The organism is Mesorhizobium sp. B3-1-8 (assembly GCF_006439495.1).
Taxonomy (GTDB): Bacteria; Pseudomonadota; Alphaproteobacteria; order Rhizobiales; family Rhizobiaceae; genus Mesorhizobium.
In genome coordinates this window covers 57,672-113,645 of the sequence record NZ_VFTK01000019.1, presented here as the reverse complement: position 1 = coordinate 113,645, position 55,974 = coordinate 57,672, and the positions used below count along the sequence as shown (strand labels likewise).

Here is a 55,974-nt window from a genome sequence, read left to right as displayed (position 1 = left end):
AGGCGATGCTGGCACGCCTCGGCGACAGCTCCTGGACAATGGCGTTGCTCGAGATCGACGATGACGGTGAACGTCTGCCTTTCTACGCCCACGCGGTGATGCAGGCAGGCCGCCCCGTCGGGATCGTCACCTCCGGCGCGCGTGGTTTCCGGACCCGCAAGACGCTTGCCCTCGCCTATCTGCGGCCCGGTATCTCGCCGCAGCAATTGACGGTTTCCATCCTCGGCCGGGAGTTCTCCGCGCGTGAGCTTCGCGAGGCGCCTTACGACCCAGCCAATATGCGGCTTCGCGGACTTCAGCCCGCCGAGCAGTCTGCCTTAACGCCCGCTTGATATCGGAGCAGACCATGGACAAGGAAGCGACGATCACCACCGAAACGCATGCTCCGAGAACCGGCGGCCGCGCAGGAAGGCTCGGCCAGCGCAGCGCGCGGCAGGCGCCGCGGCGCCCCTATATCCGCCGCAGGATCGGCACCTTCAACATCCTCGATGAGGAGGGGCTGAGCCTGATCGAAGCCAATGCCGACCAGTTGCTCAAGGAAGTCGGCATGGAATTCCATGACGATCCCGAGATCCTCGATATCTTCCGCAACGCCGGCGCTGACGTGCAGGGGACGAGGGTACGCTTCGAGCCCGGCATGTGCCGCAAGATCATCCGCGCCACCGCGCCTTCGCAATTCAAGCAGCATGCGCGAAATCCCGAGAACACGGTGATGATCGGCGGCGACAATACGGTGCTCTGCCCATCCTGGGGACCGCCCTTCGTGCATGACCTCGATCGCGGCCGCCGCTATGCGACGATCGCGGATTTTCGCGATCTGGTGAAGATGCACCAGATGATCCCGCATCTGCATCATTCGGGCGGCGTCGTCTGCGAGCCGGTCGACCTGCCGGCCAACAAGCGCCATCTCGACATGCTCTATACCCACATCCGTCATTCGGACCGCGCCTTCATGGGCGCGTTCATCGGCTCGAAGCGGGCGCAGGACGCGGTCGACATGGCCAAGATCGTCTTCGGCGAAGAATTCGTCGCCAACAACGCCGTGCTTTATAACGTCTCCAACACCAATGCGCCGCTGGTGCTCGACGCCAACATGTCGGGCTCGCTGAAGGTCTATGCGCGCAACAACCAGCCGGTCGCCTGCACGCCCTGGACACTGGCTGGCGCGATGAGTCCTTGCACCGTCGCCGGCACGCTGGCGCAAGTGCTGGCCGAAGCGCTGGCCTGCCTCAGCCTCGTGCAGTTGATCAATCCCGGCGCGCCCTGCCTGATGGGGAGCTTCGCCAGCACCATCTCGATGCAGAGCGGCGCGCCGACCTTCGGCACGCCGGAGGCCGGCAAGATGGTGCTTGCGTGCGGGCAATTGGCGCGGCGCGTCGGCGTGCCGTTCCACACCGTCGGTTCGCTGTCGGCTTCCAAGCTTCCCGATGCCCAGGCCGAGCAGGAGGCGACCTGGGGTATATTGATGTCGATGTTTGCCGGCGCCAATGTCATCAACCATGCCACCGGCTGGCTCGAGGGTGGGCTAGTGACCGGCTTCGAGAAGACGGTCATCGACGCCGACCTCTGCGGCAAGCTCGCCAGCCTGTTCGAGGGCATCGATCTTTCCGTCAACGCGCAGGCGATGGAGGCCATCGAGGCAGTCGGGCCGGGCTCGCATTTCCTCGGCAGCGAGCATACGCAAGCCAACTTCCTTTCCGCCTTCTACCGATCCTCCATCAGCGACAACAATTCCTTCGAGCAGTGGAACGAGGAAGGACGGCTGGATGCCGCGCAGCGCGCCAACCGGCAATGGAAGCGGCTGCTCGAGGACTACCACGACCCCGGCCTCGATCCGGCGATCGACGAGGCGCTGCAGGCCTTCATTGCCAACCGGAAGGCCAGTGAGCCCGATCAAGCCTATTTCTAGAGCGACCTGGCTCAGAGCACGTTGCGGAACGCCAGCGACCTTATGCACTCCATCGATTTTCCTTATGTGATGAAATTTGGGATGGATTGCCTGCATGTTCCGCTAACCTGATGGGTAGACTGAATGAAATCAGCGCAACCAAGTTGGGGAACACCATGAAAGACTACCTGCTCAAGACCGCACTCGGCGTCCTTCTGCTGACGCCCGCGGCTTCTTCTTATGCTGCCGACGTGACGATGCCAGACCCGAATTACGCCACCGCGACGGCGGTCATGAACGTCATCAAGAACGCGGCCGAGCAGGAACTGGGGCTGGATGTTTCGACGGTGACGACCACCGCCGTTCCGGTGATCTGGGAAGCGATGAATCGCGGCAAGGGCGAGGTCGATATCTGGCCGGACGTCTGGTTGCCCAACCAGCAAGGCCTTGTCGACAAGTACGTCAAGGGCGCTGGCACCGTGAAGCTCGCCCAAAACGGCTACGAAGCCAAGCAGGGCTATTGCGTCACCCAGGTCACGGTCGACAAATATCACATCAAGGATGTCTCCGATCTCGCCAACCCGGACAACGCCAAGCTGTTCGACACCAATGGCGACGGCAAAGGCGAGATGTGGATCGGCGCGTCTGGCTGGCAGTCGACCAACATCGAGAAGGTCAGGGCGCGTGATTACGGTTTTGCCGATTTCTTCGACCTGCAGGTCACCGACGAAGCGGTGGCGGCGGCCTCGCTCGACCGCGCGGCGAAAGCCGACAAACCATGGGTCGGCTATTGCTACAGCCCACACCAGAATTTCGCCCGCTACAAGCTCGCCTTCCTGACCGAGCCGAAGAACGACCCGGCGAAATTCGTCGTCGTGCAGCCCAACGACGATCCGCAATGGTTCGAAAAATCGAAGGTGTCGTCGGCCTATGCTGACACCACCGTGCATGTTGCCTATGCTGCCACGCTGGCGCAGCGCCAGCCGGACCTGACGGCGGCGCTGGAGCGTATGAGCTTCAACCCGGACGACATCTCGAAATGGGCATACGCTATCATCGTCGACAAGAAGCCGGCCGACGAGGTGGCCAAGGAGTGGATCAAGGTCCATCCGGGCGACGTGGCAAAGTGGTTCGGCCACTGAGCGGAGTGGCGCACGGCGACCATGGCCGGGAAGCGTAGGCGTGGACGCCGTGTCGGCCAACCTGAACCCTAAGCGGAGCGGCTCGGCCGCTCCGCCCGCTATCGTCATGAACGGCGTCTGGAAGGTGTTCGGTCCGCGCGCGCCCGAGGCCATGGCATCCATCCTGCGCGACAGGCTGGACAAGGAGGACGTGGTCAAGCGGTTCGGCTGCGTCGTCGGCGTGGCCGATGTCAGTATCTCGGTCGCACCCGGCGAAATCTTCTGCGTGATGGGTCTGTCGGGCAGCGGCAAATCGACCTTGATCCGCCATATCAACCGACTGCTCGAACCCTCCGCCGGCGAGATTTTCGTCGACGGCGAGAACATCATGACGAAGACGCCTGCCGAGTTGAGGACGATCAGGTCGCGCAAGGTCAGCATGGTGTTTCAGAGCTTCGGGCTGCTGCCGCACCGCACAGTGCGCGACAACGTCGCGCTGCCGCTGGAAATCCAGGCGGCGAGCAAGCAGCAACGCTTCGACGTCGCCGAGGCAGCGCTCGCCAAGGTCAATCTCTCGGGATGGGGCGACCGCTACTGCCACGAGCTTTCGGGCGGCATGCAGCAGCGCGTCGGCTTGGCCCGCGCGCTGGCGGCGGATTCGGCTATCCTTCTGATGGACGAGCCGTTCAGCGCACTCGACCCGCTGATCCGGCGTCAGCTTCAGGATGAATTCCTGGAACTCTCGCGGTCGATGGGCAAGACAGTGGTGTTCATCACCCACGACCTGGATGAAGCGATCCGTATCGGCGACCGCATCGCCATCATGAAGGACGGGATCATCATCCAGATCGACACGCCCGAAGACATCGTGACGGCTCCCAGGCACGACTACGTGGCTAAATTCGTCGCCGACATTTCGCGGCTGAAGGTGATCACCGCCGGTCGCATCATGGAGCCCGTCAGCGGTTTCAGCGCAAAGAACCCGCAGTCGGACGTGAAATCTTTGCGCCGGGTGGTCGCGCAGCAGCCGCTCGGGGACCTGGTGGAACTCGCGGCCCAGGATGAGGCGCCGCTGGCCGTGACGGACGCAGAGGGAACAATTGTCGGCGTCGTCGACAGGCAGCTTCTCCTGGATGGATTGCGAAAGGGCGGACAATCGTGAACGCCCGTGATCCGCACGCCACTGGGCGGCTTGAACCGCCGACTGAAGGCCGCCTGGTCGAAGAGTTCGCCGTTCAGAACCCGCATTATTATGTCGACCGCTTTTCCCGCATCCGGCGGGCGCAAAATTCTGTCTGGCCCTTCAACGTCGCAGCCGCGGTGCTCGGTCCGGTCTGGGCGGCGGCGCGTGGCATCGCGGTGCTGTTCTGGATCGTCTTCTTTCTCGAAATGCTCGCGGTCGTTCAGGTCGGCATCGGCGCGGTCGGCAATCTCGGCGCGGCCGAGCAGGCGCGCGCCGAGCGGCTGACCAAGCAAGCTACGGCGCGGGCCGAACAGGCACAGGCGGCGCAAGCTTCAGGCGCGGACAATGCTGAGGGTTTGAAATCGTCGGCCGCGGCGTTGCAGAGAGCTGCGGACAAGGCAAGCGAACAAGCACAGGCGGCCGGGCAGAAAGCGCCCTTGCTGATCGGAACGGGCCTTTTGACGCTGCTTTTCGCGCGGATCATAAGCGGGTTCCTTGCCAACCGGCTGCTCGAGCGCCGCTTCGCCCGCTGGCGATCGAACCAGGCTTTGGGGCATGGGCTCAACTATCCGCTTGCGCTGTGCGCGTTTATCTTCTGCATCTTGGCCTATGGCCTCTCAATTTACCGTTTCGCCTGGGCAAGCCCGGCCGGCTGGATCATGGCGGCGCCTTCCAATCGCGATTGGCAGGTTGGCCTGTCGTCGGGGCTGGACGGGCTAATGGAAGGGATATCGCATGCGGGCGAAGGCTTCTTCGGCGCAGTCACCGGCGGCATATCGCTGGTACTCGACGGTCTGTCCTACGCGCTGACCGGCATGCCATGGCCGGTGACGATGGCGGTCATCCTGATCCTCGCCTGGCAGTTGGCCGGGTCGCGGGTCACCATCTTCACCGCCGCTGCGCTCGCTTATCTCGCCCTGCTCGGCTTCTGGGAAAAAAGTCTCGAAACGGTGGCGCTGCTTGGAACCTCGGCGGTGCTTTGCCTGGTGATCGGAATCCCACTTGGCATCTGGTGTGGCCGCAGGCCGCGCGTCTACACCGCCTTGCGGCCGGTGCTAGACTTTATGCAGACCATGCCGGCCTTCGTCTATCTCATCCCGGTGATCGCGCTGTTCGGCATCGGCAAGCCGCCTGGTGTAATCGCCACGCTGATCTTCGGCACGCCGCCCGTCGTGCGGTTGACGGCGCTTGGCCTGCAAGGCGTTCCGCCGGCAATCCGCGAAGCTGCACAAGCCTATGGCGCCACGCGATGGTTCCTGCTGACGCGGGTCGACCTTCCTCTCGCCATGCCGTCGATCATGGCCGGCATCAACCAGACCATCCTGATGTGTCTTTCGATGGTGGTCATCGCGTCGCTGATTGGCGCCAAGGGGCTCGGAGAAGACGTACTCAACGCCCTGCAATACGCCGCTGTCGGCCAAGGTTTGCTCGCGGGCTTCGCCATTCTGCTCTGTGCCATGGTGATCGACCGCATCGTGCAGGGACGAGCCAGGTAAAGTCCACCATCAACGGTGCCGCGTAGCTATTCGACTGGATTCTGTCTTCTGCCTTCCCAGGAAGGCTAAAGCGCGTCGCGCTGAAGCGGATTCAGGCGACGCACTTTAGGCCTTTGTTTTCATGCATGTCGTTATCGCAAAATCGCTGCACACTTTTGCGCGACATGCATTAGTGCTTCAATATCTGGCTGAGAAACAGCTTCGTCCGATCATGACGCGGGCGGCCGAAAAATGCGTCTGGCGTGCCCTTCTCGACGATCTGTCCGGCATCCATGATGAGGACGCGGTCGGCCACTGCCCGGGCAAAGCCCATCTCATGCGTCACGCACACCATGGTCATGCCGTCGCGGGCCAGTCCGGTCATCGTCTCCAGCACCTCCGAGACCATTTCGGGGTCGTATCGCCTGCTCGCGCTTATGCCGGCGGAACGTATCGAAAGCTATGGCAAGGCCGCGGCCGTCGGGGTCGCAGGCGAGATCGAGCACGCCTCGGCCATGATCCACACGCTGCGCTTCGGCAACGTGTTCCGCGACGCCGTCGGCGGCACGACCTACCTCGAATTCTGCAACACCCGCAACGCGCCGGGCGCGCTGCTGTCGCTGCCGATGATGCACAAGAGCGAGAACGGCCGGCGCTCGCGTTTCATCACCGCCAACTTTCAGATCGCCGACGGCCCGGCCGCGGACGAGATCGTCGTGGCCATCGGCGCGGCGTACGGTGGCCGGCTCCATCCGCGGATTGCGGACCGCTTTCAGGACATGAAAGAGATGGAGCAGGAGGCCGCTGGATAAGCGCTTGTGCGCAACACGCTGGCGTTGTTGTCGATAGTCCGCTTCAGGAACGAGCAAGGCCCGCTTAAACGGCCGAGACGAGGGGCAAAGCAGACACGCCTTTACGCAGGCAATTCTACGCTACAGCGCTCGCACCATTCGAAAGCACTTTACGGGATGCGGGCCCAGATCGGCCTGCCATCTCGAAGATGGAGATCCCCAGTCGAGTAAGAGTGAGACATGAAGGCAATTCATAGGGCAGCGAAAACCACCGCCGAAACTAGGCTATCGCCGCCGTTTGTATCCGTCACTCCCACTCGATTGTGCCGGGCGGCTTCGAGGTCACGTCGTAGACGACGCGGTTGATACCCTTGACCTCGTTGATGATGCGGGTGGCGGCCGCACCCAGGAAGTTCATGTCGTAGTGGTAGAAGTCGGCTGTCATCCCGTCGACGGAGGTTACGGCACGTAAAGCGCAGACGAATTCGTAGGTGCGGCCGTCGCCCATGACCCCGACCGTCTGCACCGGAAGCAGCACCGCGAAGGCCTGCCAGATCGCGTCGTAGAGTCCGGCCTTGCGTATCTCGTCGAGATAGATGGCGTCGGCCTCGCGCAGGATCTCCAGCTTCTCGCGCGTGATGCCGCCCGGGCAGCGTATGGCGAGGCCGGGACCGGGGAACGGATGGCGGCCGATGAAGCTTTCGGGCAGGCCGAGCTCCTTGCCGAGCGCCCTCACCTCGTCCTTGAACAGTTCGCGCAGCGGCTCGACCAGCTTCATGTTCATGCGCTCGGGCAGGCCGCCGACATTATGGTGCGACTTGATCGTCACCGACGGGCCGCCGGAGAAGGAGACGCTTTCGATGACATCGGGATAGAGCGTGCCCTGCGCCAGGAAATCGGCGCCGCCGAGCTTCTTCGCCTCGTCCTCGAACACTTCGATGAACAGGCGGCCGATGGTCTTGCGCTTCTTTTCGGGATCGGCCTCGCCTTCCAGCGCCGAGATGAAGCGGTCGGAGGCGTCGACCAAGATCAGCGGCAGGTTGTAGTGCTGGCGGAACATCTCCACCACGCTTGCCGCCTCGTCCTTGCGCATCAAGCCATGGTCGACGAGGATGCAGGTCAGTTGGTCGCCGACCGCTTCGTGGATCAGAAGTGCGGCGACCGAAGAGTCTACGCCGCCCGAGAGCGCGCAGATGACCTTGCCCTTGCCGATCTGCTTGCGGATCGTTTCGACCGCGTGCTCGCGATAGGCGCGCATCGTCCAGTCGCCCTCGATGCCGGCGATGTTGTGGACGAAGTTCCGGAGCAGCCTGGCGCCGTCCGGCGTGTGCACCACTTCCGGATGGAACATGATGCCGTACATCTTGCGCTCGATATCGCCGAAGATGGCGAAGGGCGAGCTTTCCGACTTGCCGAGCACCTTGAAGCCCGGCGGCAGTTCGATGACGCGGTCGCCATGGCTCATCCACACCTGGTGGCGCTGGCCGGGCGCCCACAGGCCTTCGAACAGCGGGCTCTCCTTCTCGATCTCGACGAAGGCGCGGCCGAACTCGCGGTGGTTGGAGCTTTCGGCGACGCCGCCCATCTGCACGCAGAGCGCCATCTGGCCATAGCATATGCCGAGCACCGGCACGCCGGCGTCGAAGACGACCTGCGGCGCGCGCGGGCTGCCGATGTCGGTGGTCGAGGCCGGACCGCCCGACAGGATCACCGCTTTCGGCTTGATGCGCTTGAAGGCCGCTTCGGCCGATTGGAACGGCACGATCTCGGAAAAGACGCCGGCCTCGCGGATGCGGCGGGCGATAAGCTGGGTGAACTGGCTGCCGAAATCGACAATCAGTACGGTGTCGGTGTGATTGGCTGTCGTCGTCATGGCGAGCCTTTAGAGAAAGAAACGAGTCGGCGCAATGGGCTCAGCGCTGCGGCTTTCCGTCCTTTTTGGCCTATCCCAGCCGGATCGCGCCGGAGACGACCGCCTGCTCCAGCAAGTCGATGGCAGCGGCCAGCTTCTCGTCGATCACGTGCAGATATTCCGTCCAGTCGTTGACGTGCCTGAGATCGGCCGCGCCGTCGGAAATGCCGCGCAGGCCGACCAGCGGCACGCCGAACAGCTGGCAGGCGCGCAAGCAGGCGAAGGTCTCCATGTCGACCATGTCGGCATCGATGACGTCATAGGCGGCGCCGGAAATGATCGCGCCGCCGGTCGAGAGCGAGGCGGCCTTGACACCCGGGATGACGAAAGGCAGCGGCACCGTCACCGGCAGGTCGAGGAAAGGCGTCGCGCCCTTCTCGAAGCCGAGCGGCGAAGCGTCCATGTCGCGATAGCTCACCGACACGACCTGATAGATCTCGGCCTGTTCCAGCTTGCGGCTGCCGGCCGAGCCCAGAGAAACGACCAGGTCCGGAAGCGCTCCCTCGGCTTTCAACGCCGCAAGCTCGGCGCCCAGCCTGACACCGGCCTCGACCGGGCCGACGCCGGTCATCAGCGGCGTGAACAGGTTTTTCAGGTGCGGGCCGTATTCGGCCTCGACCGCCATGACGAAGAGAACCGCCTTGCCGGCAATCTGAACTGCACCCGCCATGGATCAGCCTTCTATTCCGTCGCGGCCGACCACCGTCATCATGGTGCCGGTCATGGTGGCGATCAGCTTGGCCTCGCCGTCGGCGGCGAAGGCATAGGCCTGGCCGTCGGCGACGATGATGGTGCGGCCGGGTTTGGTCACGGAACCGCGGAACAGGAACCGCTCGCCCCTGCCCGGAGCCAGAAGATTCACCTTGAACTCGATGGTCAGCACGCTGGAATTCTGCGGCATCAGCGAAAAGGCCGCGTAACCGCAGGCGGAGTCCAAAGCGGTCGAAATGACGCCGGCATGCAGGAAGCCATGCTGCTGGGTAAGCGAGGCGGAATAAGGCATCTCGATCTCGATGATGCCGGGCGTCACCAGCGTCAGCTCGGCGCCGATCGTGGCCATTGCCTCCTGCCGGGCAAAGGACGCCCTGACGCGTTCCTCGAAGTCGGGAGCCGGTACGATCTTGGCTGCTGCCATGGCGCTTTGCCTCATATTGCTGGCGAAGTTTATTGCAGAGCCCGGCAAAACAGGCAATCTTTTATGCTGCAGCGCAGCAAAAGCCGGTTGTCTTCAAGCAGCCCGGCGCAAGGCGTGGAAATAGAACCCGTCGGTGCCGCTCAACGCCGGTGACAGCGAGATGCCGCCGCCTTCGCCGATACGCGCGGCTCCTTCATGACCAGGGAAGCGGCCATCCCAGAGCTGACGATGATCGACCGGCGCAAAGCCTTCATGGCGCTCGCGGAAGGCCGCGACCTGCTCGCCGTTCTCGGCATCGAACACCGAACAGGTGATGTAGACCAGCAAGCCGCCCGGCTTGACGAAGGCCTGCGCGGTGTCGAGGATCGCCTGCTGCTCTCCCTTGCGGGCATCGAGCTGCCTTTCCGTCAGCCGCCATTTGGCGTCGGGCCGTCGCCGCCAGGTGCCGCTGCCGGTGCAGGGCGCGTCGATCAGCACGATATCCATGTGGTTGGCGAGCGGCGCAAGCTCCGCGGGCTTGCTGACGACCTGGACGTTGCGGTTGTGCGAACGGCGGATGCGCTCGAAGATCGGCGCCAGCCGCACCTTCTCAGCATCATGGGCGAAGAGCTGGCCCCGATTGTCCATCTCGGCCGACAGCGCCAGCGTCTTGCCGCCGGCGCCGGCGCAATAGTCGAGCACCTGCATGCCGGGCGCGGCGCCGGCAAGTGCCGCGGCAAGCTGCGAGCCCTCGTCCTGCACTTCGAACCAGCCTTTCTGGAAGGCGGGCTCGGCCTGCACGTTGGGGTGCCGGCCGTCGCCGTCGATCGGCGGGATGCGGATGCCGTGCGGCGCGATCGCCGCCGGCGCGGCACCCGTGCCCTGGAGCTCGGCCAGCACCTTGGCATGATCGGCCTGGAGCGTGTTGACCCTCAGATCCAGCGGCGGGCGCTGCGCCAGGGCGGCGCCTTCCTCGACCCAGGCCTCGCCATAGGCTTGCTCGAGCAGCGGCGCGCACCAGTCCGGGATATCGGCGCGCACCACGTCGGGCGCGTCGGCCAGCCTGCGGCCGGCGGCTGCCTTCAGCTCGCCGGCGTCGAGCAGCGGCGGCGCGAATTTGTCGCCATCGAGCGCGTCGTTGAGCGACTGCGCCGTCTGGCCCCATTCCAACAGAAGCGCGCCAAAGCCGATGGCGCGCGGCGTGTCCTCGCCGAACAGCCAGCCGGCCGAGCGTTTGCGGCGCAGCGCGTCATAGACGATGTTGCCGATCGCCGCGCGATCGCCGCCACCGGCGAAGCGATGCGACAGGCCCCAGTCGCGCAGGGCGTCGGCCACCGGCCGGTGACGCCGGCCGATGTCTTCCAGAATCTCTATCGCCGCCGCCAGCCTTCCGCCCAGTCGCATCCTGTTTTCCGTAGCTGTTTACAAATCGGGTCCAGCCCGCTCTTAAAGCCTTTCAGGCCAGGATTGAAACAGTTCCATTCGGTTTGCCGATGAAATGACGTTTCAAGACCGGACGATTTGGCCGAACGGTTTTTCCATGGCGAGAGGTGCGGCCGGGAAACAAGAACAATCGATCAGAACATGAAAGACTTCTAATGTTTTGATTGACGCCTGCAAGAAAGCCGACCGGCTTAACCTCCCAGCTTTGCAAGTGTTGTCCACAGGAATACTCTTCCACCAGTGATTCGCGGCGCGGGAAACGCGGTTTGGCGGGTCCGACAAGGAGAGGGCAATGAAGACTTATCTGGCAGAAGTTCTCGGCACATTTTTGTTGGTGTTCATCGGCACCGCCTCCGTGGTCACGGGCGGTTTCGGCGGCGCGCTGCCGCTCGGACAGGAAGGCATCGGCCTGGCGTTCGGCATCGGTCTGATCGCCGCGGCCTATGCGATCGGCCCGATCTCGGGCGCGCATCTCAATCCGGCGGTGACGCTGGGCGTGTTCCTGGCGGGGCGGATGCCGGCCAAGGATGTCGTCCCCTACTGGATCGCGCAGGTCATCGGCGCCATCATCGCCTCGCTGGCGCTGTGGATCATCGTATCGGGCCAGGCTGGCGGCCACACCGGTGGCTTCGGCGCCAATGGCTGGGACGAGACGAAATGGGGCATGAGCTCGGCCTTCCTGTGGGAGCTGATCGGCACCTTCACCTTCGTCACGGTGATCCTCGGCGTCACCAACGCCAAGCACACCACCGCCTTTGCCGGCCTGGTCATCGGCCTGACGCTGGCGGGGATCCACTTCGCCATGATCCCGGTGACCGGCACCTCGGTCAATCCGGCGCGCTCGATCGGCCCGGCGCTGTTTTCGGGCGGTGCTGCGCTCAGCCAGCTCTGGCTGTTCATCGTCGCGCCGCTGATCGGCGGAGCGATTGCCGGCGTGGTCGCCAAGGCCGGCATCTTCGAGAAAGACTGATAGCTCTGGATAAATGCAAAAAAGGCGCGGGCATGACCCGCGCCTTTTTCGTTGGGAGGATGCGATCTTACTTCGCGGCGATGTCGAAGCGGTCGGCGTTCATCACCTTGGTCCAGGCCTTGACGAAATCCTTGACGAACTTCGCCTTGGCGTCGGCCGAGCCGTAGACCTCGGAGAGCGCGCGCAACTGCGCGTGCGAGCCGAAGATCAGGTCGGCACGGGTGCCGGTCCACTTCACTTGCTTGGTCTTGCGGTCGCGCGCTTCGTAGACCTCGTCCGAGCCCGGCTCTGAGCCGGCCGCCGGATCCCACACGGTCGCCATCGAGAGCAGATTGACGAAGAAGTCGTTGGTCAGCGTGCCCGGCCTGTCGGTGAAGACGCCATGCTTGGAACCGCCGGCATTGGCGCCGAGCACGCGCAGGCCGCCGACCAGTACGGTCAGTTCGGGCGCCGTCAGCGCGAGGAGCTGGGCGCGGTCGACCAGCATCGCTTCGACCGACATCGGCAACCGACCGCGAGCATAATTGCGGAAGCCATCGACCTTCGGCTCCAGGGCAGCGAAGGAGGCGACATCCGTCTGCTCCTGCGAAGCGTCCATGCGGCCCGGCGTGAAGGGCACCGTCACCTCGGTGCCACCGTCCTTCGCCGCCTTCTCGATCGCGGCGACGCCGCCGAGCACGATGAGGTCGGCGAGCGAGACCTTCTTGCCGCCGGCCTGCGCGGCGTTGAACTCCTTCTGGAGAGCTTCCAGCTTGGCCAGCACCTTTGCGAGCTGGGCCGGCTGGTTGACCTCCCAGTCCTTCTGGGGCTCAAGCCGGATACGGCCGCCATTGGCGCCGCCGCGCTTGTCCGAGCCGCGGAAGGTCGAGGCCGAAGCCCAGGCGGTCGAGACCAGCTCCGAGACCGAGAGGCCGGAGGCCAGGATTTTGGCCTTGAGCGAAGCGATGTCGGCCTCGCTCACCAGCTCATGGTCGATCGCCGGGATCGGATCCTGCCAGATCAGCTCCTCCTTCGGCACGAGCGGACCCAGATAGCGCACGACCGGGCCCATGTCGCGGTGGGTGAGCTTGAACCAGGCGCGGGCGAAGGCATCGGCAAACTGTTCCGGATGCTGTTGGAAGCGGCGCGAGATCTTCTCGTAGGCCGGGTCGAAACGCAGCGCGAGGTCGGTGGTGAGCATCGCCGGCGCGTGACGCATGGAGGGGTTGTGCGCGTCCGGAACGGTGCCGGCTCCGGCGCCGGCCTTCGGCGTCCATTGATGGGCGCCGGCCGGGCTCTTCGTCAGCTCCCATTCGTAATTGAACAGGTTGTCGAAGAAGTTGTTGCTCCATTTGGTCGGCGTCGTCGTCCAGATGACCTCGAGGCCCGAGGTGATGGCATCGCCCGCGATGCCGGAGGCGTATTTGCTCGACCAGCCGAGGCCTTGTGCCTCGATGCCCGCGCCTTCGGGCTCGGCGCCCACCAGCGAGGCGTCACCGGCGCCATGGGTCTTGCCGAAGGTATGGCCACCGGCGATCAGCGCCACGGTCTCCTCGTCGTTCATCGCCATGCGGCCGAAGGTCTCGCGGATGTCGCGCGCGGCGGCGATCGGATCCGGCTTGCCGTTCGGGCCTTCCGGGTTGACGTAGATGAGGCCCATCTGCACGGCGCCGAGATGGCCGCTAAGCTCACGGTCGCCCGAATAGCGCTCATCGCCGAGCCACTTGGTTTCGGAGCCCCAGTCCACGTCCTGCTCCGGCTCCCACACATCGGCGCGGCCGCCGGCGAAGCCGAAGGTCTTGAAGCCCATCGATTCCAGCGCGACGTTGCCGGTGAGGATCAGAAGGTCGGCCCAGGAAATCTTGCGGCCGTATTTCTGCTTGACCGGCCACAGCAGCCGGCGCGCCTTGTCGAGATTGGCGTTGTCCGGCCAGCTGTTCAGCGGCGCGAAGCGCTGCTGGCCGGCACCGGCGCCGCCGCGGCCGTCGCCGATGCGATAGGTGCCAGCGCTGTGCCAGGCCATGCGGATGAAGAGCGGCCCGTAATGGCCGAAGTCGGCCGGCCACCAATCCTGCGAATCCGTCATGACCTTGGTGAGGTCCTTGACCACCGCATCGAGGTCGAGGCTCGCGAACTCCTTGGCGTAGTCGAAATCTTCGCCCATCGGGTCCGACAGGTTCGATTGCTGGTGCAGGACGGCAAGGTCGAGCTGGTTCGGCCACCAGTCACGGTTGGTCCGGCCGGCGGATCCATGCGCCACTGGGCATTTGCCAGCGCTGTTATCGTCGGTTTTGGCGTCCATCTTAGTCTCCGATTCTGCAGAGGTTTTTGCCGAGGTTGAATTTTGCCGAGGTTGATTTTTCCCGAAATTCTCGGGGGCGGCCGCTGGCCGCGCCAACCTGGAATGATTCCAGACTAGGCCGGCCAGCCGATAAAGACAAATTGCCTTTCCTGTTTCATTTGATAGGATTTTCTTATGATTGGCCTCACCGTCCGACAGATGCAGTATTTCGACGCGCTGGCGCAGACGCTGCATTTCGGCCGCGCAGCGAAGCTTGCCGGCGTCAGCCAGCCGGCCCTTTCCGCGCAGATCGCCGAGATGGAAGAGCGGCTGAACTGCCTGTTGTTCGAGCGCGGCGGCAAGACGGTGCGCATGACCGACGAGGCGCTTGCCCTGCAGCCGCGTATCGAGCGCATTCTGGCCGAAATACGTGACGTCGAGACGACTGCCCGGCGCGGCCGCCCTACCATGGAGGGACGCTTCCGGCTGGGCATCATCCCGACGGTCGCGCCCTACCTCCTGCCGCATGTGCTGCCGGAGTTGAGAAAGCACTACCCTTCCCTCCAGCTCGAACTGCGCGAAGCGGTGACCGCGTCGCTGGTCGAGGACGCGACGTCCGGCCGGCTCGACGCCTTCATCGCGGCCTTGCCGCTCGATCAGCCGAAAATCGTCACCGAAGAACTGTTTCCCGACCGCTTCTTCCTCGCGGTTCCCGCCGGCGATCCGGCCTTCGCCTCGCCGCCGGTGCCGCCGGAGAGCCCGGCGCTTGAGCGGCTGATGCTTCTGGAGGAAGGCCACTGCCTGCGCGAGCAGGCCCTGGCCGTCTGCGGCAATGTGCGGCCGGTGGCGATGGCAAGCTACGGCGCGACCAGCCTGACGACGCTCTTGCAGATGGTGGCGCATGGGCTCGGCGTCACGCTGGTGCCGGAAATGGCGGCAAGTGCCGCCGGAGTCATGCCGGATCTGAGGATCGTGCCGTTCCAGGAGCCGATGCCGCAGCGCATGATCTGCATGGCCTGGCGCAAGAACAAGGTGCGCCAGGACGAGTGCGCGGAACTGGCGCGGATCATACGCGGGCTGGATCGGGCGGTGCTTGCGGCGCAGGTGAATAAGCGCAACAAAACTTGACGGGTATCTTGTAAAACGCAAAATTTATGGTATCAAATCCCTTAATACGAAAGGGACACCGATGATCGATATCCGCCGGGCCATTCTTGATGCGCTACCGAAAGACCTGTTGCTCGATCTTGAAGATCGTATGCGAGCAGAAGCCATGAAGGCGCGCGAAATCGTAGACCGAGAGCTGCCGCTCAACGCGAAGCGCAGTCGAGAGGCCGAAGGACAGATTCGCTTCCGCCTGCAGGAGCAGGGCTACGAGGAAGTCGTGCAATTGCACGGCGGGCACCTTCTTGTTGACGGTGTAATGCTCGGCACCAACCTCAAGGTTTTCCAGCCCTTCGCTCGCTTCACCGGTCCCAATGTAGGGGTTATTCTCGGCTTCGCATCGATGCCCGAGCGACGTAAGATTCCGCCGAAAAATATGTCCCGGGCGGCGGGCGTGACGCTGAATGTTGCTCTTCAGCCGACTCTTTTCACGGATGAGAGCAGCCCAAAGCTAACCGATCTCTTTGCCCTCTTCCTGACCGCACGGGATCGCCAACATGCGGGATTGATCGAAGAGATCGCCATCGGTGTAATTGGCTCGAACTACAAGGATTTTATCTTCTACGAATCTCTGGATGCGTTCCTGAGCGGATATAATTCGGACCCGGTTGCACCCGATGGTCCGATTCTTCCGGACGAGGGCGGTAAGGTCGTCAAGTTGCGCCAGACACGGAAACCGTTCATTCCGCCGGAGAAGCGCCCAGACAAGGGCGTAGAGGACGGTACTGCCGACTAAGTCGGCGCCTTGACTTTATAGTTGAATAGTTGCTCCGCATCGCAAAGGTGCGGGGCCAATTGGACTCGAAGTAATGCGGATTGGTACCCCAGGGTTCATCCCTGCCCGATTGACCGAAGCTCGCGAGGCTCGGCGAATCACAACGAAATCCGCCCTTGCCAGGCGAGTCGGTGTAAGCCCGACTTCGGTTTCGCGGTGGGAGGATGAGAACGCTGACCAGAGCCCTGATTATGTGACGCTTGTTCGACTGGCCCGAGAACTTCAGGTTCGCCCTGAATTTTTCCTACGACCGCCATTTCAAAGTGACAGGCCAACTTTTCTACGGTCGCTCTCAAGCACACTAGTGCGCGACCTCAATTACCAGAAATCGCAGATGCATTGGCTGCAGGAGATCAGCTTCGTGCTCGGACACTACGTCGACCTACCCGAAGTCGACATTCCCGATGTTCTCGGGGGTGCAAGTTACACTGAACTGCGTGACGACGACATTGAGACCATTGCCCTGCAGCTGCGGCGACACTGGAAGATGGGTGAAGGCCCGTGTGGCGATATCGTCGCGCTGATGGAGCGCATTGGGATCGTTGTCGCGGCTATTCCCATGAACACGACCAAGCTGGACGGCTTATGCAGTTGGACACCCATTGATGGTCGACCGCACGTGCTGTTGGCAACCGACAAGATGTCATTTCCCAGGCGCCAAATGGATGCGGCTCACGAGCTAGCCCATACCGTTCTACATCAACAGGTGCCGGAGCAAGAATTCCAAGACAATCTGCGTATGATTGAGCAACAAGCGTTTCGCCTTGCCAGCGCACTATTAATGCCGTCTACGACTTATCCCCACCAGGTTAGGCACCCTTCGTTGGCGATGTTCACCAACCTTAAGGAACGTTGGCGTGTTTCAATCAAGGCACAGATAAAGCGCCTGTCAGACCTTGATATCATTCCAGAAGATTTCGCGCGCCAGCTTTACAAGCTTTACTCCGCAAAAGGTTGGTCAAAAGGTGAGCCGCTAGACCAACATTGGCCGGTCACAGCGCCCAAGGCGCTGCGGGATAGCCTAATGCTGATTGTCGATAACGAGGTGCGTACCAAGGAAGATTTGCTTGCGACTGAATTCACGATTTCGGCAGCCGATCTCGAAAACCTATGCAATTTGCCTCATGGTTGGTTTGATCGGGAATCGGCGGAGGTTGTTTCACTGAAATCTCGCGAAGACCTTCCTCAACGCCCCAAAACCAGTGTAGGCGAGATCATCCCATTTCCTGAAAAAAGACGATGAGCCTGCGTCGACGCTACGAACCATTTACCGCCTCTCGCTGTCTTCTGCACCCGCCAACCTCAACTCCTCGACCGTCGCCTGCCGTATCAAAACTTCTGCGGCTTGCGGTTTTTTCCCGCCAATCTCTATCCCTGGATCCGATTGCCGAGCTTCACGGCACAAAGATCAGAAACACATAGGTGAAAAACACCACGACATGGACCATGCCGGTCAGGAACGTCGTTCTTTCGGTGCTGAAGCTGACGCTGCATATGAAAAGCGCCAGCACCAGAAGCACGGCATCGGACGCCGGGAGCCCCAAGGTCAGACCCCTGCCCGTCAGCAGGCTGGCGGCCGCGACCGCCGGTATCGTCAAGCCGATCGTGGCGCAGGCCGAGCCCATCGCGACGTTCAGGCTGCGCTGCAGCTCATTCTTGAAGGCGGCGCGGATCGCCGAGATCGCCTCCGGCATCAAAACCAGTGCCGCGATCATTGCTCCCACGATGCTGTCGGCCTGGGTCACCTTATAGGCCGCGAGCGCATCCTCCACGCTCGCGGCGACCTGCTCGGCGAGCAGGACAATGCCGATGAGCCCGCTCAGCAGCAGCAGGGCGCTGACGAAAATGCTTTTGTGGGAGGCGGTTCGCATCGGAACGTCGTGCGCCTGTCCCTGGACGAAGTCCTCCCGGTGCCGGACGGTCTGGGCAAACACGAAGCTCGCATAGAGCAACACCGAAAGGACGCTGACGAAACCAAGCTGAGCCGCCGAAAACGTGCCGGGATCCGTAGCCTGGGTGTAGGTCGGAAGAATAAGCGTCATCACGGTCAACGCGATCAGAACCGACAGGTATGCGTTGGTGCCTTGTCGGAGGATCGCCTGCTTGCGATAGCGCCAGCCGCCAAGCGTGAGACAGATGCCGACAACGCCAGTGGAGGTGATCATCACCGTCGAGAAAACGGATTCGCGCGCCAGCGTGGGGTTGTTTGCTCCATGCAGCATCATCGAGACGATGATCGACACTTCGATTGCCGTAACCGCAAAAGTCAGCACCAGGGTTCCGTAGGGCTCCCCTATGCGCCGGGCGAGCGCCTCGGCGTGGTCGAGCACCACGAAAATGGTGGTGAACATGATGGCGCTCGACAGCGCTCCAACCAGTATCCTGGCGTTCAGCGACCCTTCGTCGACCGAAAGGCCGCCGGCCCTGACCGCGAGAGCCATCGCCAGCGCGGCCAACGGCATCGTGTAGGAAGTCACCGACCGCCCGTAACCAGTCATTCAAGCCCCCGAACGCCACGCGTTTGCGCCAACTTAGCGGAAAAGCGCGTAGGGAGCACCTCTCACGGGTATCTTTGCCCGCCAAGCGCACCGTTCAAAACACGATTGAGGATCGGGCATCATTTCTGGCGTCGAATGCCTCGATGGACTTGCGAACCGCCCCACAGAATCTTTCCAGAAGTTCCGACTCGTTCCCCATTCGACGGCGCAGCGAGAAGGGCACTTCCAGCTGTGCGCCTTTGCCCGTCAGTCCTCGGTTGACGATGTTCGAATCCTGGATACCCGGAAACGGATGGTTATCCTTTTTTGTCTGGAAGCCGGCCTCCTGCAGACGCCAGGCTATCTCTGAAACCAACGCGGCGTCCTTGCCGCCCATGTAGACTGTCGCGAGATCATCCCGATCCTGGCGACCGTGGATGGCAACGACAGTGGACTTCGTCCGCAACAGTTCCAGCGCGGTTGCCTCGTCAAAGTTCCTGGATGTTATGTGCAGCTCCCGGTTGCTTTCCGGCATGAGCCCTTCAAAGCAATACATATCGAGATCGCCCCCTGCTATCGTCTCGGCGATCAGGGAGGTACGGGGCTCGATCTTGCCGCCATGCGGGGCGATGATGATGGCACTGCCGGTTCGCGCGCCGCGCCGGACGACTATGCGATAATCTATGTTTTCGATTTTGGCGGCTTTCAGCGCCGCAAAATTTGGAAACTCGTTGTCCATAAATGCCGTTTCACGCCGTCTTCTGCGCCACCAATCCCAATTCCTCCACCATCGCCTCGCGCATCAGGAATTTCTGTGGCTTGCCGGTCACCGTCATCGGCAGCTCGGTGCGGAAGCGGATGTAGCGCGGTATCTTGTAATGCGCGATCTGGCCGGCGCAGAAGGCCTTGATCTCCTCGGCGGTGGCGATCTGGCCGGGCTTCAGCACGATCCAGGCGCAGAGCTCCTCGCCATATTTGTCGTCGGGAATGCCGAAGACCTGCACTTCCTTGATCTTGGGATGGCGATAGAGGAATTCCTCGACCTCGCGCGGATAGACGTTCTCGCCGCCGCGGATGACCATGTCCTTCACCCGGCCGACGATGTTGCAGTAGCCCTCGGCGTCGATCGTGGCGAGGTCGCCCGTGTGCATCCAGCCGTCGGCGTCGATCGCCTCGCGGGTCTTGTCGGCGTCGTCCCAATAGCCCTTCATCACCGAATAGCCGCGCGTGCAGAGCTCGCCAGGCTCGCCGACCGCGGCGGTGGCGCCGTCGGTGCCGATCGCCTTGACCTCGACATGCGGGTGGATGCGGCCGACGGTGGAGACGCGCTTTTCCAGCGGATCGTCGACGCTGCTCTGGAAGGAAACGGGACTGGTCTCCGTCATGCCATAGGCGATGGTCACTTGCGCCATGTGCATGAGCGAGACGACCTTCTTCATCACCTCGATCGGGCATGGCGAACCGGCCATGATGCCGGTGCGCAGGCTGGAGAGATCGAAGCTGGAAAAATCGACATGGTCGAGCATGGCGACGAACATGGTCGGCACGCCATAGAGGCCGGTGCAGCGCTCCTGCGCGACCGCTTTCAGCGTCGCGCCGGCATCGAAGCCCTCGCCCGGGAAAACCATGGTGGCGCCCTTGGAGACGCAGCCCATCGTGCCCATCGACATGCCGAAGCAATGGTAAAGCGGCACCGGGATGCAGAGCCGATCGTCGACGGTGAGCCTGATCGCCGAAGTGACGAAATTGCCGTTGTTGACGATGTTGGAATGCGTCAGCGCCGCGCCCTTCGGCGCACCCGTCGTGCCGCTGGTGAACTGGATGTTGATGGCGTCGCCGGGCTTCAGGCCTTCGGAGATGCGGTCGAGGCTGTCATGTTCGTCACGCCCGGCCATGGCCAGCACATCGCCGAAATTGAACATGCCGGGCGAATTGTCGTCGCCCATCCGGATGACGATCTTCAGCGCCGGCAGTTTCTTGGCCTTGAGCTTGCCGGGCTCGGCGGCGGCGAGCTCGGGCGCAAGCGTTCCGATCATGCCGAGATAGTCGGATGTCTTGAATTGGGCGGCGGTGACGAGCGCCTTGCACCCAACCTTGTTGAGGGCATATTCGAGCTCGGTCAGCCGGTAGGCCGGGTTGATGTTGACGAGGATCAGGCCGATGCGCGCGGTGGCGAACTGCGTCACCAGCCATTCCCAACGGTTCGGCGACCAGATGCCGACGCGGTCGCCTTTTTCCAGACCCAGCGCCAGAAAGCCGGCGGCCAAGGCGTCGACCGCGTCCGAGAGCTCGCTCCAGGTGAAGCGCTTGTCCTGGCCAACGAAAACGGCGGCGTCGAGCGTGGCGTATCTGCTCACCGTTTCGGAAAACAGTTCGGGAATGGTCTTGTCGAGCAGGGGCACTAAGCGATCGCCCGATACATGCGCCTTGCCGCCCAGCGGGGCAATGAAGGTGCCGCTGGCGCCGCGCCCGCGCAGATTGGTGGCGTTCATGAGCTCGTCGAGTTTGATCGCCATCGCCGTCTCCTCCCGGGATGATCGAGCCTATCAGCCCGCAAAGGCGGTGGAAACCCGCCGAAGGTAGAGGTGGCTAAAGCTCTTTGACGCAATTCCGGACGGAAGACCGCTTCACACTTTTCCTGGAATTGCTCTAGGCGACCAGCGCGGCCATTTTTGCGGCAATGTCGCGCAACTGCGCCTCGTCGGCTGCATCTCGAGACTTTTTCGACGCCACCAGACAAGCCTGCGACTTCAGGATCGTGCCGTCGCCCAGCACCTTGAGGTGGTTGGCGCGCAGCGTCGAGCCGGTGGTGGTGATGTCGACGATGACGTCGGCCAGTCCCGCCGCCGGCGCGCCTTCGGTGGCGCCGAGGCTTTCGACGATGCGGTAGACCTGGATTCCGTGCTTGAGCGAAAAGAACTGCTGCGTCAGCCGCCAGTACTTTGTAGCTATCCGCAAGCGCCGGCCGTGGCGCTGGCGGAAATCGGCGGCGACATCGTCGAGGTCGGCCATGGTATCGACATCGAGCCAGATGTCGGGCACGGCGACCACGACATCGGCATGGCCGAAGCCGAGGCGGGCGACGATCTCGGCGCGCGCTTCCCAATCGGCGAGGTTCTCGCGCAAAAGGTCCTCGCCGGTGATGCCGAGATCGACCGCGCCCTGGCCGATCTCGCCGGCGATCTCGGACGCGGACAGGAAGGCCACCTCGACATCGTCGAGGCCGTCCATGCGGGCACGGTATTTGCGGTCGTCCTCAGGTAGCGTGACGGCCAGGCCGGCCTTGGCCAGCACTTCGAGCGACTGTTCCTTGAGACGGCCCTTCGAGGGGATCGCCAGCGTGATCATTTCGCGCTCTCCCGCAAGGCTTCGATACGGTCGAGCCAAACCGAAAAGCCGACGCCAGGGATCGGCTTCTTGGCGCCGAGCAGCGTCAGCAGCCGATCGTAGCGGCCGCCGCCGGCCAGCGGGCGGTCGCCGTCACCGGCGGCAATCTCGAAGACCAGGCCGGTATAGTAATCGAGCGGACGGCCGAAGGCGGCGTCGTAGCGGATTTGTGCCGCGGACAGGCCATGCGCCTCGATCGCCTCGGCGCGGGCGGCGAAATTCTCCAGCGCCGGTCCCAGCGACAGGCTGGCATCGGCGGCGAATTTTTCGAGCGCCGCGGTCGCGCCGCTGAGCGCGACGTCGATCTCGAGAAAACCTTTCAGCGCCGAAAACGCCTCGTCGGACAGCCGCACGCTGCGCAGTTGCGCTTTCTCGATCAGGCGCCGCGCGATGTCGGCAGGCGCGCGGCCGGACGATGCCGACAGCCCGGCCTCCTCGATGCCGGCAGAGATATGCGCGGCGAGGCCTTCCGCATCGCCGTCGAGCGCCAGCAAGGCGACGGGGCCGGAGAGCTGGCTGTTGCGCGGCGGATTGGCGAGGTCGGCAAGGGCTGCCTCCAGCATCGGCGCCGAGCCGAAGGCGCGCGCGAGCCGCATGCGCCAGCCGCGCGGCAAGCCGAGCGCGGCGAGCACGGCTTCGAACAAAGTCTGGTCGCCGAGCGTGATGGCAAGTGTCTTTCCGGGCAGCACCAGCGACAGCAGCGCATGCGCGTCGGCCAGCGAACGGGCATCGGCGGCGGCCGTGTCGCGGTCGCCAAGATCCTCGATGCCGGCCTGGAAGAACTCGTTGCCGCCCTCGCGGCGCTGGCGGAAGACTTCGCCCAGATAAGAATAGCGGCGCGGCGTGCCAGCCTGACTGGCGATGTGATCGAGGCAGACCGGAATGGTGAATTCGGGCCGCAGGCACAGCGTCTTGCCGGTCTCGCTTTCGGTGAGGAAAATGCGGCGGCGCAAATCCTCGCCGGCCATATCGAGGAACGGATCGGCCGGCTGCAGGACAGCGACTTCCACGGCGTGGGTGTCGCGGGTGGCGAAGAGTTGGACGATGTCTGCGGCGATGGCGGGACGGGTGGTCATGGATAGGTAGGGCGCGAGGCACCCCCCTCTGGCCTGCCGGCCATCTCCCCCGCAAGGGGGGAGATCAGCAGTTTTGGGCTCGGCTCCCATTCTCCAACGCTGGAGATTGGCGAAAGCATACGCGACATCCAATCTCCCCCCTTGCGGGGGAGATGTCCGGCAGGACAGAGGGGGGTGTTCAAGCGCCACCCTTCGCGCGATCAGCAGCCTGCGCCGCCAGAATCTTCTGCACCTCTCCAATCAGCTCGCCTTCCGCCACCGTCACCTGCGCCGGCCGTGCCGCCCGCCATTCGGCATTGTCGGTGATCTCGGCCGACATGCGGGCGCCTTCGATCAGGTCCTTGATCTGCAGTTCGCCCTTGGCGCGCTCGTCGCCGCCCTGGATGATGGCGACCGGGCTGCCGCGGCGGTCGGCGTATTTCAGCTGCGCCTTCATGCCGGCGCCGCCGAGATACATTTCGGAGCGGATGCCGGCGGCGCGGAGGTCCGCGACCATCTTCTGGTAGCGGCCGAGGCTTTCCGTATCCTTGTCCATGACCAGCACCACGACGGGCGCGATGACATCGGAGACGTCGAGCTTGCCGAGGTTCTTCAGCGCCGTCATCAGGCGTGAGACGCCGATGGAGAAGCCTGTCGCCGGCACCGGCTCGCCGCGAAAGCGCGAGACCAGCCCATCATAGCGCCCGCCGCCGCCGACAGAGCCGAAGCGCACGATCTGGCCCTCGTCGTTGGGGATCTCGGCCAGCAGCTCGGCCTCGAAGACAGGGCCTGTGTAATATTCGAGGCCGCGCACGACAGAGGGGTCGATGCGGATGCGATTGCTCCCGTAGCCTGCGGCGCGAACCATGTCGTTGATCGCACCGAGTTCGTTTATTCCCTCTAAAGCCAGCGGCTCGTCAGAAAAAGCTAGGCGCAATTCGTCGATGGCAAACGCGTTGCTCAGTACGGAAGTCTTTCCGCCGTTCCCGACCTGCCGCCTATCGTCGTCGATGACTCCTTCAGAACCCATATTGTGGTCCCAGAAACCATCAGGATTTCCGAAGACCTCCATCATCCGGTCGATCTGTTGTTCGCCTAATCCGGCGCCTTTGGTGAAGTCGCCGCTTTCGTCCAGCCGTCCCTTTCCAAGCAGCGCTCGAACGCCGTCCGTTCCAACCTTGTCCAGCTTGTCGATAGCCCGAAGCACAGTCAGCCTGCGTCCGGCGTTCTCGTCGCCGCCGAGGCCGATGGCCTCCAGCACGCCGTCGAGCACCTTACGGTTGTTGACGCGGATGACGTAGTCGCCGCGCTTGATGCCGAGCGCTTCCATGACATCGGCCATCATCATCGCCATCTCGGCGTCGGCGGCGACGCCCGGCGTACCAATGGTGTCGGCGTCGAACTGCATGAACTGGCGGAAGCGGCCGGGGCCTGGCTTCTCGTTGCGAAACACCCAGCCGGAACGGTAGCTGCGATAAGGCTTGGGCAGGCGCTCGAAATTCTCGGCGACGAAACGCGCTGTCGGCGCGGTCAGGTCATAGCGCAGCGACAGCCATTGGTCGTCGTCATCCTGGAAGGAAAAGACACCCTCGTTCGGCCGGTCCTGGTCGGGCAGGAATTTGCCGAGAGCATCGGTGTATTCGATCATCGGCTGGTCGACCGGCTCGAAGCCGTAGAGCTCATAGACCGAGCGGATGGTCGCCATCATCTTCTCGACGGCGCGGATGTCTTCGGCGCTGCGGTCGGCAAAACCGCGCGGCAGCCGCGCTTTCGTCTTTTCCGATTTGTCGGCCATGGAGGTTTCCAGTCAGTGGTGACTTACTTCGAGCGCGCGTTTCCTAAACGATGCGGCTTGGAGCGGCAAGGGTTAGCGCCTTCCCTTCTCCCCCTGCGGGAGAAGGAAGAACTGAAACAAATCCCACCAAAAACGAAACAATTCCGCCACCGGCGCGGCATGCTGCCGACACAATCGACGACCATAAAGCGCGTCGAAACAAGGGGTTCTGGGCCATGACGACGGCTGAAGACATGATCGAGAGCGGCAGATCGGCCAGGCTGCGGCCTGCAGGCAGCACGCTGAAGCCGGCACAGCAGCCGGCCGGGCCTTTCGAGGCTGCGGCGGCCAAGCCGAGCGCCCGCGACGCGCTGGTGACTGGCCTGCTGGTGATCTATCCGGCCTTCGCGGCCGTGGCGGCGATCATCGCCGGGCTGTTCCTGGCCGGTGCCGGCAGCGTCTGACTTTCATTCAACGATCGGGGGATCATCATGCAGTTGCGATTTGCAGGCGCGCTTGCAGGCGCGCTTTTCTGTGGCATGCCCGTTGCCGCCAACGCGTGCCAGCCGGGCGATGCCCGTCTTGCCGGCCATTATTACCTGAACGGCGTCATGGAAGTCGGTTCCGAGCTGCTTTTGAAGAAAGACGGCAGCTTCGAATTCGCGCTCGCCTATGGCGCCAACGACCAGTACGGCAAGGGCTGCTGGGTGAGGAAGGGCTCGACCGTCGAGGTCGTCCCGGCCGGCCTCAGCTCCGCCTCCACGCATCACACGCCCGACGACAGCGGCTTCAGCGGACTGGTGCTGACGGTGTCCGGCTCGAGCCTTGTCTGGGACATCAACGGCAGCGGCCATAAGGGCAGGTTCGAGAAGTGAGCCTTCTCCTTCTCCCCTTGTGGGAGAAGGCAAAAGCGCCCTACTTCGGCCTCTTGAGCCTCTTGCGCTCCTTCTCCACCTCCGCCCGGCAGTAGCAGCCTTCGAGATGGTCGTTGACCAGGCCCATGGCCTGCATGAAGGCGTAGACGGTGGTGGGACCGACAAAGCTCCAGCCGCGCTTCTTCAACTCCTTCGATATCCTAACCGACACCGCCGTCGTCGGGTTGGCGCGCAGATGCGCGAGGTCGACGATTTCGGGCCGCTCCTGCGAGCTCGGCTCGAACTTCCAGAACCACGCGGCCAGGGAGCCGAACTCGTCCACCATCTCGCGGGCGCGTTTTGCGTTGTTGATGGTCGAGACGATCTTGCCGCGATGGCGGATGATGCCGGCATTACCGAGCAGGCGTTCGACATCCGTGTCGGTGAACGCCGCCACCTTGTCGAAGTCGAAACCGGCGAAGGCCTCGCGGAAATTCTCGCGCTTGCGCAGGATGGTCAGCCACGACAGGCCCGACTGGAAGCCTTCCAGGCAGATCTTCTCGAACAGCCGGCGATCATCCGTCACCGGCCGGCCCCATTCATGGTCGTGGTAATGGAGATAGTCGGGCAGGTTGCCGTGCCAGAAGCAGCGCGCCTTGCCGTCGGGGCCGTCGAGAATGCCGGCATGTTCAGTCGCCATCGCTACCAAATCCGTTCGTTAACGCGCCTCGGCGCCAAGTTTACGGTGGCTTTACCAGATTCCTGAACCGGCCGGTAACCACACCAAAAGGTTTACTGACAAAGCGGCATTTTACGCATTCCGATTCATGCTTTGCTTGCCGCTGCGCGCCAGGATCGCGAAGCCGAGGCCCTCCCCGCCCGGACGAGTTCGACGATCAAGGTGCGTTCCGATGAAGACAGCGTTTTGTTCCCTGCTTGGCGCGGTGGCCATTCTTGCCGCCGGCGCCACGACCTCCCTTGCCAATGACCGCTATGCCGACATGCCGCCGGTCATGGTGAGCCCCGACCTTTCGGCGCCCTGGGTGCTGCAGCTTGGCCGTGCGCCGGGCATCGTGCGTCCGGCCCGGCAGGCAACGCAGCAGCCGCTGCGCCGCCTGTTCGAGGCACAGCCCGACCGGCAGCGCACGGCGGCCGTGCAGCAGCCGGCCAAACGCATGGTGATGCGGCCACAGATCAACCCGATCTACCTGCCGCAGGAAGTCGCCTATGACGGGCCGGCGAAGCCGGGCACCATCATCATCGATACGCATCAGAACTTCCTTTTCCTGGTCGAGAAGAATGGCAAGGCGCGGCGCTACGGCGTCGGCACCGGCAAACCGGGCTTCGAATGGTCGGGCACGCACAAGATCACCGACAAGAAGGTGTGGCCGGACTGGCGTCCGCCGGCGGAGATGATCAAGCGCGAGGCGGCCAAGGGCCGTTACCTGCCGACCTACCTTGCCGGCGGCATCGAGAACCCGCTCGGCGCGCGCGCGCTGTATCTCGGCACCACCGAATACCGCATCCATGGCACCAACCAGCCCTGGACGATCGGCGGCGCGGTGTCTTCCGGCTGTATCCGCATGCGCAACGAGGACGTCGTCGACCTTTACGAGCGCGTCAATGTCGGAACCACGGTCGAGGTGATATAGTCGCAGCGAATCAGCCGGTTAGACAGCGCAGCGCTTTTAGTCTCCTGCTGTTGCCGCCAAGTCATAGTACGATCCCGCGGGATGTGCTTAAACCGATGACAGAGTTTACGGGGGACGGGCCGTGTGGGGATACGGCCGGTCGCGAAGGGGCAGCGCGGGCAATCGCGCTGCCCTTTTCATTTTTTGAGTTTTTCTTCTGATGCAGGGCGCGGCAAGTCGCCCCGAAGGCAGGCGGTTTCGCTTTCGGGGCTGATTTCCCGGCGCTCCTCTGCTATTGCAGCGCACAAAATCTTAGTTGTTACGCAATTCCAGACAGAAAGCCGCTCCCGCGCCTGTCCCTGAATTGCTCAGAGAAGGCAAAAGGTGCCAGCCATGACCCGGACCGACGACAGCCGCTACCTGAAAGGCGGCCCGGTCGCCCAGCGCATCATCGCTTCCGTTCGCGAGGACGCGGCGATCGCCACGGCCGAAGGTTTTCCGCCTAAGCTGGTTTCGATCACCGTCGGCGATATCGCGGCCGTCGATGTTTATGTGCGCAACCAGCGCGCCAAGGCAGCCCTTGCCGGCATCGGCTTCGAGGAGCGGCGCTTCGCCGCCGACATCACCGCCGGCGAGCTGGAGGCCGCGATCCATGGCCTCAACGCCGACCCGCGCGTCACCGGCATCATCATCCAGCGGCCGGTGCCGGCGCATATCCCGATCAAGACGCTGCAGGCGGCGGTGCATCCACTGAAGGACGTCGAGGGCATGCATCCGGCCTCGATCGGCAACATCGTTTACAACCAGCTCGACCTGGCGCCCTGCACCGCGGCGGCCTCGGTCGAACTGTTGAAGGAGACCGGCCTCGAGCTCAAGGGGCTCGAAGTGGTCGTCGTCGGCCATTCCGAGATCGTCGGCAAGCCGATCGCCTTCCTGTTGATGAGCGAGGGCGCGACGGTGACGGTGTGCCACCACATGACGCGCTCGCTGGCGGCCCATGCGCGCCGCGCCGATGCGCTGTTCGTCGCCGTCGGCAAGCCCAGGCTGATCAAGGCCGACATGGTGAAGCCGGGCGCTGCCGTCATCGACATCGGCATCAATTCCGAGGTCGGGCCTGACGGCGAAACCCGTGTCGTCGGCGACGTCGATACCGACAGCGTCAAGGAAGTGGCCTCCTGGATCACGCCGGTGCCGGGCGGCGTCGGCCCGCTCACGGTCGCGATTCTCTTGCGCAACACCATGGTGGCGCTCAACCGCCAGCGCGCGCTCTACCGCGCGACCTACGGCGTGCCGGATCAACTCGCGGCGGAATAGTTATTCCGCGGCGATCAAACCGCTGTCGGAAACGCCTTCCGGCTTCGGACCGCCATAAGCCCAGTCGAGCAATTTTATCGTGTGCACCACCGGCAGCTTCGCGGCGGAGGCGATCTGCGTGATGCAGCCGATATTGCCGGTGGCGACGATTTCCGCGCTTGTCGCCTCGATGTTTTTCACCTTGCGGTCGCGCAGCTTGGCGGAAATCTCGGGCTGCAGGATGTTGTAGGTGCCGGCCGAGCCGCAGCACAGATGCCCCTCGCGCGGCTCGCGCACGACGAAGCCCGCCTTGGTGAGAAGCTCCTTCGGCTGGCGCGTGATCTTCTGGCCATGCTGCATCGAGCAGGCAGAGTGATAGGCGACGACCGTGCCCGGCTTGCGCAGCGGCTCCGGCAGGTCGAGCGCGGCAAGATATTCGGTGACGTCTTTTGCGAGAGCCGAGACGCGCGCGGCCTTTTCGGCATAGACGGGATCGAGGCGCAGCATGAAGCCATAGTCCTTGATGGTGGTGCCGCAGCCCGACGCGGTGATGATGATGGCGTCGAGGCCACCCTGGTCGATGGCGCGCGTCCAGGCATCGACATTCCGCCTCGCCGAGGCAAGGGCCTGATCCTCGCGGCCCATGTGGTGGACCAGCGCGCCACAGCAGCCCTCGCCTTCCGGCACCACGACCTCGACGCCCAATCTTGTCAGCAGGGAGATGGTCGTATCGTTGATCGCCGGATCGAGCACGGATTGCGCGCAGCCGGTCAGGATCGCCACGCGACCACGCCGTATGCCTTGCCCGGCATGCGTGCCCGGTTTCGCCATCGGCGATGCCGGCGGGATCGACGCGGGTGCAAGCTTCAGCATCGCCGCGACCGGTTTCAGCGCCGGCAGCTTTTCGAACAAGCCGATGAACGGCCGGCCGAGCCCGGCAAGCTTCAACGCGGCGCGGAAGCGGGTCGGGTAAGGCAGCACGAAAGCCAGCATGGCGCGCGTCAGCCGGTCGAGCAGCGGCCGTTTGTAAGTCTCCTGGATATGCGCGCGGGCATGGTCGACCAGATGCATGTAGTTCACGCCAGAAGGGCAGGTCGTCATGCAGGCAAGACAGGACAGGCAACGGTCGATATGGGTGACGATCTCCTTGTCCGCCGGCCGGCCGTTCTCCAGCATATCCTTGATGAGGTAGATGCGGCCGCGCGGTGAATCCAGCTCGTTACCGAGCGTCACATAGGTCGGACAAGTGGCGGTGCAGAAGCCGCAATGCACGCATTTGCGCAGGATCTTTTCCGATTCCGCGACATGCGGGTCGGCGAGCTGCGCTGCTGAGAAATTGGTCTGCATGTCGCGGTCCTAACCCATGCGGCCGGGATTGAGGATATTCTTCGGGTCGAACTCAGCCTTGAGCCGCGCCGACAATGCCGCGTGATGCGGCGGCTGCGGCTCGAACACCGGCAGCGCCGCGCGGTGCGGGGCGGCGGCGCGCACCAGCGTCGCGTGGCCGCCGCCATGCTTGCGGATCAGTCCGCGCAGCAATTCGGCCTCCGGATCGTCCTCGCGCATCGACAGCCACACCAGGCCACCCTGCCAGTCGTAGAAGGCATCGACCGCCGCCTGCATGCGCAGAGCCATCACCATGTGATGCGTCTGCGACGGCGCCATCGACACGCGCCAGACCGGCCGCGCGCCGCCATCGGCGAAGGGTGCGCAGTCGCGGATATCGCGCCAGATCGTCTTCGACGCCTCACCCGCGATCTCTTCGAGCGGACCTGCCTTGCCGAGCAACTGCTTCAACGCCTCGATGCGATAGACGACCGAAGGCCCAAACCCCTCGACCCGCAGCAGCGTGGCGGCATCGCTGCCGTGCTTGCCGCTGGCGACGCGCGCGGCGATGCGCTCCGGCAGATGCGCGGCGCTCGACACTTCGGCGCTGGAGCCGAGCGCCAGCGCCATGGCAGCGACCGCGGCATCGTCGAGCAGACCGCGGATGGCCAAGGTCACTTCTGTTTCGGCCGCCGGCAGGACCTTGAAAGTCACGTCGGTCAGCACGGCGAGCGTGCCCCAGCTTCCCGCCATCAGCTTCGACAGGTCGTAGCCGGTGACGTTCTTGACCACGCGGCCGCCCGATTTGAACGCCTCGCCGCGCCCCGAAACAGCGGCAACGCCAAGGATATGGTCGCGCGCCGCGCCCGACTTGAGACGTCGCGGGCCGGACAGGTTCGCGGCAAGCACGCCGCCGATGGTGCCGTTCTTGCCCCCTTGGCCCGGCTCGCCGCCGAGCAACGGGCCGTAGTCCATCGGCTCGAAGGCGAATTGCTGGCCGTTTTCGGCAAGCAGTTTTTCGAGTTCGGCGAGCGACGTGCCGGCGCGGGCCGACAGCACCAGTTCGGCCGGCTCGTAGAGGGTGACGCCGGTGAGTTTCGACAGGTCGAGTGTATGCTCGGTCTGCAGCGGACGACCGATGCCGTGCTTCGAGCCGTGCCCGAGGATTTCCAGCGGCGTTTCTTCCGCCGCTGCCCATTGGACCGTGGAAAGGGTTTCGGCGGATGTAGTGGGGGTGAAGGTGGTCATCGCTCCAGTTCCTCGCGCCCCGCAAAGCGGGGGAGAGGTGACCCGGGCGAAGCCCGAGACGGCGACAGGCCGCGTTCCTTCGCGCCCCCCTCTGTCCTGCCGGACATCTCCCCCACTTGGGGGGAGATTGGCAATTTTTGCCGCCGCGCCTCCCTCGCAACGTCGAAGATTGGCGAAGGCTGCGATGACAGCTGATCTCCCCCCAAGTGGGGGAGATGTCCGGCAGGACAGAGGGGGGCGCGAAGGAACGCAGTCATCCGAAATTGACCGCCCATCAAAACCTCGGAATATCCGGAAACGCCACCTGTCCGCGATGCACATGCATCCTTCCCAGCTCCGCACACCGGCGCAGTTGCGGAAAAACCTTGCCGGGGTTGAGCAGATGGTTGGGATCGAAAGCGCATTTCACCCGCATCTGCTGGTCGAGGTCGGTCTGGTTGAACATTTCCGGCATCAGGTCGCGCTTCTCGACGCCGACGCCATGCTCGCCGGTCAGCACGCCTCCGACCTCGACGCAAAGCCGCAATATGTCGGCGCCAAAGCTTTCGGCCTTGTCGAGTTCGCCCGGCACATTGGCGTCGTAGAGGATCAGCGGGTGCAGATTGCCGTCGCCGGCGTGGAAGACGTTGGCGACGCCGAGACCGTATTTCTCGGAAAGATCGCGCATGCCGGCAAGCACCCTCGGCAGTTCCTTGCGTGGGATGGTGCCGTCCATGCAGTAATAGTCGGGCGAGATGCGGCCGACCGCCGGGAAGGCCGCCTTGCGGCCGGCCCAGAAGCTCAGCCGCTCCTGTTCCGACTGCGAGATGCGGCAGGTGGTCGAGCCATTGCGATAGGCGATCGCCTCGACCAGTCCGATCAGGTGATCGACCTCGACACTCGGGCCATCGAGCTCGACGATCAGCAGCGCCTCGACATCGAGCGGATAGCCGGCATGGACGAAATCCTCCGCCGCGTGGATCGCCGGGCGGTCCATCATCTCCATACCGCCCGGGATGATGCCGGCGCCGATGATGTCGGCGACGCACTGGCCGCCCTCTTCGCTGGTCGGAAAGCCGATCAGCAGGGCGCGCGCCGTCTCCGGCTTCTTGAGGATGCGCACCGTCACCTCGGTGACGACGCCGAGCAGGCCTTCGGAGCCGGTCATCACGCCGAGCAAGTCATAGCCTTCCTGGTCGAGATGGCTGCCGCCGAGGCGCACCATCTCGCCATTCATCAGCACCATCTCGATGCCCAGAACATTGTTGGCGGTGAGCCCGTATTTCAGGCAGTGCACGCCGCCGGAATTTTCCGCGACGTTGCCGCCGATCGAGCAGGCGATCTGGGAGGATGGATCGGGGGCATAGTAAAAGCCCTCCTGCTCGACGGCGGTGGTGATACCGAGATTGGTGACGCCGGGCTGGGCAACCACGACGCGGTTCGGATAGTCGATCGCCAGGATGCGGTTGAAGCGGCTCATCACCAGCAGCACCGCGTCCTCGAGCGGCAGCGCGCCTCCGGAAAGCGAGGTGCCGGAGCCGCGCGGCACGACGCGAATGTTGCGCTCGTTGCAGTATTTGAGAACCCGCGAAACCTGCGCCACCGTCTCCGGCAGGACGACAACCAGCGGCAGTTGCCTGTAAGCGGTGAGGCCGTCGCTTTCGAAGGCGCGCATTTCATTGGCTGCGTCGACGACCCCCTCGCCCGGCACGATGATGCGCATGTCGGCGACGATCTCGGCGCGACGGCGCAGCGTTTCGGCATCTGGCTTGGGCATGGCTAGGCCGGACATCGGGCAGCCTCATCTGGCTTTGACTGGTCAAAATCTTTTACCAGCCTGGCGCATCCGTTGCAAACGCTGCTTTGGTCGCGCTCCACGCCAAGCGTAACCGCAAGCTTCCGCAGCGGCAATCTGCCGCTGCGGCCCGGGTCGCGCTAGATGAAGCTTGGCCGCTTATTCGCCCGGATGCTTCGCCGGCTCCGAATGCATCTTGCGTACGCGGCGCACGCCCCACCATACAAGCAGGATGGCGACCGGCACGGAGGCGGCAGTGACGACTTCGGGCGCGAAAGCGTGCCCGAAGATCGAGGCGCCCTTGGCGACATAGCCGATGAGCCCGACGACATAATAGGACACGGCGGCCACCGACAGGCCTTCGACCGTCTGCTGCAGGCGCAATTGCAGCCGGGCGCGGTTGTTCATCGAGGCGAGCAGGTCGCGGTTCTGCTTCTCCACCTCGACATCCACCCAGGTGCGCAGCAGCGTGGTGGCGCGGGTGAGTTTTCGCGACAGGTTGGCCTGGCGCTCCTCGACCGAGCGGCAGGTGCGCATGGCCGGCGCCATGCGGCGCAAGAGGAAGCCCGCCCAGGTGTCGTAGCCTTGCACCGGCTCTTCATCCAGCGCTTTGAGCCTTTCGGTGACGATGCCGTCATAGGCGCGGCTGGCGCCGAAACGATAGAGGCTGGATGCTGCATCGGCCTCGAGTTCCGCGGCAAGTTCGGTAAGATCGGCGAGCAGCGTCTGGCTGTCGCGGGTTTCGACCGCCTTCATTTCCAGCGTGGTCTGCGCCAGGCGGTCCTCGATGCGACGGGCGCGGCCGGACAGCGTCAACGCCATCGGCAGGCCAAGCATGGCGAGCGTGCGATAGGTCTCGATGTCGATCAGGCGCTGCGACAAGGCGCCGGTGCTGGCCGGCGTCAGGCCGCGATCGAGCACCAGCATGCGCGTCAAGCCGTCGCCGTCCTGGCGGAAATCGGTGATGATGGCGGCGGCGCCCCGCTCGACCAGCGAATAGCACAGGCTGGTCGGGTCGAAGCCGGCAACCAGTCTTTCGCTCGTCTGCGTCCATTTGCGGATTTCGAGGCGGATGCCCGAAATCACGGTGCCCGGTGGCGAAAAACCGTTGCCGAAGGGCGAATCCTCCTGCGCCCGGCCGTTTTCGGCCAGCGGCCCTTCCCAAAGATAGGTCGAGAATTCCGTATGCCGCTCCCAGCGCAGCGTGCCCTTGCCCCATTTCATGGCATGGTGACGCGCATTGCGCTCGGGCGCGGCGATGCCCAGCCGCCGCGACAGCTCCGAAAGCACGGCATGGTCGACAGCGGCGCCGCCCTCGGTCATGAAGGAAAGCTGGATCAGCACCCGCGGTTTCTCGATCAGCGGATGCGGGCGCGCATGGACTTCGCCCAGCGCGCCAGGTCGCCCCTCATGCGCCGGGAAGCCCATCACGCTGCCTTGGGCGCGCGGCTGGAATTCGAGTTTGGACGTCTCGTCCGACACGGCTGGTCCCCCTGGTTTCGACCCATCGTGCAATCCGGTCGTCTTGCGGCAATCGGCGGGACGCGTAAACAGCAAATATTGACGTCCGGGGAACGTGACGCGCGGCGAACTCTGCGACCAAACTGGACAAATTGGATAAATAATTTGACCAGTTGGTGACAGAGGCTTTAATCTGGGCGATCTCCGTCCCGTTCTCCAGGCGTCCCTTTGAGCGACATTTTCTCCAGGATCGAACATTCGCGCACCGCCGACGAGGTGGTGCAGCAGATCGAGAGCCTGATCCTCGAAGGCGTGCTGCGCACCGGCGACCGGCTGCCCGGCGAGCGCGAGCTGGCACGCCAGTTCGACGTGTCGCGGCCAATCCTGCGCGATGCGCTGAAGGCGCTGGAAGGCCGTGGGCTGCTGACGACCAAGGCGGGCGGCGGCACGCATGTGGCCGACGTCATCGGCCAGCTCTTCACCAAGCCGGTGACGGACCTTATCTCCACGCACCGCAAGGCGGTGACGGACTATCTGGAATACCGGCGCGAGATCGAGGCGGTAGCGGCCGAATATGCGGCGCGACGGGCAACGCCGGAGGATCTGGCCCTGCTCGACGGCATCATGGCGCGCATGGACGAGGCGCACCGGACCGGCGATTTCGACGACGAGGCGGAAATCGACGTCGAGTTTCATCATGCGGTGTGCGAATGCGCGCACAACATCATCCTCCTGCACACGCTGCGCTCCTGTTACCGGCTGCTCTCCGAGGGCGTGTTCCAGAACAGGCTTCTGGTGTTCGGCGTGCCCGGCGCGCGCGAGGCACTGCTCGAGCAGCACCGGGCTATACACGCCGCGATCAAGGCGGCAGACCCAGTCGCGGCGCGCAAGGCGGCGATGGACCACATCACCTATGTCGAACGCTCGATGGCGGAAGCCGAGCGCAGCGGCGACTGGCAGCGCGTGTCCAGGCTGCGCCTCAGACAGCGCTCGGACGCCGGCGACATCGAACCCACACGAAAACGCTCCTAAGCACAGATTAGCGGGACAACCATGAGCGAAATCCTCACCATCGCCGACCTCAAGGACCTGGCACGCCGCAGGGTGCCGAAGATGTTCTTCGATTACGCCGATTCCGGCGCATGGACGGAGAGCACCTACCGGGCCAACGAAGAGGATTTCGGCAAGATAAAGTTCCGCCAGCGCGTGCTGGTCGACATGAGCAACCGCTCGCTGGAATCGACCATGATCGGCGAGAAGGTGGCGATGCCGGTGGCGCTCGCCCCGACCGGGCTTACCGGCATGCAGCATGCCGATGGCGAGATGCTGGCGGCGCAGGCGGCGGAAGCGTTCGGCGTTCCGTTCACGCTATCGACCATGAGCATCTGCTCGATCGAGGATGTCGCCTCGGTGACCAAAAAGCCGTTCTGGTTCCAGCTCTACGTGCTGCGTGACAAGGATTTCGTGCTCAACCTGATCGACAGGGCCAAGGCGGCGAAATGCTCGGCGCTGGTGCTGACGCTCGACCTGCAAATCCTGGGACAGCGCCACAAGGATATCCGCAACGGGCTTTCGGCACCGCCCAAGATGACGCTTGCCAACATCATCGACCTTGCGCTGAAGCCGCGCTGGTGCCTGGGGATCGCCGGCACACCGCGCCGCACCTTCCGCAACATCGTCGGCCACGCCAAGGGCGTCGGGGACGTCTCTTCGCTGTCGTCCTGGACGAATGAGCAGTTCGACCCGCAGCTGTCGTGGAAGGATGTCGACTGGATCAAGGAACGCTGGGGCGGCAAGCTGATCCTGAAAGGCATTCTGGACAAGGAAGACGCCTTGATGGCGGCGCAGACCGGCGCCGATGCCATCGTGGTCTCCAACCATGGCGGGCGTCAGCTCGACGGCGCCGCCTCCTCGATCTCGGTGCTGGAAGAAATCGTCGATGCGGTCGGCGACAAGATCGAAGTCCATATGGACGGCGGCATCCGCTCCGGCCAGGATGTGCTCAAGGCGCTCTGCCTCGGCGCCAAGGGCACCTATATCGGCCGGCCCTTCCTCTACGGTCTTGGTGCGATGGGCAAGGACGGCGTCTCCAAGGCGCTCGAAATCATCCGCAAGGAAATGGACATCACGCTGGCGCTGTGCGGCAAGCGGCTGGTGACCGACATGGGCAAGGATCAGCTTCGGCGCTAGCGCGCGGCGAGCGCCTTATCGCGGACATGGCAAGGATAAGCTGCAGCGCTAGGGCGTTGTTCATCGATTGGTCCTAGCTTGCGCGCGGCGACCAACACGAAAAGACAGGTTCCTTGACCGAAACCGGCATCCACTACCTCGACGCAAGCGGGCCGGAAGGCATGCGGCTTTACGCCATCGGCGATGTGCATGGGCGGCACGACCTGCTCGCCGCCATGCACCGGCGCATCGAGAGCGAACTGGAATATGCGCCCGCGTCCGACTGGCGCATCATCCATCTCGGCGACTATGTCGACCGCGGGCCGGATTCCAGAAGCGTCATCGATTTCCTGATCGAGGCGCAGAAACGCGATCCGCGCAACATCATGCTCGCCGGCAACCACGACATCGGCATGCTCGAATTCCTTGCCGATGCCGAGCCGGACGGCCTGTTCATGAATTACGGCGGCGTGCAGACGGCGCAGTCCTATGGCGTGGATCTGCTGCGCGACGGCCATTGGTTCGGCAAGGCGGAAGCGATCGCGCGGGGACATATGGCCCTGGTGAAAGCGGTGCCGCGCAGCCATGTCGACTTCCTGCAATCGCTGGCTTTTTCGGTGAGTTTCGGCGACTTCTTCTTCTGCCATGCAGGGATAAGGCCGGGCGTGCCGCTCGACCGTCAGAGCCAGCAGGACCTGATCTGGATCCGTGATGCCTTCCATGACCACCCCGGTCTCTTTCCCAAAGTGATCGTGCATGGGCACACGCCGGTACCCGAGGCCGAGGTCAGGGCCAACCGCGTCAATGTCGACACGCTTGCCTGGAAATCCGGAACGCTGAGCGCGCTCGCCATCGATGGCGGCGACAAACGCATCATCGCCGTGCAGGGAAAAGCGTTTTAGGCGCTACCCCCCGGGCGCGGACGTGCCTCAGATTTTGTCCGGATCTAGTTCAGCGAGGCGGTGACGCCGTAGCCGTCGACGGCCCGGTGGTTGGTCGCTGCGTCGGCGGCATAAATGCCCAGGCCGCAGAGCACGATGGCAGACAGCATGACAAAAGACAGGAGAGCTGCTTTCACGGACGTCATCTCTGGTTAAGCTTTCTGCATCTGGGCACGAGGCGGTTACCAATGCGTTGAAACGATAAAATGCGTCTCAATGTTTCGACGATTTCGCGCTTCTAAGCAGATTCTGTATCGCCGGTGTGTCGGCTGGATCACACAAAAGGTTCATGGCGGTTGCACCGACGATACAAAGCGCGCCCTCTTAGGCGAGCGGCCGGACACAAACCAAGAAAGAAGAATGTTGTCCCCAGGCGGAAACCAGCAAGCGTGCCAATTATGCCACGCTCGTGCAAGTATGGGGTCGGATCAGATCGTGGCCACCCAGGCGCGGGCAATTGCCAGCCCGGCAGCGTCGGCGTCGGCGCCATTGCGGGCGAGCTCGTCGTCGAGCCGGTCGTTCCAGTCGGGATGGCGCTCGGCGATCATTGCAGCGAAGGACGTGCTCCAGTCACGCACCATCGGCGTATCCGCCTCGAAGTGGAACTGGAAGCCATAGACGGCGCGGCCGAGGCGGAAGGCCTGGTTTTCGGCGACAGAGCTGCCGGCCAGCCGCACGGCGTTTTCCGGCAGGCCGAACGTGTCGTCATGCCATTCGAAGATCGGGAATTTCTCGGGAAGCGCCGCCAGGACCGGGTCCGATTTGGCGGCCGGCGTCAGCGACACCTTATGCCAGCCGAACTCGGTGGCGCCGCCAATCTGGTTGGCGCCGCCAAAGGCGCGCGCCACAAGCTGGCTGCCAAGGCAGATGCCGAGCACCGAACGATCCTTGTCAGCGAAATCGCGGGTCAGGTCGAGCAATGCAGGGAAGTAGGGGCAGATCTCGTCGTCGAGCGCGTTCTGGGCGCCGCCCAACATCACCATGGCGTCATGCTCGCTGCTGTCCTGCGGCAGCGCTTCGCCGTGGTAAGGCTTGCGCAGATCGATGTCGGCGCCGGCTTCCACAAGGGCCGCGCCGATCTGGCCAAGGCCCTCATTGTCGAAATTCTGGACGACCAAAACCCGCATCGAAAACCTGCTGACATGAAAATGCTGGGGCGAGCGATATCATGCGGCCCGTGTTTCAGCCAAGATGCGCAGCGGAGAGAAAGCTATGCCACTGCAGAACCGGGTCGATCCCTTCGGCGCTATCCACGCCGTGCCGGAACGTGGCCTGTTCACCGGCAATCGCGGCATCATCCATGACCCCGAGACCAGGACGCTTCTGAAGAAGCGCTGGGCCCTGCCGGCCTGGATCATCTGCGTCTGCCAGTTCCGCAATGTCCGGCGCGAGCCGATGGGCCGCAATCGGCCTGGCGGCAAGGCCGGCTGGACCGAGCTCTTCTTCCTCGACGAGGTGACGGCTTTGGCCGCCGGCCATCGGCCCTGCTTCTTCTGCCGGCGCGAACGGGCGACCGATTTCGTGAGCCGCTTCGGCGAAGCGTTCGGCATTGAACTCCCCCGCGCGCCGATGGTCGACAAGCGGCTGCACAAGGAACGGCTGGCCTCGGGCGGACAAGGGGCAAGGCTCGATCCCGCATCGCTCGCCAGCCTGCCAGGCGGCACCATGATCGCCGTGGGCAACAAATCCTACGCGCTGCTTGATGGTTCAGCCCTGCCCTGGAGCTTCGGCGGCTATCAACCGCCGATCCGGCTGGACGCGCCGGAACTGGCCAATCCGATCATGATCACGCCACCGACAACCGTCGCCGTGCTCCGCGCCGGATATCGCCCCGTCTGGGCGGGCTAACCGCGGTTATTTCAGATCCGATTGCGACACCATCGGCACCGCCGGCAGATCGTAATAGTCACCGGCCGATTCCGGATAGAGCTGGCGTTCCATCTTAAGACCTGTCTTGCCGTCGATGGTCCCGGCCCAGACAGATATGAAAGGACTGCCGAATCGGCGCCAGAACAGGTTGCCGCCGCATACGGAACAGAAGCCCCGCTCGGCATGCTCCGACGATTTGAACCAACGCAATGTATCGCCCGCGATGGCCGCCTGCGCTTGTTCGACCTGGGTGGCGGCCGCGAAATGACCGCTGGCCTTCCTGCATTGGTTGCAGTGACAGGCAACGATCGGACGCAATTCGCCACGCAACTCGTACTGAATGGCGCCGCATAGGCAACTGCCACGTGTAATCTTGCTCATTGATCCCTCGATCCCTCGCAATTTCCTGGCTCGCAGCTTCTATGATCGCAAGACAAACCGGCATTGGTGTTCCGACCTTCGCGTGTCGTCTTTCCCTACGACTTGACGCCGGGGAGAGCCTCGCTCATTGCTCGGCCATGCGCGCCAATTACAAGATGCAACGCCTGTTCGTGCCGGACGATCTCGGGCCCGGCCTCGAATTCGATGCCGGACAGCAGCAGAGCCATTATCTGGCGCACGTGCTGCGGCTCGGCGAAGGCGCCGAGGTCCTGCTTTTCAACGGCCGTGATGGCGAATGGTCGGCTTCGATCGCCGCGAAGTCCAAGAAGGCGGTCCGGCTGAAGGTGCTCGAGCTGCAGCGGCCGCAGCCGCCGCTGCCCGATCTCGTCTATTGCTTTGCACCGCTGAAGCAGGGCCGGCTCGACTACCTGGTGCAAAAAGCCGTCGAGATGGGGGCCGGTGAGTTGCAGCCGGTCATCACCCAGCACACGCAGGTGGCAAAGCCCGGCATCGATCGGCTGCGCGCCAATGTCGTCGAGGCGGCCGAGCAATGCGGAATCCTGGCGGTGCCGGAGGTGCGCGAAGCGGAAAAGCTGGAACGACTGCTTGCCAATTGGGACAAGGAACGGCGGCTGATCTTCTGCGACGAGGATGCCTCGACCAACAATCCGCTGCCGGCCTTGCAAGCGGTAAGTGAGAAGAAACTTGCGCTTCTGGTCGGACCCGAGGGCGGATTTTCCGACGACGAGCGCAAGATGCTGAGGGCCTTGCCTTTCGTCACCGCCATTCCGCTCGGACCGCGCATCCTGCGCGCCGACACGGCGGCGGTGGCAGCGCTTGCCGCGATCCAGGCGACGATCGGCGACTGGTGATCAAATCCTGTTGAGGCCTGGCTCAGGATTTTTTGCTTGATCGGCTGCCGGCATTTCGTCCATCTAGCGCCGGCGGCCGTCCGGCCCCTGCAGCACCGCGCCTCCTTTTCGAGGAGCAGAGGGCGCTGTAGCATTTGAAGTCTTGCGCAGGACGTCCAGCGGAAATCGGTGCCGGTTTTCGGAGATCATGCGCACGGAGGGGCTAGATGGCGCGCGACACAACCGATACCCAGCCCATCGAAGGCATCGACGAACTGGTCGGCTATCTGGCCGCCGGCAACAAGCCGCGCGACAAATGGCGCATCGGCACGGAGCATGAAAAATTCCCCTTTTATGTCGATGGCAACGCGCCTGTGCCCTATGGCGGCGAGCGTGGCATCCGCGCCATCCTCGAAGGCATGCAGGAGAAGCTCGGCTGGGATCCGATCATGGATGCCGGCCGCATCATCGGCCTGGTCGAGCCGACCGGCCAGGGCGCAATCTCGCTGGAGCCCGGCGGCCAGTTCGAACTTTCCGGCGCGCCGCTGGAATCGATCCACCAGACCTGTCGCGAGGGCAATGCGCATCTGGCGCAGGTGCGCGAGATCGCCGAACCGATGGGTATCCGCTTCCTCGGCCTTGGCGGCAGCCCGAAATGGTCGCTTGCCGACACGCCGAAAATGCCGAAGTCGCGCTACGAGATCATGACCCGCTACATGCCGAAGGTCGGCACCAAGGGCCTCGACATGATGTACCGCACCTGCACGATCCAGGTGAACCTCGACTTCGAGAGCGAAGCCGACATGCGCCGCAAGATGCAGGTGTCGCTGAAGCTGCAGCCGCTGTCGACGGCGCTGTTTGCCAACTCGCCCTTCACCGAGAGCCGGCCGAACGGCCTGCAGAGCTGGCGCGGCGACATCTGGCGCGATACCGACAACCAGCGCTCCGGCATGCTCGAATTCTGCTTCTCGCCCGATTTCGGCTTCGCCGACTACGTCGAATGGGCGCTCGACGTGCCGATGTATTTCGTCATCCGCGACGGCCATTATCACGACATGACGCGCTACACGTTCCGCCAGTTCATGGAAGGCGCCGCGCGCAACGAGATTCCCGACGGGCTGCCGACGATGGGCGATTGGGCAAACCATCTCTCGACCCTGTTTCCCGACGTGCGCTTGAAACGTTTCCTCGAAATGCGCGGCGCCGACGGCGGCCCGTGGCGGCGCATCTGTGCCCTCCCCGCCTTCTGGGTCGGGCTGCTCTATGACGAGCAGGCGCTGGATGCCGCCGAGGCACTGACGGCGAGCTGGACCTACGAAGAAGCCCTGGCGATGCGCAACGCCGTGCCGGAGCAAGGCATTGCGGCGCCATTCCGCAATGCCACCTTGCGCGACGTCGCCCGCGACGTGCTCGCCATCTCGCGCATGGGACTCAAGAACCGCGGCAAGAAGAACCGCGATGGCTATGACGAGACCTCGTTTCTCAACACACTCGACGAAGTGGTCGCGCGCGGTACGACCAGCGCCGAGGAGATGCTGTCGGCCTATCACACGCGCTGGGGCGGCTCGATCGAGCCGGTGTTCATGGAGTATGCCTATTAACCGTCCGGGTTCCGCGTGACGGTGGCGCGACGAAAGCCGCTTCAATCAGCAATGGAAACGAACTAGGTTTCGTCCACGAGGATGTTCTCGGAGGAGATGCCAATGCCTTCCTTGTTCGACATATTCGCCCAAGCCCAGAACGGCGCCGGCATGCAGGCGCTGGCCCAGCAATACGGGCTTTCGATGCAGCAGACGCAGGCCGCGGTGCAGGCGCTGCTGCCCGCCTTCTCGCAAGGGCTGCAGCGCAATACCGCCGATCCCTACGGGATGGGCGCCTTCATGACGGCGATGGCAAGCGGCCAGCACGCCAAGTATTTCGAGGACGCCACGAGGGCCTTTTCACCGCAAGGCATCGATGAGGGCAACGGCATTCTCGGCCATCTGTTCGGCTCGAAGGACCTGTCGCGCGCCGTTGCGAGCCAGGCCGCGCAGGCGACTGGCCTCAGCCAGCAGGTGCTGCAGCAGATGCTGCCGGCCTTGGCCTCGATGATGATGGGCGGGCTGTTCAAGCAGACCAACAATCAATTGAGTGGGGGGCAGATGCAGGCCGCCGGCGGTTTCGGTGGCGGCAACAATCCGCTCGGCGAGATCATCGAGGAGATGATGCGGCAAAGCGGCGTTGCGCCGGCGCCGCAGCAACGCCAGGCGCCGCAGCCCGCGCCCAATCCCTATGGGGAGAACCCGCTCGGCAAAGTGCTGCAGGACATGTTCGGCGGCGGGCCGCAGCCGCAAAACCAGCCCCAGCAGGCGCCCAGTCCGTACGGCGAAAACCCGCTCGGCAAGGTGCTGCAGGATATGTTCGGCGGCGGCACGACGCAGCAGCCGCAGCAGACTCAACCACAGCAGACGCAAAGCCCCTATGGCGACAACCCGCTCGGCAAGATCTTCGAGGAGATGCTGCGCCAGGGCGGCGGCGGTTTCGGCATGCCTGGGGGACAACCGGCGCCCCAGCCGCAGCCGCAGCAAAGTGCGCCGCAACAACCGCAGACCAACCCGAGCGGCCGGCCGCGAAACCCGTTCGACGACATCTTCGGCAAGATGTTCGAGACCGGTGCTCAGCAGCGCGACGAATATGAAAAGAATGTCGGGACGATCTTCGATCAGTTCAAACGCGACATGGACCGGCGCTAGGTAGCGCGTCGACGGCGAGGCTGTCATCCACGGGCGGAGCGACGCGAAGCGGAGCGTAGACCCGAGGATCCATGCCGTTACCTTCGCCGAAGGGTGCAGCGGAGCAGAATTCTGCACAGTACATCAACGTCACGGCATGGGATTCTAGGGTCTGCGCGCGTCGCTTCGCTCCTTGCTCCGCCCTAGAATGACGAACTAAAGAAAAATGCCCGGTCCTGGAGGAGGAACCGGGCAATGTGCAGGCTGGCCGGCGGGGAACCGGCAGGGAGTGTGGGAGCCTGCATGAGACTTGGTCGCGCCGAGCCGTGAAAAGGTTCAACGCGACCGGAAATCCAGGCAACGCGGCCGTTCAGGCTACCTGACGAGCGAGATCCTCGATCGTGTCGGCGCGCTCGCTGGCGATGGCGCGCAGCTTCACCGTCGGGTCGCGGCCGAAGGGCACGGCGACGGCGACATGGAGGTCGGCGCGGGTCAGGCCGATATCGGCAAGCTCGGCGTCCGACATCTCGCCCAGGCGATAGAATGCGCGGCGATTTTTCCAGGCGACATAGGCGTTGGCGAGAGCATTGAGCGCACGCGTCGCAACGGCCGGACGCGTGGTGATGCGCGGGGTCTCGGAAGCGAATTCAATCGTGGTCATGTCAGTCTCTCCTTCCAGGAGTCGAGCGGGCGAAACCAGGCAAGCGGCGCCTTGGGAGAAGCGCCGTTCCGGTTTCCATTCATTGACGTGATGCATGTCGTTGCCGCCAAAAACCGGGGGCCACTTTTGGGCGACACGCACTGCTTTCATGTGGACGATGCCAATTTGCCATCGCGCGATTGATTAATCCAACGAATGTTTTTAATCTCTAGCATCAACATCAATGATAGGTTGGACCGATGAAAGCGCCGCTCGACCTCGATCAGTTGCAGACCTTCATCTCGATCGCCGATACGGGAAGCTTCACCCGCGCGGCCGAGGGGGTGCACCGCACGCAGTCGGCGGTGTCGATGCAGATGCGGCGGCTGGAGGAGCGGATCGGCAAGCCGCTGTTCGAAAAGGACGGCCGCACCAACAAGCTGACCGAGGAAGGCGACAGGCTGCTTTCCTATGCGCGGCGGCTGATCCACCTCAACCGCGAGACCTTGGCCGCCTTCGACGACCAGCGGCTGGAAGGCACGATCCGCATCGGCACACCCGACGACTACGCCGACCGCTTCCTGCCCGAGATCATGGCGCGCTTCTCGCGCTCCAACCCGCGCGTCGAGCTGACGGTCGTCTGCGAGCCGACGCCGGGGCTGGTCGAGCACATCAAGCGCGGCAATCTCGACCTGGCGCTGGTGACGCACAACGACACGCGCGGCCAGTCGGAGGTGGTGCGGCGCGAGCCGCTGTTGTGGGTCACCTCGGCTAACCACGCCACGCATGAGCAGGAAACCCTGCCGATGGCGTTCGGGCGGCCGAACTGCATCTGGCGGCGCGCCGCGGTCGACGTGCTCGACAGGCAGAGCCGCGAGTACCGCGTGCTGTTCTCCAGCTTCTCGGCCACGGTGATCACCGCGGCCGTGCTTTCCGGCCTGGCGGTCTCGGTGCTGCCGGAATGCGCGCTCCGGCCAGGCATGCGCGTGCTCGGCGAGGCCGACGGCTTCGGCCAGTTGCCGGACTGCCGCATCGGCATCATGCGCGGCCAGACCTCGCAGCCGGAAATCGTCGACGCCTTGGCCCGCCACATCGCCGAGAGCCTCGACAACATTTCCGTGCCGGTCAGCGAGGAGACGGGAAGCTTCGACTTCGCCGCGCTCGCCTTCGCCAAGATGAAACGGGTCAAGGCGAACCAGATCATGCCTGGCTGGTAAAGTCAGGCGCGAGCTGCCGAAAGTTCCCGGTCGGCGGACGAAACACCCGGCAGCGCAAGCAATTGGCCGGGCTCCAGCGGCGGCGACAGCAGATAGCCCTGCAACTGGTGGCAGCCCATGCCGACCAGCAAGACTTTTTGCACGTCGGTCTCGACGCCTTCAGCGGTCACCTCGACCTTGAGCGCCAGCGCCAGCTCGATCAGCGTCTTGACGATTGCGCGGGCGCTTTCGTCCTCGTCGAGCAGACGCACAAAAGAGCGGTCGATCTTCAGCTTGTCGATCGCCTGGCGGCGCAGATAGCTCAGCGAGGAATAGCCGGTGCCGAAATCGTCGAGCACGATGCGCACGCCGGACTGGCGCAGCGCGGCAATCACCGTGCCGATCGCGTCATCGTGCTCGAGCAACACGCTTTCGGTGGTCTCTAGCTGCAGGCGGGACGGGTCGAGCCCGGTTTCGCTCAGGATCTCGGCGACCTCTTCGGCAAAGCCGATGTCACGCAGCTGCATCGGAGAGATGTTGACGGCGATCCACGGCAATTCGGTCGTGACGGCGAAGCGGCAGGCTTCGCCCAGCACCCATTTGCCGAGCTCACCGATGAGGCCGCGCTCTTCGGCAATCGCGATGAATTGCGCGGCCGGCAAGGCACCATGCACTTCATGCCCCCAGCGGATCAGCGCTTCGGCCCCCAGTATGCCGCGGCCGTCGGCCGCGAAAACCGGCTGATAGGCGAGCTTGATGCCACCTTCGCCGTCGAGCGCCTTGCGGAGTTCGGATTCGACCTTGCGCTTGCGCAACAGGAGATCGTCCATGTCGCCAGCAAACAGCTCGTAGCGGCCACGACCGTTCTTCTTGGCCTCGTAAAGCGCGATGTCGGCCTTGCGCAACAGGTCGTCCGCGTCGGTGTCCGATCCGGACGACAGCGCGATGCCGACGCTCGCGCTGACGAAGACCTGGTCGTCGATCAGCCGGAACGGCTCGCGCAGCTTCAAGAGCAGCCTTTCGGCGATGTCCTCGGCGCTTCCGGCGTCGGGAACGTCAAGCAGGATGACGGCGAATTCGTCGCCGCCGAGTCGCGCAACGGTATCGACTTCGCGGATCGTGTGCTTGAGCCGCGCCGCCGTCTGGCGCACGAGCTCGTCGCCGGCCGGATGGCCAAGCGTGTCGTTGATATGCTTGAAGCGATCGAGGTCGAGGTAAAGCAGCGCCACGCGCGTCCTGTCCTGGCTGGCGAACAGCAGCGTGCGCCGCAAGCGGTCCTCGAACAGCGCCCGGTTGGGGAGGCCGGTGAGCGTGTCGTGGAAGGCGAGATACTGCGCCTGGTCCTGACTTGTCTGCAGCGCGGCCGAGGCGCGACGCAACCTGCGCAACAGGAAGACCAGCACGCCGCCCGCCAACAGCAGCGCGACCGCCAAGGCAGGAGCGATCTCGCGCACCAAGGCAAGGCCGGGCCGCAGCTGGTCCCAGCCGATATAGCCGAGGATGACGCCGCGCGAATCGACCAGCGGCACGGCGGCTGGGCCAGCCGGCTGTGACAAAGGCACCAGCCGCGCGCCATCAAGCAGGTACTTTCCGGCGATCTTGCCGATCACCGCGTCGTTGATGAATTCGACCGACACATGCAGGCACTCGGTGCCGCGCGCCTGGGTGATCCTGTCCGAGCTCGGCACCAGCGGCATCACACTCAGGATCGCCGGCTTGCCGCCGAGCGACACCAGATCCCCGGCCATCATCTTCGCAGGCTGGCCGTACGCATCGGTCTGCGGCGGCCCAGCCAGCATGCGACGCAGTTTTTCGATGATGGGAAGAAGCGTGGGCTGGTCCTCGCCATAGGCGGAAGCTTCGACCACCTTGCCCTCGCGCATGGCGTGGATCGCATGATTGGCGGCGTCGAGAATATAGACCCGGTTGTGACCGTAATAGGTGTACATCCAGACACTGAGATTCTCTTCGATCCAGGTCTGGTTACCTGCCCTCACATTGATGATCGCGTCATCCCAGACCGAAACGCTTTCCTGCTCCCGCTGAACAGACGCAATCTGGTCTTTCAAACCATCGGCGATGAACATCTTTTGTCGTACGAGCGAGGCATCATCGGCCTGGCTGGCCGCGTAGAAGCCGAAGCCTACGACGATGGCCAAAGCGAATGCGGCGAGCGTCAGCACGGTCAGCGTGACCTGACGGGTCAACGGGCTGCTGTTTTGGCGTACGCTCATCAGGTCCCCGGCCGGCTCTTCTGGGCCTGTCAAAGCAAATCGGGCTTAAGATCGCGTTATAATATCAGCGCGGTTTCTCCGCGCTTGACGCGGGCCGATAAGCGTTCCCCAATCGCCAAATGAGTGAAACAGCAACCGAATCACGCAGCAACGCCACCGAATACACGGTGAGCGAGATTTCCGGCGCGCTGAAGCGCACTGTCGAGGACGCCTTCGGCAATGTGCGGGTGCGTGGCGAGATTTCCGGCTATCGCGGCCCGCATTCGTCCGGCCACGCCTACTTCGCATTGAAGGACGACCGGGCGCGGATCGATGCCGTGGTCTGGAAGACCACCATGGCGCGGCTGAAGTTCCGCCCCGAGGAAGGCATGGAGGTGATCGCCAGCGGCAAGCTGACGACCTATCCCGGCAAATCCAACTACCAGATCGTCATCGACAATCTGGAGCCGGCGGGCGCCGGCGCGCTGATGGCGCTGCTCGAAGAGCGCAAACGACGGCTGCAGGCCGAAGGCCTGTTCGATGCCGGCCGCAAGCGCCCGCTGCCGTTCATGCCGCGCGTCATCGGCGTCGTCACCTCGCCGACCGGCTCGGTGATCCGCGACATCATCCATCGCATCAAGGACCGGTTTCCGCTCCATGTGCTGGTCTGGCCGGTGAGGGTTCAGGGCGACACGACCGCCAGGGAAGTCACGGCTGCGGTCAACGGCTTCAACGCGTTGACATGGGAGGGACCCATCCGCCAGCCCGATCTGTTGATCGTGGCGCGCGGCGGCGGCAGCCTCGAAGACCTGTGGGGCTTCAACGACGAAGGGCTGGCGCGCGCCGTTGCGGCGTCCGGCATCCCGGTGATCTCCGCTGTCGGGCACGAGACCGATACGACTCTGATCGACTTCGTCGCCGACATGCGCGCGCCGACGCCGACGGGTGCGGCCGAGATCGCCGTACCGGTCAGGGCGGAGCTGGAGGCGACGCTCGCCAGCCTCGGCGCGCGGCTCAACGCCTGCGCCTCGCGGCATCTGGAGCGCAAGCGCCAGGCGGTGCGCGCGGCGGCGCGGGCACTCCCCTCGCCGGACCAGTTGCTGGCGCTGCCGCGCCGCCGTTTCGACGACGCGACGAGCCGGCTCGGCCGCGGGTTGACGGTGAATATCGAGCGCAAGCGAGCAACGCTGGAGCGGCAAAGGCTGACGCCGGCGACCCTGTCGCGGCGCCTCAACGAAGCGCGCACGCTGACCGGCCGCGACATTGCCCGGGCGCGAGCCGCGTTCTTCGCCATCGTGCGCGAGCGCCGCGCACGCTTTCAGCGCAATTCTACGCGGCTGTCGCCGGCGCCGATCGTCCGACGGCAGAAGCTGCAGGCCGACGTATTGGCCGGACTGTCGCGCAGGCAGGACCAGGCGACGGCGCGGCGGCTCGACCGGCTGCGCGCGGCTCTCACCCAGGCGGACCGGCTGCTTTCGACATTGTCGCACAAAGCCGTGCTGGCGCGCGGCTTCGCGTTGGTCAAGGACGCTGACGGCGCGGTGATCAAGCGGGTCGCGGAGGTGGCGCCCGGCGTGGCGCTGCAGCTGGAATTCGCCGACGGCAATGCCGAAGCCATCGCAACCAGCGGCGGCGCGCGGCCGAAGCTGGCCGCGAAATCACCCGCGAAAGCCAAGGAGCCGGGCAATCAGGGTTCGTTGTTCTGAGGTTTCCATGGGCAACCACGACCCGCATCTTCGCACGCCATCGGGCAAGCCGCGCCTGCGCTCCTTCAGTATCGCGCTCCGGAGGCCGCCCAGGCGGCTTCCGGCCGCATCGCCCGCGCGGAGTTCATCCCGGATGTCGACATCGACCCGTTCTTCGACGCGGTCGTGCAAGATGTCGAGGAAGCGATCCTCAACGCATTGATCGCCAATGAGGATATGGCGGGACGCGACGGCAATTTCGTGCCGGCGCAGCCGAAGACGTGGCTGAAGGAAAAATTCGGATAGAGCGTTTCACGGAAACGCTCTATCTTTGTTTTTACGCAATTCCGGACGGAAAACCGTTACACACTTTTCTTGGAATTGCTCTAAGAGCCGGCCTGTGGCAGGCGGCTGTTTATTCCGCCGGCTTGTCGGGCTTCGCTTCGCTGGTGCCCTCTTCGGCGGCTTCCTCGAGGCGCGACGCGATCAGTTCCTGGATGTCGCCGACCTCTTCCTGGATGTCCTCTAGGAGAATGCCTGCCTCGGCGGCCTTGGCGCAGCACTCCTTGGCAAGGGTCTCGGCCTGCTCGATCTTGATCGGCGAATGCTGGCATTGGACTTTCTCGCCAATCCATCCGCGCAAGAACTCGATCGCATGTTCACTCATACTGCTTCTTCCCTAGCGGCTAAGCCGGTTGGTAGCCATGAACGTCCGCCCCCCATTCGAGCCGAGTCGGCCTCGACCGGCAAGACATCTTGCCCGTGGTTCGCGAAACCGAAGGAATGGAAGGGTTGAAGGTGCACGTTCAGATCGTTGAGAATGATGGGATTGTTGGCCGGGATCGACAGAAGGCCGCCGTTGTTGTTTTTGCTGGCTTTTTTCTATGTTCGACAGCGCATTTGTATCACGATGGGTAGCACAGACTGTGTCACAGCTTTCCGGTCAACGTTGCCCCGTCTTTAGCTGGAGCAGGCGCTATATAGTGGCATCCTCATGCGATGTCGACTCGGGGTCCTTCATCGGGGCGGCTACCTCCCCAGAAGATTGCGCTCGACGGTCCTCAGATGCGTCAGCATCGCCTTGCTGGCGCCTTCGGAGTCGCGCGCCAGCAAGGCATCCAGGACGAGCTGGTGCTCGCTGCAATAGGTGGCGCGGCGTTCCTCCGAGAAGGAACGCTTCTTCATCTCGAACCACGGCCGCTGATTGCGCAGGACGCGCATGAGATTGTGGATCTCCTTGAGGAAGTCGTTGCGCGAGCACGCGAATATGCGGTGATGAAATTCCGCGTCCCAGTGCTCGAACGTCGGCATGTCCTGGGATGCGCAGGCGATCTTGTGCGCCTCGCGCACTGCGTTCAATTCGCCGGCGCTTGCATTGGTCGCGGCGAAGGATGCCGCCGCCGGCTCCAGCAACTGCCTGATCTCCATCATGTCGGCCGGGCTGGTCCCTTCCATCCGCGCGACGGTCGCGGCCATGGAATCGGAATTGGCTGCCGTCAAAAAAGTTCCGCGACCAACATGCCGTACGACCGTGCCGTCATCCTCGAGCAGGCCGACGGCGCGGCGCACGGTGTTGCGCGCCACACCGAACTCGCTTGCCAGGTCACGCTCGGGCGGCATACGACCGTTTTCCATCCATTCGCCCAGCGAAATCCGTTTCTTCAAGGCGATGGCGATGTCGTTGGCAACCAGCTTGGGCATGTTTGGCAGCGTTTATCTGATCCAATGATGAACCATTCATAGCAGCTTTTCGTGCGCCCGTCCATCATGCAGGCCTGCCGGTAGGTCGCCATTTGCATCGCCGCGAGCGTTGGAACTATTTCATGCAGCCAATCCGAATCCGGCTTGCGGCCTAAGCCAATTGGCGCTAGCGTGTTTCAAAAGAGCAGAAAATTGGCTCAAAATTGGTTCACGGGAGGAACTTCATGCGGGTCGCGACATTCTCGCTCGCCGGCGAAAGGCGGGTCGGCCTGGTCGATCTTGCCGCCCAGACCGTTGCCCCCTTCGATTTCCCCGTCGAGCGCGCCGAGACCGGATTGCTGGCGCTGATCGAACGCAACGGAGCCGGCGTGCCGCGCACCCTCTCCCCGGTCCCACTAGCGGGCGTTGAGATCGAAGCTCCAATTCCACAGCCACGCCGCAACATCTTCTGCGTCGGCAAGAACTATTACGAGCATGCGCATGAATTCGCCCGCAGCGGCTTCGATTCCAGCGCCGGCGCCGGCGCGGTGCCAAAACACCCGATCATCTTCTCCAAAGTGCCGGAATCGGTCGTCCCCAACCACGCCAGCGTGTTGATCGACTCCTCCGTGTCGACGGCGATCGACTATGAGGCGGAGCTCGCCGTCATCATCGGCAAGGGCGGGCGCGGCATCTCGAAAGAGGAAGCCCTCGACCACGTCTGGGGCTACACGATCGTCAACGACGTCACGGCGCGCGACCTGCAAGGCAAATACAGCCAGTGGCTGATCGGCAAATCGCAGGACACGTTCTGTCCGATGGGTCCATGGGCCGTCACCAGGGACGAGTTCGATCTCGCCAGCGCCGGCATCCGCTGTTTCGTCAACGAGGACCTGCGCCAGGACTCCAGGATATCGCTGCTCATCTTCGATATCCCGACCATCATCGCCACGCTGTCGCAAGGTATCACGCTCAAGCCCGGCGACATCATCGCCACCGGCACGCCCGTCGGCGTCGGCATCGGCTTCGACCCGCCCAGATATCTCAAGCCCGGCGATGTCGTGCGCATCGAGATCGACGGCATCGGCACGCTGGAGAACCGTTTCGTGGAGAGGCCGCAATGACGACCGTGACTGTCGGCCAGGTCGTTGCGGAAGTTACAGGCGAAGGCGCGGCCGTGGTGATGATCCACGGCCTCGGCGGCACCTCGAACATGTTCCAGCCGCAGATGGGGGCGCTGTCGGGCTACCGCGTCGTCCGGCTCGACCTGCCGGGGTCGGGCCGTTCGCCGCAGCCGATCGAGCCGCTCACCATCGAAGGGATGAGCGAAGCCGTGATCCGCGCCATGGCCGGCATGTGCGTTACCTCAGCGCACCTCGTCGGCCATTCGATGGGCACCATCATCTGCCAGCAGATCGCGGCGACACAGCCCTCCTTGGTAGCTTCGCTCGCGCTGTTCGGCGCTTTGGCCGAACCTGCGGAAGCGACCCGGCAAGGCTTGGCCAACCGAGCCCGTCTGGCACGCTCCGGCGGCATCGCCGACATCGCCGATCAGATCGTCGCCAACGCGATCTCGGCGCACACCAGGGAGACATCGCCCGCGGCAGCGGCCTTCGTGCGGGAATCGATCACCCGCCAGGACCCCGAATCCTATGCCCGCACCTGTGAGGCCCTGGCCAAGGCGACAGCTGTCGATGCGCGCCGGATTTCGGCGCCGACCCTGCTCGTCACCGGCGATGCCGACACGGTCAATCCGCCAGGCGTCGCCCAGGCGCTTGCCGACAAGATCAAGGGAGCCGTATTCTCGTCGCTCGATCGGTGCGGACACTGGGCCACGGTGGAAAGTCCGCGCGAGAGCAACTCGAAGCTCGCCGATTTTTTGAGACGGGTTGATAGGTGAGGATTTCGGATCGGGCGTAGACTTATGCGCTCGGCAAGTTGGGAGGCTTGTTATGGCAGACGAAAACTGGGCCGGAAACGGGTCGGGAAGCACGCTCTTCACCAATGTGCGCGTGCTCGACGCATCAGGTGAATATCCCTACACCGGCGAGGTGCTGGTGCAGGGCAACCGCATCAAGCAGATCACCAAGGGCTCGTCCCGCTTCGGCTCCTCCGCGTCGTCTTCCTACAATGGCGGCGCGCCAGGGGGCGTCACCGTGATCGACGGCATGGGCGCGACGCTGATGCCCGGCATGATCGACGCGCATCTGCATCTGTCCTGGAACAACGCGCCCGGCATCGATCCCATCCAGATGATGGAGATCGAGGAGCACATGCTGGTCACCATGGAGATGGCCAAGCTGGTGCTCGATGCCGGCTTCACCGCCGGCCGGGGCGCGGCCGCCGCCAAGCCGCGGCTCGACGTCGTCGCCAAGAAGTTCATCAACCAGGGCCGGTTTCCCGGACCGCGTTACCTCGCGGCGGGACCGGAGATCACAACGGTCGGCGGCCTTGGCGATTCCGCGCCCTCGCATATTCCGCATGAGGGCCTCAATCTCGGCATCGTCGTCTCCGGTCCGGAGGAAATCCGCCGCACGGTGCGCCAGTTGATCAAATACGGCGTCGATTCGATCAAGCTCAACCTATCCGGCGAGAGCATCACCGGCATGGGCGCCGAGGAGACGCCGATGTCGGAAGAGGAGGTCGCCATGGCCGCCTCCGAGGCGCGCTGCCGCAACAAGGTCCTGTCGGCGCACGCACGCTCTTCCGGCTCGGTCAAGCAGTGCGTGCGCCACGGCATCCAGAACATCTACCACGCCTCCTTCGCCGACGAGGAAGCGCTCGACATGCTCGAGGCGGTCAAGGACAAGCATTTCGTGGCGCCGGGCATCGCATGGCTGATCAACACCGCGCGGTACGCCGAGCAATGGGGCATCAAGCCCGGCTCGCCGCTGTCGCTCGAATATGAGCGAGAGCTTGAAATGTGCGTCGACACGATGAAGAAGATGCACCGGCGCGGCATTCGCGTGTGCATCGGCGGCGACTACGGCTTTGCCTGGACGCCGCAAGGCACCAACGCCAAGGACATCCAGACCTTCGTCGAGATGCTCGGCTTCTCGCCGATGGAGGCGATCCAGGCCGGCACCAAATATGGCGGCCAGATCATGGGCATGGGCGACGAGCTCGGCCTGATCAAGGAAGGCTACCTCGCCGATATCCTGTTGATCGACGGCGACCCGATTTCGGACGTGCGCATCCTGCAGGACAAGAACCGCATCCTCGCCATCATGAAAGACGGTAAGTTCCACAAGGCGCCGCGCATGAACGAGCAGCGCCGGCGGCTGACCGCATGAGCATACTCGACCAGCCATCGTCCTCGCCGCTGTCGCGCGGCGGCATGACACGCCGCCAGGCCTGGGGCCTCGTCGGCCTGCTGGCCGCGGCGATCGTCGCCTGGCTGGTCTTCGCCGTCTGGCCCGCCTGGCTGAACGCGATCCTGATCTCCAAGAAGGCCTTCGTCAGCGCCATCCTCAACGGCCTGACGCTCGCCGGCCTCTATTTCCTGGTCGCCAGCGGGTTCACCCTGATCTTCGGCCTGATGCGCAACATCAACCTGGCGCACGGCTCGCTTTACCTGCTCGGCGCCTATATCGGCTACGAGGTCACCAGCCGCACCGGCTACTGGCTGCTCGGCGTCGCCGCCGGCTTTGCAGTGCTGGCCATCATCGGCGTCGTCATGCAGGTTTTCGTCTTCCGCCGCCTGGAGGGCGACGACCTCCGACAGACCCTCGTCACCATCGGCATCTCGATCGTCGCCGCGGACCTGATGCTGGCGGTGTGGGCCGGCGGCACCTACCAGATCGCCACGCCGGAATGGCTCGACGGCGCCTTGACCCTGCCAGTCATCACAGCAGTGCGCTCGAACGGCGCTTCGGTTTTCCTGACCTATCCGCTCTACCGCGTGGTCGTGCTGGCGGCGGCGATCGTCATCGGAGTCGGGCTCTGGCTGATGCTCAACAGGACCCGCGTCGGCATGATGATCCGCGCCGGCGTCGACGACCGCGCCATGCTGTCGGCCTCGGGCGTCAACGTGCACGCAGTGTTCGCCATCGTCTTCGCGGTCGGCGCCGGGCTTGCCGGTTTCGCCGGCGTGGTCGGCGGATCGGCCCTCTCGGTCGCACCCGGCGAGGACGTGCGCTATTTGCTTGCCTCGCTGGTCGTGGTGATCGTCGGCGGCATGGGCTCCATCACCGGCGCGGCGATCGGAGCGCTGCTCATCGGGCTGGCCGAGCAGATCGGCCTGGTCTATTTCCCGACCTACGGCGTGGTGCTCACCTTCGTCATCATGGTGGTGACGCTGGCGGTGCGGCCGCAAGGCATCATGGGGAAGGCGAGATGAGCCTGACCACGGTCGCCGACGGCGCGGTGCCGCAACAGAACTGGCTGGACAAGATCGGCGCGGGTCACGTCATCCTTGCCGTCGCGCTCGTTCTCTATCCGCTGGTGGCATCGGATTTCTTCCTGACGCAGATCGCCGGCTACTCGATGATCTTCGGCGTGCTGGCGCTGTCGCTGATGCTGCTGGCCGGCTATGGCGGAATGCTCAGCCTGGCGCAGATCACGGTCGCCGGGATCGCCGCCTACGTCGTCGCCATCCTCGGCAGCAACAATTCCAACGTGCTGGGCTTCGGCTGGCCCTGGTGGATCGTCGTCCCCTTCGCGGTTGCCGCGGCGGCGGTGTCGTCGGCGCTGATCGGCTGGATCTCGGTGCGCACGGAAGGCATCTACACGCTCATGATCACGCTGGCGATCGCGACGGCGACCTTCTACTTCGCCCAGCAGAACTACGCGATCTTCAACGGCCATTCCGGCTACGCCGGCATTCACGCGCCGGTCTTCTGGGGCATCGACTGGCGGGACCCGAAACCCTTCTATTACCTCTGCCTCGGCCTTGCGGCGCTGTCCTACGCGGCGGTGCTCTACGGCTCCCGCTCCACCTTCGGCATGACCTTGCAGGCGATCCGCGACAATCCGCGAAGGATGCGAGCGCTGGGCTATCATGTCACCGCGCACAAGGTCTTCGCCTGGTTCCTGGCAGGCATCCTCGCCGGGCTGGCGGGCGTGCTTCTGGTGTGGTTCAACGGGCGCGTCTCGCCCGGCACTATCGGTGTCGACGTGGCGATCGACATCCTGATCATCGCCGTCATCGGCGGCCTGCGCCACCCGATCGGGCCGTTCGTCGGCGCGATCGTCGTCATACTGATGCAGACCTTCGCCATCGACATCGTCGGTGCCGAGCGTTTCAACACGCTGATCGGCCTG

General features: G+C 63.9%; 50 protein-coding genes and 3 pseudogenes (2 of these 53 running past the window's edge). 29 read left to right on the top strand and 24 right to left on the bottom strand.

Annotated features, from left to right (window positions below; genetic code table 11):
* From FJ424_RS18940 to FJ424_RS18920, 5 genes are all read left to right on the top strand, one after another.
* On the top strand, positions 1–332 hold the final stretch of the coding sequence (locus tag FJ424_RS18940; protein ID WP_140654065.1) for an FAD-dependent oxidoreductase. Its footprint begins 2,134 nt before the window's first position; only the last 332 of its 2,466 coding nucleotides appear in the window; its start codon lies beyond the left edge, outside the window; the stop codon is at positions 330–332.
* 14 nt (positions 333–346) lie between these two features.
* A complete protein-coding gene (locus tag FJ424_RS18935; RefSeq protein ID WP_140654063.1) occupies positions 347–1,909 on the top strand; it encodes a trimethylamine methyltransferase family protein in 1,563 nt (520 codons plus the stop codon).
* Between the two features lie 155 nt (positions 1,910–2,064).
* A complete protein-coding gene (locus FJ424_RS18930) occupies positions 2,065–3,030 on the top strand; it encodes a glycine betaine ABC transporter substrate-binding protein (protein WP_181182039.1) in 966 nt (321 codons plus the stop codon).
* A 106-nt stretch (positions 3,031–3,136) separates the two neighbouring features.
* Positions 3,137–4,171, top strand: coding sequence for a betaine/proline/choline family ABC transporter ATP-binding protein (locus tag FJ424_RS18925; RefSeq protein ID WP_140654103.1), 1,035 nt, complete (start codon positions 3,137–3,139; stop codon positions 4,169–4,171).
* Positions 4,168–5,688, top strand: a complete 1,521-nt coding sequence (locus FJ424_RS18920; RefSeq protein ID WP_210239428.1) for an ABC transporter permease subunit — start codon at positions 4,168–4,170, stop codon at positions 5,686–5,688. Before FJ424_RS18925 ends, FJ424_RS18920 begins: the two co-directional genes overlap by 4 nt.
* A gap of 169 nt (positions 5,689–5,857) precedes the next feature.
* Here the strand turns inward: FJ424_RS18920 and glnQ are convergent.
* Positions 5,858–6,085 (bottom strand): annotated as a pseudogene (glnQ, locus tag FJ424_RS18915) (glutamine ABC transporter ATP-binding protein GlnQ); the annotation flags it as partial.
* Between the two features lie 4 nt (positions 6,086–6,089).
* On the opposite strand from glnQ, the pseudogene FJ424_RS18910 reads away from it, so the two are divergent.
* Positions 6,090–6,479 (top strand): annotated as a pseudogene (locus FJ424_RS18910) (amino acid synthesis family protein); the annotation flags it as partial.
* 286 nt (positions 6,480–6,765) lie between these two features.
* On the opposite strand, the gene guaA reads toward FJ424_RS18910, so the two are convergent.
* From guaA to FJ424_RS18890, 4 genes are all read right to left on the bottom strand, one after another.
* On the bottom strand, positions 6,766–8,331 hold the full coding sequence (guaA, locus tag FJ424_RS18905; protein ID WP_140654059.1) for a glutamine-hydrolyzing GMP synthase: 1,566 nt from the start codon (positions 8,329–8,331) through the stop codon (positions 6,766–6,768).
* A 70-nt stretch (positions 8,332–8,401) separates the two neighbouring features.
* Positions 8,402–9,040 (bottom strand): 5'-methylthioadenosine/S-adenosylhomocysteine nucleosidase, encoded by a 639-nt coding sequence (locus FJ424_RS18900; RefSeq protein ID WP_140654057.1) that lies wholly within the window; start codon positions 9,038–9,040, stop codon positions 8,402–8,404.
* A 3-nt stretch (positions 9,041–9,043) separates the two neighbouring features.
* On the bottom strand, positions 9,044–9,505 hold the full coding sequence (locus FJ424_RS18895) for a PaaI family thioesterase (RefSeq protein WP_140643944.1): 462 nt from the start codon (positions 9,503–9,505) through the stop codon (positions 9,044–9,046).
* A 93-nt stretch (positions 9,506–9,598) separates the two neighbouring features.
* Complete coding sequence (locus FJ424_RS18890) at positions 9,599–10,888, bottom strand: RsmB/NOP family class I SAM-dependent RNA methyltransferase (protein WP_140654055.1); 1,290 nt, start codon at positions 10,886–10,888, stop codon at positions 9,599–9,601.
* A gap of 331 nt (positions 10,889–11,219) precedes the next feature.
* Here FJ424_RS18890 and FJ424_RS18885 point away from each other — a divergent pair, with 331 nt between their 5' ends.
* A complete protein-coding gene (locus FJ424_RS18885) occupies positions 11,220–11,897 on the top strand; it encodes an MIP family channel protein (RefSeq protein WP_140643940.1) in 678 nt (225 codons plus the stop codon).
* Positions 11,898–11,964: 67 nt separating this feature from the next.
* On the opposite strand, the gene katG is transcribed toward FJ424_RS18885, so the two are convergent.
* Positions 11,965–14,178 carry a catalase/peroxidase HPI gene (gene katG / locus FJ424_RS18880; RefSeq protein WP_140654053.1) on the bottom strand — a complete coding sequence of 738 codons (2,214 nt, stop codon included), beginning with the start codon at positions 14,176–14,178 and terminating at the stop codon, positions 11,965–11,967.
* A gap of 174 nt (positions 14,179–14,352) precedes the next feature.
* On the opposite strand from katG, the gene FJ424_RS18875 reads away from it, so the two are divergent.
* From FJ424_RS18875 to FJ424_RS18865, 3 genes are all read left to right on the top strand, one after another.
* A complete protein-coding gene (locus FJ424_RS18875) occupies positions 14,353–15,285 on the top strand; it encodes a hydrogen peroxide-inducible genes activator (protein WP_140654051.1) in 933 nt (310 codons plus the stop codon).
* A gap of 61 nt (positions 15,286–15,346) precedes the next feature.
* Entirely contained in the window at positions 15,347–16,057 is a 711-nt protein-coding gene (locus tag FJ424_RS18870) for a hypothetical protein (protein ID WP_140654049.1), read from the top strand.
* A gap of 343 nt (positions 16,058–16,400) precedes the next feature.
* The gene (locus tag FJ424_RS18865) at positions 16,401–17,339 is read left to right on the top strand and encodes an ImmA/IrrE family metallo-endopeptidase (protein WP_246677291.1); all 939 of its coding nucleotides are present in this window, start codon (positions 16,401–16,403) and stop codon (positions 17,337–17,339) included.
* A 151-nt stretch (positions 17,340–17,490) separates the two neighbouring features.
* On the opposite strand, the gene FJ424_RS18860 is transcribed toward FJ424_RS18865, so the two are convergent.
* The 6 genes from FJ424_RS18860 to hisS all read right to left on the bottom strand — a co-directional run bounded on the left by FJ424_RS18860 (position 17,491) and on the right by hisS (position 24,810).
* Complete coding sequence (locus FJ424_RS18860) at positions 17,491–18,558, bottom strand: calcium:proton antiporter (RefSeq protein ID WP_246677294.1); 1,068 nt, start codon at positions 18,556–18,558, stop codon at positions 17,491–17,493.
* A gap of 130 nt (positions 18,559–18,688) precedes the next feature.
* On the bottom strand, positions 18,689–19,312 hold the full coding sequence (locus tag FJ424_RS18855) for a poly-gamma-glutamate hydrolase family protein (RefSeq protein WP_140654044.1): 624 nt from the start codon (positions 19,310–19,312) through the stop codon (positions 18,689–18,691).
* A 10-nt stretch (positions 19,313–19,322) separates the two neighbouring features.
* Positions 19,323–21,089, bottom strand: a complete 1,767-nt coding sequence (locus FJ424_RS18850; RefSeq protein ID WP_140654042.1) for an AMP-binding protein — start codon at positions 21,087–21,089, stop codon at positions 19,323–19,325.
* A 133-nt stretch (positions 21,090–21,222) separates the two neighbouring features.
* On the bottom strand, positions 21,223–21,921 hold the full coding sequence (gene hisG, locus FJ424_RS18845) for an ATP phosphoribosyltransferase (protein ID WP_140654040.1): 699 nt from the start codon (positions 21,919–21,921) through the stop codon (positions 21,223–21,225).
* The gene (locus tag FJ424_RS18840; RefSeq protein ID WP_140654038.1) at positions 21,918–23,036 is read right to left on the bottom strand and encodes an ATP phosphoribosyltransferase regulatory subunit; all 1,119 of its coding nucleotides are present in this window, start codon (positions 23,034–23,036) and stop codon (positions 21,918–21,920) included. Before FJ424_RS18840 ends, hisG begins: the two co-directional genes overlap by 4 nt.
* 178 nt (positions 23,037–23,214) lie before the next feature.
* Positions 23,215–24,810, bottom strand: coding sequence for a histidine--tRNA ligase (gene hisS / locus FJ424_RS18830; RefSeq protein ID WP_140654034.1), 1,596 nt, complete (start codon positions 24,808–24,810; stop codon positions 23,215–23,217).
* Positions 24,811–25,025: 215 nt separating this feature from the next.
* On the opposite strand from hisS, the gene FJ424_RS18825 reads away from it, so the two are divergent.
* Positions 25,026–25,253 (top strand): hypothetical protein, encoded by a 228-nt coding sequence (locus FJ424_RS18825; RefSeq protein WP_140654032.1) that lies wholly within the window; start codon positions 25,026–25,028, stop codon positions 25,251–25,253.
* Between the two features lie 27 nt (positions 25,254–25,280).
* Positions 25,281–25,664, top strand: coding sequence for a hypothetical protein (locus FJ424_RS18820; RefSeq protein ID WP_140654030.1), 384 nt, complete (start codon positions 25,281–25,283; stop codon positions 25,662–25,664).
* A gap of 40 nt (positions 25,665–25,704) precedes the next feature.
* On the opposite strand, the gene FJ424_RS18815 is transcribed toward FJ424_RS18820, so the two are convergent.
* On the bottom strand, positions 25,705–26,343 hold the full coding sequence (locus FJ424_RS18815; protein WP_140643918.1) for a DNA-3-methyladenine glycosylase I: 639 nt from the start codon (positions 26,341–26,343) through the stop codon (positions 25,705–25,707).
* Positions 26,344–26,554: 211 nt separating this feature from the next.
* Between FJ424_RS18815 and FJ424_RS18810 the strand changes: the two genes are divergently transcribed.
* Entirely contained in the window at positions 26,555–27,295 is a 741-nt protein-coding gene (locus FJ424_RS18810; protein ID WP_140654028.1) for a L,D-transpeptidase, read from the top strand.
* A gap of 372 nt (positions 27,296–27,667) precedes the next feature.
* Positions 27,668–28,588, top strand: coding sequence for a bifunctional 5,10-methylenetetrahydrofolate dehydrogenase/5,10-methenyltetrahydrofolate cyclohydrolase (locus FJ424_RS18805; protein ID WP_140654026.1), 921 nt, complete (start codon positions 27,668–27,670; stop codon positions 28,586–28,588).
* Here the strand turns inward: FJ424_RS18805 and glcF are convergent, their stop codons facing one another.
* From glcF to FJ424_RS18780, 4 genes are all read right to left on the bottom strand, one after another.
* Positions 28,589–29,914, bottom strand: a complete 1,326-nt coding sequence (gene glcF / locus FJ424_RS18800; RefSeq protein ID WP_140654024.1) for a glycolate oxidase subunit GlcF — start codon at positions 29,912–29,914, stop codon at positions 28,589–28,591.
* A gap of 9 nt (positions 29,915–29,923) precedes the next feature.
* Positions 29,924–31,141, bottom strand: a complete 1,218-nt coding sequence (locus tag FJ424_RS18795) for an FAD-binding protein (RefSeq protein WP_140654022.1) — start codon at positions 31,139–31,141, stop codon at positions 29,924–29,926.
* A 274-nt stretch (positions 31,142–31,415) separates the two neighbouring features.
* Positions 31,416–32,912, bottom strand: coding sequence for an FAD-linked oxidase C-terminal domain-containing protein (locus FJ424_RS18785; protein WP_140654021.1), 1,497 nt, complete (start codon positions 32,910–32,912; stop codon positions 31,416–31,418).
* Between the two features lie 162 nt (positions 32,913–33,074).
* Positions 33,075–34,397, bottom strand: coding sequence for a DUF3422 family protein (locus tag FJ424_RS18780; protein ID WP_140654019.1), 1,323 nt, complete (start codon positions 34,395–34,397; stop codon positions 33,075–33,077).
* A 207-nt stretch (positions 34,398–34,604) separates the two neighbouring features.
* On the opposite strand from FJ424_RS18780, the gene FJ424_RS18775 reads away from it, so the two are divergent.
* From FJ424_RS18775 to FJ424_RS18765, 3 genes are all read left to right on the top strand, one after another.
* Positions 34,605–35,408: an FCD domain-containing protein gene (locus tag FJ424_RS18775; protein WP_140654017.1), complete on the top strand. Its 804-nt coding sequence runs from the start codon at positions 34,605–34,607 to the stop codon at positions 35,406–35,408.
* A 21-nt stretch (positions 35,409–35,429) separates the two neighbouring features.
* Complete coding sequence (locus FJ424_RS18770; protein ID WP_140654016.1) at positions 35,430–36,566, top strand: alpha-hydroxy acid oxidase; 1,137 nt, start codon at positions 35,430–35,432, stop codon at positions 36,564–36,566.
* 113 nt (positions 36,567–36,679) lie between these two features.
* Positions 36,680–37,447, top strand: a complete 768-nt coding sequence (locus FJ424_RS18765) for a metallophosphoesterase (RefSeq protein WP_140654014.1) — start codon at positions 36,680–36,682, stop codon at positions 37,445–37,447.
* A gap of 44 nt (positions 37,448–37,491) precedes the next feature.
* Here the strand turns inward: FJ424_RS18765 and FJ424_RS34370 are convergent, their stop codons facing one another.
* A complete protein-coding gene (locus tag FJ424_RS34370; RefSeq protein ID WP_263481599.1) occupies positions 37,492–37,623 on the bottom strand; it encodes a hypothetical protein in 132 nt (43 codons plus the stop codon).
* Between the two features lie 291 nt (positions 37,624–37,914).
* Positions 37,915–38,613 carry a type 1 glutamine amidotransferase gene (locus FJ424_RS18755; protein ID WP_140654012.1) on the bottom strand — a complete coding sequence of 233 codons (699 nt, stop codon included), beginning with the start codon at positions 38,611–38,613 and terminating at the stop codon, positions 37,915–37,917.
* 85 nt (positions 38,614–38,698) lie between these two features.
* Between FJ424_RS18755 and FJ424_RS18750 the strand changes: the two genes are divergently transcribed.
* On the top strand, positions 38,699–39,334 hold the full coding sequence (locus tag FJ424_RS18750) for a hypothetical protein (RefSeq protein ID WP_140654011.1): 636 nt from the start codon (positions 38,699–38,701) through the stop codon (positions 39,332–39,334).
* A 6-nt stretch (positions 39,335–39,340) separates the two neighbouring features.
* Here FJ424_RS18750 and FJ424_RS18745 read toward each other — a convergent pair whose 3' ends face one another.
* Positions 39,341–39,736 carry a GFA family protein gene (locus FJ424_RS18745; protein ID WP_140654009.1) on the bottom strand — a complete coding sequence of 132 codons (396 nt, stop codon included), beginning with the start codon at positions 39,734–39,736 and terminating at the stop codon, positions 39,341–39,343.
* 137 nt (positions 39,737–39,873) lie between these two features.
* Between FJ424_RS18745 and FJ424_RS18740 the strand changes: the two genes are divergently transcribed.
* The 3 genes from FJ424_RS18740 to FJ424_RS18730 all read left to right on the top strand — a co-directional run bounded on the left by FJ424_RS18740 (position 39,874) and on the right by FJ424_RS18730 (position 43,319).
* Entirely contained in the window at positions 39,874–40,608 is a 735-nt protein-coding gene (locus FJ424_RS18740) for a 16S rRNA (uracil(1498)-N(3))-methyltransferase (RefSeq protein ID WP_140654007.1), read from the top strand.
* A 206-nt stretch (positions 40,609–40,814) separates the two neighbouring features.
* Positions 40,815–42,188: a glutamate--cysteine ligase gene (locus FJ424_RS18735; RefSeq protein ID WP_140643885.1), complete on the top strand. Its 1,374-nt coding sequence runs from the start codon at positions 40,815–40,817 to the stop codon at positions 42,186–42,188.
* A 102-nt stretch (positions 42,189–42,290) separates the two neighbouring features.
* Positions 42,291–43,319, top strand: a complete 1,029-nt coding sequence (locus FJ424_RS18730) for a DUF937 domain-containing protein (protein WP_140654006.1) — start codon at positions 42,291–42,293, stop codon at positions 43,317–43,319.
* Between the two features lie 349 nt (positions 43,320–43,668).
* On the opposite strand, the gene FJ424_RS18725 is transcribed toward FJ424_RS18730, so the two are convergent.
* Positions 43,669–43,959: a DUF1127 domain-containing protein gene (locus tag FJ424_RS18725; RefSeq protein ID WP_140643878.1), complete on the bottom strand. Its 291-nt coding sequence runs from the start codon at positions 43,957–43,959 to the stop codon at positions 43,669–43,671.
* Positions 43,960–44,198: 239 nt separating this feature from the next.
* On the opposite strand from FJ424_RS18725, the gene FJ424_RS18720 reads away from it, so the two are divergent.
* Positions 44,199–45,155: a LysR substrate-binding domain-containing protein gene (locus FJ424_RS18720; protein WP_140654004.1), complete on the top strand. Its 957-nt coding sequence runs from the start codon at positions 44,199–44,201 to the stop codon at positions 45,153–45,155.
* Positions 45,156–45,157: 2 nt separating this feature from the next.
* Here FJ424_RS18720 and FJ424_RS18715 read toward each other — a convergent pair whose 3' ends face one another.
* The gene (locus FJ424_RS18715) at positions 45,158–47,368 is read right to left on the bottom strand and encodes an EAL domain-containing protein (protein WP_140654002.1); all 2,211 of its coding nucleotides are present in this window, start codon (positions 47,366–47,368) and stop codon (positions 45,158–45,160) included.
* Positions 47,369–47,487: 119 nt separating this feature from the next.
* Here FJ424_RS18715 and xseA point away from each other — a divergent pair, with 119 nt between their 5' ends.
* Both xseA and FJ424_RS18705 read left to right on the top strand, forming a co-directional pair.
* A complete protein-coding gene (xseA, locus tag FJ424_RS18710; RefSeq protein WP_140654000.1) occupies positions 47,488–49,053 on the top strand; it encodes an exodeoxyribonuclease VII large subunit in 1,566 nt (521 codons plus the stop codon).
* An 84-nt stretch (positions 49,054–49,137) separates the two neighbouring features.
* A pseudogene (locus FJ424_RS18705) lies at positions 49,138–49,338 on the top strand (P1 family peptidase); the annotation flags it as partial.
* Positions 49,339–49,447: 109 nt separating this feature from the next.
* Here the strand turns inward: FJ424_RS18705 and FJ424_RS18700 are convergent.
* Together FJ424_RS18700 and FJ424_RS18695 are read right to left on the bottom strand one after the other, a co-directional pair.
* Complete coding sequence (locus tag FJ424_RS18700; RefSeq protein ID WP_140643874.1) at positions 49,448–49,699, bottom strand: DUF768 domain-containing protein; 252 nt, start codon at positions 49,697–49,699, stop codon at positions 49,448–49,450.
* Positions 49,700–50,061: 362 nt separating this feature from the next.
* Positions 50,062–50,733, bottom strand: a complete 672-nt coding sequence (locus FJ424_RS18695; RefSeq protein WP_140653999.1) for an FCD domain-containing protein — start codon at positions 50,731–50,733, stop codon at positions 50,062–50,064.
* A gap of 224 nt (positions 50,734–50,957) precedes the next feature.
* Here FJ424_RS18695 and FJ424_RS18690 point away from each other — a divergent pair, with 224 nt between their 5' ends.
* The 5 genes in view from FJ424_RS18690 to FJ424_RS18670 are tightly spaced (at most 52 nt apart) and all read left to right on the top strand, a layout consistent with a single transcriptional unit that may run on beyond the window.
* Positions 50,958–51,836: a fumarylacetoacetate hydrolase family protein gene (locus FJ424_RS18690; protein WP_140653997.1), complete on the top strand. Its 879-nt coding sequence runs from the start codon at positions 50,958–50,960 to the stop codon at positions 51,834–51,836.
* Positions 51,833–52,612: an alpha/beta fold hydrolase gene (locus FJ424_RS18685; protein ID WP_140653995.1), complete on the top strand. Its 780-nt coding sequence runs from the start codon at positions 51,833–51,835 to the stop codon at positions 52,610–52,612. The genes FJ424_RS18690 and FJ424_RS18685 overlap by 4 nt, the downstream gene beginning before the upstream one ends.
* 52 nt (positions 52,613–52,664) lie before the next feature.
* Positions 52,665–54,005, top strand: a complete 1,341-nt coding sequence (locus FJ424_RS18680) for an amidohydrolase family protein (protein ID WP_140643868.1) — start codon at positions 52,665–52,667, stop codon at positions 54,003–54,005.
* A 44-nt stretch (positions 54,006–54,049) separates the two neighbouring features.
* A complete protein-coding gene (locus FJ424_RS18675; protein WP_181182041.1) occupies positions 54,050–55,051 on the top strand; it encodes a branched-chain amino acid ABC transporter permease in 1,002 nt (333 codons plus the stop codon).
* Positions 55,048–55,974: the 5' portion of a branched-chain amino acid ABC transporter permease gene (locus FJ424_RS18670; RefSeq protein ID WP_140653992.1), read on the top strand. Its footprint extends 102 nt past the window's final position; the window shows 927 of its 1,029 coding nt (coding positions 1–927); its start codon is at positions 55,048–55,050; the stop codon falls past the right edge of the window. Before FJ424_RS18675 ends, FJ424_RS18670 begins: the two co-directional genes overlap by 4 nt.

What these genes read in the sequence shown, in the direction of transcription:
- FJ424_RS18875 (WP_140654051.1), top strand. Translation starts at nt 14,353, where the DNA reads ATGATTGGCCTCACCGTCCGACAGATGCAGTATTTCGACGCGCTGGCG.
- FJ424_RS18825 (WP_140654032.1), top strand. Translation starts at nt 25,026, where the DNA reads ATGACGACGGCTGAAGACATGATCGAGAGCGGCAGATCGGCCAGGCTG.
- FJ424_RS18930 (WP_181182039.1), top strand. Translation starts at nt 2,065, where the DNA reads ATGAAAGACTACCTGCTCAAGACCGCACTCGGCGTCCTTCTGCTGACG.
- katG (WP_140654053.1), bottom strand. Translation starts at nt 14,178, where the DNA reads ATGGACGCCAAAACCGACGATAACAGCGCTGGCAAATGCCCAGTGGCG.
- FJ424_RS18755 (WP_140654012.1), bottom strand. Translation starts at nt 38,613, where the DNA reads ATGCGGGTTTTGGTCGTCCAGAATTTCGACAATGAGGGCCTTGGCCAG.
- FJ424_RS18810 (WP_140654028.1), top strand. Translation starts at nt 26,555, where the DNA reads ATGAAGACAGCGTTTTGTTCCCTGCTTGGCGCGGTGGCCATTCTTGCC.
- FJ424_RS18690 (WP_140653997.1), top strand. Translation starts at nt 50,958, where the DNA reads ATGCGGGTCGCGACATTCTCGCTCGCCGGCGAAAGGCGGGTCGGCCTG.
- guaA (WP_140654059.1), bottom strand. Translation starts at nt 8,331, where the DNA reads ATGACGACGACAGCCAATCACACCGACACCGTACTGATTGTCGATTTC.
- FJ424_RS18700 (WP_140643874.1), bottom strand. Translation starts at nt 49,699, where the DNA reads ATGAGTGAACATGCGATCGAGTTCTTGCGCGGATGGATTGGCGAGAAA.
- xseA (WP_140654000.1), top strand. Translation starts at nt 47,488, where the DNA reads ATGAGTGAAACAGCAACCGAATCACGCAGCAACGCCACCGAATACACG.
- FJ424_RS18740 (WP_140654007.1), top strand. Translation starts at nt 39,874, where the DNA reads ATGCGCGCCAATTACAAGATGCAACGCCTGTTCGTGCCGGACGATCTC.
- hisS (WP_140654034.1), bottom strand. Translation starts at nt 24,810, where the DNA reads ATGGCCGACAAATCGGAAAAGACGAAAGCGCGGCTGCCGCGCGGTTTT.
- FJ424_RS18795 (WP_140654022.1), bottom strand. Translation starts at nt 31,141, where the DNA reads ATGACCACCTTCACCCCCACTACATCCGCCGAAACCCTTTCCACGGTC.
- FJ424_RS18745 (WP_140654009.1), bottom strand. Translation starts at nt 39,736, where the DNA reads ATGAGCAAGATTACACGTGGCAGTTGCCTATGCGGCGCCATTCAGTAC.
- FJ424_RS18695 (WP_140653999.1), bottom strand. Translation starts at nt 50,733, where the DNA reads ATGCCCAAGCTGGTTGCCAACGACATCGCCATCGCCTTGAAGAAACGG.
- FJ424_RS18900 (WP_140654057.1), bottom strand. Translation starts at nt 9,040, where the DNA reads ATGGCGGGTGCAGTTCAGATTGCCGGCAAGGCGGTTCTCTTCGTCATG.
- FJ424_RS18935 (WP_140654063.1), top strand. Translation starts at nt 347, where the DNA reads ATGGACAAGGAAGCGACGATCACCACCGAAACGCATGCTCCGAGAACC.
- FJ424_RS18885 (WP_140643940.1), top strand. Translation starts at nt 11,220, where the DNA reads ATGAAGACTTATCTGGCAGAAGTTCTCGGCACATTTTTGTTGGTGTTC.
- FJ424_RS18815 (WP_140643918.1), bottom strand. Translation starts at nt 26,343, where the DNA reads ATGGCGACTGAACATGCCGGCATTCTCGACGGCCCCGACGGCAAGGCG.
- FJ424_RS18860 (WP_246677294.1), bottom strand. Translation starts at nt 18,558, where the DNA reads ATGCCGTTGGCCGCGCTGGCGATGGCTCTCGCGGTCAGGGCCGGCGGC.
- FJ424_RS18770 (WP_140654016.1), top strand. Translation starts at nt 35,430, where the DNA reads ATGAGCGAAATCCTCACCATCGCCGACCTCAAGGACCTGGCACGCCGC.
- FJ424_RS18750 (WP_140654011.1), top strand. Translation starts at nt 38,699, where the DNA reads ATGCCACTGCAGAACCGGGTCGATCCCTTCGGCGCTATCCACGCCGTG.
- FJ424_RS18850 (WP_140654042.1), bottom strand. Translation starts at nt 21,089, where the DNA reads ATGGCGATCAAACTCGACGAGCTCATGAACGCCACCAATCTGCGCGGG.
- FJ424_RS18840 (WP_140654038.1), bottom strand. Translation starts at nt 23,036, where the DNA reads ATGACCACCCGTCCCGCCATCGCCGCAGACATCGTCCAACTCTTCGCC.
- FJ424_RS18805 (WP_140654026.1), top strand. Translation starts at nt 27,668, where the DNA reads ATGACCCGGACCGACGACAGCCGCTACCTGAAAGGCGGCCCGGTCGCC.
- FJ424_RS18785 (WP_140654021.1), bottom strand. Translation starts at nt 32,912, where the DNA reads ATGTCCGGCCTAGCCATGCCCAAGCCAGATGCCGAAACGCTGCGCCGT.
- FJ424_RS18735 (WP_140643885.1), top strand. Translation starts at nt 40,815, where the DNA reads ATGGCGCGCGACACAACCGATACCCAGCCCATCGAAGGCATCGACGAA.
- FJ424_RS18820 (WP_140654030.1), top strand. Translation starts at nt 25,281, where the DNA reads ATGCAGTTGCGATTTGCAGGCGCGCTTGCAGGCGCGCTTTTCTGTGGC.
- FJ424_RS18685 (WP_140653995.1), top strand. Translation starts at nt 51,833, where the DNA reads ATGACGACCGTGACTGTCGGCCAGGTCGTTGCGGAAGTTACAGGCGAA.
- FJ424_RS18730 (WP_140654006.1), top strand. Translation starts at nt 42,291, where the DNA reads ATGCCTTCCTTGTTCGACATATTCGCCCAAGCCCAGAACGGCGCCGGC.
- FJ424_RS18675 (WP_181182041.1), top strand. Translation starts at nt 54,050, where the DNA reads ATGACACGCCGCCAGGCCTGGGGCCTCGTCGGCCTGCTGGCCGCGGCG.
- FJ424_RS18925 (WP_140654103.1), top strand. Translation starts at nt 3,137, where the DNA reads ATGAACGGCGTCTGGAAGGTGTTCGGTCCGCGCGCGCCCGAGGCCATG.
- FJ424_RS18855 (WP_140654044.1), bottom strand. Translation starts at nt 19,312, where the DNA reads ATGGACAACGAGTTTCCAAATTTTGCGGCGCTGAAAGCCGCCAAAATC.
- FJ424_RS18715 (WP_140654002.1), bottom strand. Translation starts at nt 47,368, where the DNA reads ATGAGCGTACGCCAAAACAGCAGCCCGTTGACCCGTCAGGTCACGCTG.
- hisG (WP_140654040.1), bottom strand. Translation starts at nt 21,921, where the DNA reads ATGATCACGCTGGCGATCCCCTCGAAGGGCCGTCTCAAGGAACAGTCG.
- FJ424_RS18870 (WP_140654049.1), top strand. Translation starts at nt 15,347, where the DNA reads ATGATCGATATCCGCCGGGCCATTCTTGATGCGCTACCGAAAGACCTG.
- FJ424_RS18720 (WP_140654004.1), top strand. Translation starts at nt 44,199, where the DNA reads ATGAAAGCGCCGCTCGACCTCGATCAGTTGCAGACCTTCATCTCGATC.
- FJ424_RS18725 (WP_140643878.1), bottom strand. Translation starts at nt 43,959, where the DNA reads ATGACCACGATTGAATTCGCTTCCGAGACCCCGCGCATCACCACGCGT.
- glcF (WP_140654024.1), bottom strand. Translation starts at nt 29,914, where the DNA reads ATGCAGACCAATTTCTCAGCAGCGCAGCTCGCCGACCCGCATGTCGCG.
- FJ424_RS18890 (WP_140654055.1), bottom strand. Translation starts at nt 10,888, where the DNA reads ATGCGACTGGGCGGAAGGCTGGCGGCGGCGATAGAGATTCTGGAAGAC.
- FJ424_RS18680 (WP_140643868.1), top strand. Translation starts at nt 52,665, where the DNA reads ATGGCAGACGAAAACTGGGCCGGAAACGGGTCGGGAAGCACGCTCTTC.
- FJ424_RS18895 (WP_140643944.1), bottom strand. Translation starts at nt 9,505, where the DNA reads ATGGCAGCAGCCAAGATCGTACCGGCTCCCGACTTCGAGGAACGCGTC.